The 51,266-nt window shown below is 61.2% G+C and carries 49 protein-coding genes and 4 pseudogenes; 42 read left to right on the forward strand and 11 right to left on the reverse strand.

Going from position 1 to position 51,266, the window contains the following annotated elements:
• Window positions 1–55 precede the first annotated feature (55 nt).
• From IGW03_RS27110 to IGW03_RS27125, 4 genes and pseudogenes are all read right to left on the reverse strand, one after another.
• Window positions 56–1,283 (reverse strand): annotated as a pseudogene (locus IGW03_RS27110) (IS701 family transposase).
• An 88-nt stretch (window positions 1,284–1,371) separates the two neighbouring features.
• A protein-coding gene (locus tag IGW03_RS27115; protein ID WP_151638187.1) for an IS5 family transposase occupies window positions 1,372–2,180 on the reverse strand; the annotation gives its coding sequence in 2 pieces (ribosomal slippage) (window positions 1,372–1,835 and window positions 1,835–2,180; 810 coding nt in all).
• An 82-nt stretch (window positions 2,181–2,262) separates the two neighbouring features.
• On the reverse strand, window positions 2,263–3,162 hold the full coding sequence (locus tag IGW03_RS27120; protein WP_194725667.1) for a LysR family transcriptional regulator: 900 nt from the start codon (window positions 3,160–3,162) through the stop codon (window positions 2,263–2,265).
• Between the two features lie 73 nt (window positions 3,163–3,235).
• The gene (locus tag IGW03_RS27125) at window positions 3,236–4,030 is read right to left on the reverse strand and encodes a crotonase/enoyl-CoA hydratase family protein (protein WP_151638185.1); all 795 of its coding nucleotides are present in this window, start codon (window positions 4,028–4,030) and stop codon (window positions 3,236–3,238) included.
• Window positions 4,031–4,309: 279 nt separating this feature from the next.
• Here IGW03_RS27125 and IGW03_RS27130 point away from each other — a divergent pair, with 279 nt between their 5' ends.
• The 11 genes from IGW03_RS27130 (at window position 4,310) to IGW03_RS27180 (ending at window position 14,703) form a co-directional block, all read left to right on the forward strand.
• Window positions 4,310–5,533 carry a CaiB/BaiF CoA transferase family protein gene (locus tag IGW03_RS27130; RefSeq protein WP_194725668.1) on the forward strand — a complete coding sequence of 408 codons (1,224 nt, stop codon included), beginning with the start codon at window positions 4,310–4,312 and terminating at the stop codon, window positions 5,531–5,533.
• Between the two features lie 61 nt (window positions 5,534–5,594).
• Window positions 5,595–6,752 carry an acyl-CoA dehydrogenase family protein gene (locus IGW03_RS27135; protein ID WP_194725669.1) on the forward strand — a complete coding sequence of 386 codons (1,158 nt, stop codon included), beginning with the start codon at window positions 5,595–5,597 and terminating at the stop codon, window positions 6,750–6,752.
• An 11-nt stretch (window positions 6,753–6,763) separates the two neighbouring features.
• Window positions 6,764–7,750 (forward strand): acyl-CoA dehydrogenase family protein, encoded by a 987-nt coding sequence (locus IGW03_RS27140; RefSeq protein ID WP_194725670.1) that lies wholly within the window; start codon window positions 6,764–6,766, stop codon window positions 7,748–7,750.
• 46 nt (window positions 7,751–7,796) lie between these two features.
• Window positions 7,797–8,780 carry a Bug family tripartite tricarboxylate transporter substrate binding protein gene (locus IGW03_RS27145; protein WP_151638181.1) on the forward strand — a complete coding sequence of 328 codons (984 nt, stop codon included), beginning with the start codon at window positions 7,797–7,799 and terminating at the stop codon, window positions 8,778–8,780.
• 13 nt (window positions 8,781–8,793) lie between these two features.
• Window positions 8,794–9,807, forward strand: a complete 1,014-nt coding sequence (locus IGW03_RS27150; RefSeq protein WP_194725671.1) for a zinc-binding alcohol dehydrogenase family protein — start codon at window positions 8,794–8,796, stop codon at window positions 9,805–9,807.
• A 62-nt stretch (window positions 9,808–9,869) separates the two neighbouring features.
• Entirely contained in the window at window positions 9,870–11,030 is a 1,161-nt protein-coding gene (locus tag IGW03_RS27155) for a CaiB/BaiF CoA transferase family protein (RefSeq protein ID WP_194725672.1), read from the forward strand.
• Between the two features lie 9 nt (window positions 11,031–11,039).
• Window positions 11,040–11,516 (forward strand): MaoC family dehydratase, encoded by a 477-nt coding sequence (locus IGW03_RS27160; protein ID WP_151638178.1) that lies wholly within the window; start codon window positions 11,040–11,042, stop codon window positions 11,514–11,516.
• Between the two features lie 136 nt (window positions 11,517–11,652).
• Window positions 11,653–12,618 carry a Bug family tripartite tricarboxylate transporter substrate binding protein gene (locus IGW03_RS27165; RefSeq protein ID WP_192805216.1) on the forward strand — a complete coding sequence of 322 codons (966 nt, stop codon included), beginning with the start codon at window positions 11,653–11,655 and terminating at the stop codon, window positions 12,616–12,618.
• A gap of 65 nt (window positions 12,619–12,683) precedes the next feature.
• Window positions 12,684–13,247, forward strand: a complete 564-nt coding sequence (locus IGW03_RS27170; RefSeq protein ID WP_151638176.1) for a helix-turn-helix domain-containing protein — start codon at window positions 12,684–12,686, stop codon at window positions 13,245–13,247.
• Window positions 13,219–14,016, forward strand: a complete 798-nt coding sequence (locus IGW03_RS27175; protein WP_225984828.1) for a transposase — start codon at window positions 13,219–13,221, stop codon at window positions 14,014–14,016. Before IGW03_RS27170 ends, IGW03_RS27175 begins: the two co-directional genes overlap by 29 nt.
• 144 nt (window positions 14,017–14,160) lie before the next feature.
• The gene (locus tag IGW03_RS27180; RefSeq protein ID WP_151638175.1) at window positions 14,161–14,703 is read left to right on the forward strand and encodes a helix-turn-helix domain-containing protein; all 543 of its coding nucleotides are present in this window, start codon (window positions 14,161–14,163) and stop codon (window positions 14,701–14,703) included.
• A 313-nt stretch (window positions 14,704–15,016) separates the two neighbouring features.
• On the opposite strand, the gene IGW03_RS27185 is transcribed toward IGW03_RS27180, so the two are convergent.
• The 5 genes and pseudogenes from IGW03_RS27185 to IGW03_RS27210 all read right to left on the reverse strand — a co-directional run bounded on the left by IGW03_RS27185 (window position 15,017) and on the right by IGW03_RS27210 (window position 19,945).
• The gene (locus tag IGW03_RS27185; RefSeq protein WP_323745034.1) at window positions 15,017–16,111 is read right to left on the reverse strand and encodes an IS701 family transposase; all 1,095 of its coding nucleotides are present in this window, start codon (window positions 16,109–16,111) and stop codon (window positions 15,017–15,019) included.
• A gap of 79 nt (window positions 16,112–16,190) precedes the next feature.
• Window positions 16,191–16,478 (reverse strand): annotated as a pseudogene (locus tag IGW03_RS27190) (integrase core domain-containing protein); the annotation flags it as partial.
• 4 nt (window positions 16,479–16,482) lie between these two features.
• Window positions 16,483–17,859 carry an IS30 family transposase gene (locus tag IGW03_RS27195; RefSeq protein WP_151638174.1) on the reverse strand — a complete coding sequence of 459 codons (1,377 nt, stop codon included), beginning with the start codon at window positions 17,857–17,859 and terminating at the stop codon, window positions 16,483–16,485.
• 68 nt (window positions 17,860–17,927) lie between these two features.
• A pseudogene (locus IGW03_RS27200) lies at window positions 17,928–18,817 on the reverse strand (IS3 family transposase); the annotation flags it as partial.
• A 378-nt stretch (window positions 18,818–19,195) separates the two neighbouring features.
• Complete coding sequence (locus IGW03_RS27210; RefSeq protein WP_194725692.1) at window positions 19,196–19,945, reverse strand: GntR family transcriptional regulator; 750 nt, start codon at window positions 19,943–19,945, stop codon at window positions 19,196–19,198.
• Between the two features lie 186 nt (window positions 19,946–20,131).
• Between IGW03_RS27210 and IGW03_RS27215 the strand changes: the two genes are divergently transcribed.
• The 13 genes from IGW03_RS27215 (at window position 20,132) to IGW03_RS27275 (ending at window position 32,716) form a co-directional block, all read left to right on the forward strand.
• A complete protein-coding gene (locus tag IGW03_RS27215) occupies window positions 20,132–20,983 on the forward strand; it encodes a fumarylacetoacetate hydrolase family protein (protein WP_151638170.1) in 852 nt (283 codons plus the stop codon).
• Window positions 20,984–21,075: 92 nt separating this feature from the next.
• Window positions 21,076–22,179, forward strand: a complete 1,104-nt coding sequence (locus tag IGW03_RS27220; protein ID WP_151638169.1) for a cupin domain-containing protein — start codon at window positions 21,076–21,078, stop codon at window positions 22,177–22,179.
• A 34-nt stretch (window positions 22,180–22,213) separates the two neighbouring features.
• Complete coding sequence (locus tag IGW03_RS27225) at window positions 22,214–22,699, forward strand: aromatic-ring-hydroxylating dioxygenase subunit beta (protein ID WP_151638168.1); 486 nt, start codon at window positions 22,214–22,216, stop codon at window positions 22,697–22,699.
• Between the two features lie 23 nt (window positions 22,700–22,722).
• Window positions 22,723–23,994 (forward strand): aromatic ring-hydroxylating dioxygenase subunit alpha, encoded by a 1,272-nt coding sequence (locus tag IGW03_RS27230; RefSeq protein ID WP_151638167.1) that lies wholly within the window; start codon window positions 22,723–22,725, stop codon window positions 23,992–23,994.
• 1 nt (window position 23,995) lies between these two features.
• The gene (locus IGW03_RS27235; RefSeq protein WP_151638166.1) at window positions 23,996–24,319 is read left to right on the forward strand and encodes a non-heme iron oxygenase ferredoxin subunit; all 324 of its coding nucleotides are present in this window, start codon (window positions 23,996–23,998) and stop codon (window positions 24,317–24,319) included.
• Complete coding sequence (locus tag IGW03_RS27240; RefSeq protein WP_151638165.1) at window positions 24,316–25,533, forward strand: NAD(P)/FAD-dependent oxidoreductase; 1,218 nt, start codon at window positions 24,316–24,318, stop codon at window positions 25,531–25,533. Before IGW03_RS27235 ends, IGW03_RS27240 begins: the two co-directional genes overlap by 4 nt.
• A 161-nt stretch (window positions 25,534–25,694) precedes the next feature.
• Entirely contained in the window at window positions 25,695–26,105 is a 411-nt protein-coding gene (locus tag IGW03_RS27245) for a nuclear transport factor 2 family protein (protein WP_151638164.1), read from the forward strand.
• A 29-nt stretch (window positions 26,106–26,134) separates the two neighbouring features.
• The gene (gene hpaH, locus IGW03_RS27250; RefSeq protein WP_151638163.1) at window positions 26,135–26,938 is read left to right on the forward strand and encodes a 2-oxo-hept-4-ene-1,7-dioate hydratase; all 804 of its coding nucleotides are present in this window, start codon (window positions 26,135–26,137) and stop codon (window positions 26,936–26,938) included.
• The gene (gene hpaI / locus IGW03_RS27255; RefSeq protein WP_151638162.1) at window positions 26,935–27,747 is read left to right on the forward strand and encodes a 4-hydroxy-2-oxoheptanedioate aldolase; all 813 of its coding nucleotides are present in this window, start codon (window positions 26,935–26,937) and stop codon (window positions 27,745–27,747) included. Before hpaH ends, hpaI begins: the two co-directional genes overlap by 4 nt.
• Window positions 27,748–27,771: 24 nt before the next feature.
• Window positions 27,772–29,244: an NADP-dependent succinate-semialdehyde dehydrogenase gene (gabD, locus tag IGW03_RS27260; RefSeq protein ID WP_404822498.1), complete on the forward strand. Its 1,473-nt coding sequence runs from the start codon at window positions 27,772–27,774 to the stop codon at window positions 29,242–29,244.
• 58 nt (window positions 29,245–29,302) lie between these two features.
• Window positions 29,303–30,289 carry a Bug family tripartite tricarboxylate transporter substrate binding protein gene (locus IGW03_RS27265; RefSeq protein ID WP_151638161.1) on the forward strand — a complete coding sequence of 329 codons (987 nt, stop codon included), beginning with the start codon at window positions 29,303–29,305 and terminating at the stop codon, window positions 30,287–30,289.
• Between the two features lie 96 nt (window positions 30,290–30,385).
• Complete coding sequence (locus IGW03_RS27270; RefSeq protein WP_228536126.1) at window positions 30,386–31,318, forward strand: LysR family transcriptional regulator; 933 nt, start codon at window positions 30,386–30,388, stop codon at window positions 31,316–31,318.
• Between the two features lie 87 nt (window positions 31,319–31,405).
• Window positions 31,406–32,716 carry an IS1380 family transposase gene (locus IGW03_RS27275; RefSeq protein ID WP_194725693.1) on the forward strand — a complete coding sequence of 437 codons (1,311 nt, stop codon included), beginning with the start codon at window positions 31,406–31,408 and terminating at the stop codon, window positions 32,714–32,716.
• Between the two features lie 322 nt (window positions 32,717–33,038).
• Here IGW03_RS27275 and IGW03_RS27280 read toward each other — a convergent pair whose 3' ends face one another.
• Window positions 33,039–33,926: a DMT family transporter gene (locus IGW03_RS27280; protein ID WP_194725674.1), complete on the reverse strand. Its 888-nt coding sequence runs from the start codon at window positions 33,924–33,926 to the stop codon at window positions 33,039–33,041.
• 202 nt (window positions 33,927–34,128) lie between these two features.
• Here IGW03_RS27280 and IGW03_RS27285 point away from each other — a divergent pair, with 202 nt between their 5' ends.
• The 18 genes and pseudogenes from IGW03_RS27285 to IGW03_RS39085 form a co-directional block, all read left to right on the forward strand.
• On the forward strand, window positions 34,129–34,449 hold the full coding sequence (locus IGW03_RS27285; protein ID WP_194725675.1) for a non-heme iron oxygenase ferredoxin subunit: 321 nt from the start codon (window positions 34,129–34,131) through the stop codon (window positions 34,447–34,449).
• 124 nt (window positions 34,450–34,573) lie between these two features.
• Window positions 34,574–35,440, forward strand: a complete 867-nt coding sequence (locus tag IGW03_RS27290; RefSeq protein WP_194725676.1) for a fumarylacetoacetate hydrolase family protein — start codon at window positions 34,574–34,576, stop codon at window positions 35,438–35,440.
• 17 nt (window positions 35,441–35,457) lie between these two features.
• Window positions 35,458–36,459: an ornithine cyclodeaminase family protein gene (locus tag IGW03_RS27295; RefSeq protein WP_194725677.1), complete on the forward strand. Its 1,002-nt coding sequence runs from the start codon at window positions 35,458–35,460 to the stop codon at window positions 36,457–36,459.
• 41 nt (window positions 36,460–36,500) lie between these two features.
• A complete protein-coding gene (locus IGW03_RS27300) occupies window positions 36,501–37,598 on the forward strand; it encodes a cupin domain-containing protein (protein ID WP_194725678.1) in 1,098 nt (365 codons plus the stop codon).
• 25 nt (window positions 37,599–37,623) lie between these two features.
• A complete protein-coding gene (locus IGW03_RS27305) occupies window positions 37,624–38,121 on the forward strand; it encodes an aromatic-ring-hydroxylating dioxygenase subunit beta (protein ID WP_404822499.1) in 498 nt (165 codons plus the stop codon).
• A gap of 13 nt (window positions 38,122–38,134) precedes the next feature.
• Window positions 38,135–39,382 (forward strand): aromatic ring-hydroxylating dioxygenase subunit alpha, encoded by a 1,248-nt coding sequence (locus tag IGW03_RS27310; protein ID WP_194725680.1) that lies wholly within the window; start codon window positions 38,135–38,137, stop codon window positions 39,380–39,382.
• Window positions 39,379–40,419: an NADP-dependent oxidoreductase gene (locus IGW03_RS27315; protein WP_194725681.1), complete on the forward strand. Its 1,041-nt coding sequence runs from the start codon at window positions 39,379–39,381 to the stop codon at window positions 40,417–40,419. The genes IGW03_RS27310 and IGW03_RS27315 overlap by 4 nt, the downstream gene beginning before the upstream one ends.
• Window positions 40,420–40,490: 71 nt before the next feature.
• Entirely contained in the window at window positions 40,491–41,714 is a 1,224-nt protein-coding gene (locus IGW03_RS27320; protein ID WP_194725682.1) for an ABC transporter substrate-binding protein, read from the forward strand.
• Between the two features lie 66 nt (window positions 41,715–41,780).
• The gene (locus IGW03_RS27325) at window positions 41,781–42,644 is read left to right on the forward strand and encodes a branched-chain amino acid ABC transporter permease (RefSeq protein WP_194725683.1); all 864 of its coding nucleotides are present in this window, start codon (window positions 41,781–41,783) and stop codon (window positions 42,642–42,644) included.
• 2 nt (window positions 42,645–42,646) lie between these two features.
• The gene (locus tag IGW03_RS27330) at window positions 42,647–43,639 is read left to right on the forward strand and encodes a branched-chain amino acid ABC transporter permease (RefSeq protein ID WP_194725684.1); all 993 of its coding nucleotides are present in this window, start codon (window positions 42,647–42,649) and stop codon (window positions 43,637–43,639) included.
• A complete protein-coding gene (locus tag IGW03_RS27335) occupies window positions 43,636–44,382 on the forward strand; it encodes an ABC transporter ATP-binding protein (RefSeq protein WP_194725685.1) in 747 nt (248 codons plus the stop codon). The genes IGW03_RS27330 and IGW03_RS27335 overlap by 4 nt, the downstream gene beginning before the upstream one ends.
• Window positions 44,383–45,078, forward strand: coding sequence for an ABC transporter ATP-binding protein (locus IGW03_RS27340; protein WP_194725686.1), 696 nt, complete (start codon window positions 44,383–44,385; stop codon window positions 45,076–45,078). It begins immediately after the preceding gene.
• A 28-nt stretch (window positions 45,079–45,106) separates the two neighbouring features.
• Window positions 45,107–45,844, forward strand: a complete 738-nt coding sequence (locus IGW03_RS27345; RefSeq protein WP_194725687.1) for an SDR family oxidoreductase — start codon at window positions 45,107–45,109, stop codon at window positions 45,842–45,844.
• Between the two features lie 32 nt (window positions 45,845–45,876).
• The gene (locus IGW03_RS27350) at window positions 45,877–46,860 is read left to right on the forward strand and encodes an NAD(P)H-quinone oxidoreductase (RefSeq protein ID WP_194725688.1); all 984 of its coding nucleotides are present in this window, start codon (window positions 45,877–45,879) and stop codon (window positions 46,858–46,860) included.
• A gap of 140 nt (window positions 46,861–47,000) precedes the next feature.
• On the forward strand, window positions 47,001–48,023 hold the full coding sequence (locus tag IGW03_RS27355) for a Bug family tripartite tricarboxylate transporter substrate binding protein (RefSeq protein WP_194725689.1): 1,023 nt from the start codon (window positions 47,001–47,003) through the stop codon (window positions 48,021–48,023).
• 325 nt (window positions 48,024–48,348) lie between these two features.
• Window positions 48,349–49,380 carry a porin gene (locus IGW03_RS27360; RefSeq protein ID WP_194725690.1) on the forward strand — a complete coding sequence of 344 codons (1,032 nt, stop codon included), beginning with the start codon at window positions 48,349–48,351 and terminating at the stop codon, window positions 49,378–49,380.
• Window positions 49,381–49,558: 178 nt separating this feature from the next.
• On the forward strand, window positions 49,559–49,849 hold the full coding sequence (locus IGW03_RS27365) for a hypothetical protein (protein WP_194725691.1): 291 nt from the start codon (window positions 49,559–49,561) through the stop codon (window positions 49,847–49,849).
• A gap of 76 nt (window positions 49,850–49,925) precedes the next feature.
• A pseudogene (locus tag IGW03_RS39085) lies at window positions 49,926–50,168 on the forward strand (DUF4214 domain-containing protein); the annotation flags it as partial.
• Between the two features lie 76 nt (window positions 50,169–50,244).
• On the opposite strand, the gene IGW03_RS27375 reads toward IGW03_RS39085, so the two are convergent.
• Window positions 50,245–51,266, reverse strand: a 1,022-nt coding sequence (locus tag IGW03_RS27375; protein WP_228536127.1) for an IS701 family transposase, incomplete at its 5' end; no start/stop codon positions are given.

Here is a 51,266-nt window from a genome sequence, read left to right on the forward strand (position 1 = left end):
CGTAAGAATCGCCAAACTGCTTGCGAGTTGTTCGCTTCCTGCACTTACTCACTGTTTATTGCTGCCGCTCAGCGATGTTCTGTGTTGCTCTTGACTTCCGCAAGCTTCGAGCGGGGTGAACGGTAACCTTTTTTTTATAGGCGGGCCGGGGCATTTCCCAGGCATGAAGAACTGTCAAGTAGGCATGTGCTGCCATGGCCAAGGTAATATGCCGATACCATCCATGCCAGCTGCGTACTTCATACTGGTCCAGACCAACTTCGCCTTTAGCGCTTTCAAAGCACTCCTCGACCGCCCAGCGAGATCCCGCTACCTTTACCATTGTTTGCAGATCACAGTCTTTTGGCGTGTAAGCGACGTAGTAAGTGGTTTCCCCGTCGCCGCTGCGGCTTCGACGCAATAACACCCAACGCTGGCCTGGCATCTGCCAACTCAGTACCGGGATTCTGATCCAGTCATACAGTCTTGGCCCCTTTGCACCGTCGCCCGCAGACAGCGTAGTCCATTGTTCCTCCTGCACCCGTGCTGCTAGTGCCGTAACGGTGATTTGACGAAGATCGTTATTCCAGACATGCTGATTCGATGCCACGGCCATCACATAATGCAAATCACTTTGCTCCAGCCATACACGCAGCGCCCGTTAGTTGCCATAGACCTCATCGGCGGTTATCCAGCTAAAGGGCACACCAGCCTGGAGAGCGCGCTCAAGCATCTTGCCCGCTATGACTGGCTTGGTAGCAAAGCTTACGTCATCCGGTATCTTTGCAGCCTTGCACCGGTCTGCGTCGCTCGCCCACTCCTTGGGCAGATAGAGTTCGCGGTCAACCAAGGTATGGCCAAGATCGCTCACGTACGCCATGAACACGCCGATTTGGCAGTTCTCAATTCTGCCTGCGGTGCCGCTGTATTGACGCTGCACACCTGCCGAATGCATACCCTTTTTTAGAAATCCGGTTTCATCGATCACCAGAATGGCATCTTGTTGCCCCAAGTGATCAACGACATAGGAACGCAGATCGTCGCGCACGTCATCAGCACTCCAATGTGCACGATCCAGAAAATGCTGAACGCTGTACGGTGACGGCTGACCGATTGCTTCGGCCAACTGCCAACTGCCAACCGTTCTTCCGTTCGATTGGCTTGAGCAGGCCTTCGAGATACTCCTGGGCACGCTGCTGCATTTCCTTACGCCCAAACCGGGGTGGCAGGCGGTTGACGAGATCGTTCAGTGACTTGTGCCAATCTGATGCGGCACGTACATACTGTCGAGCAGAGTCTTCCATGATGATTACTCCTAGAATCGCTCATCATCCTGAACAATTCTAGGCCTGCCGCCCTAAACATCAAATACGACTGCAGTATTAACAGCGTCTAACAAAATGATTTTTTAAGGATGCGCCAACAAATGATGGCGCATCCTAAGCGAAGGAACGCTTCATGAATCGACGGCAGTCGCTCATAGCGCACCCGCAGACGGCGGAATTGATGCAGCCAGGCGATGGTGCGTTCAACCACCCATCGGGTCTTGCCCAGATTCCTGCCATGCTTGGTACGGCGTCTGGCAATTTGATGCAGGATGCCACGCTGCTCCAGCGCCAGGCGGTGAGCACAACTGTCGTAGGCACGATCAGTCTGAACACATTTGGGCTTTTTCAACGGCCGTCCGCGTTTGCCTCGCATCGGCGGTACACCATCAACCAGCGGCACCAGCTGCGTAACGTCATGCCGGTTGGCCTTGGTCAGAATGACATTGACCGGGATGCCTTGCGCATCGACGAGAAGGTGGTGCTTGCTGCCCTTCTTACGGCGATCGGTTGGGTTCGGTCCAGTTTTTTTCCGCCATGCACGGACCTGACCGACGAACTGTCGGCCACCGCACGGGAGAAATCGATCTTGTCGGCGGCGCGCAGTTTGTCCAGCAGCACACCATGTAGCTTCTTCCATACGCCAGCTTTTTGCCAGGCCCGTAGCCGACGCCGGCAAGTCATGCCCGAGCCGCATCCCATCTCCTGCGGCAGCATTTCCCATGGAATCCCAGACTGCAACAGGAACAGAATGCCAGTCAATACCCGCCAGTCGTCCAGCGGCTTGCGGCCGGGATGGGTCTTGCGCCGTCGTTTGACCGGCAGCAGTGGCTGGACTATTTCCCATAGTTCATCGTCAACCAGTTCACGTGCCATGTTGCCTCACCATCGATACGCTCTACCGAGGCTTATGGCAGCATTTCGTTCATTTTGATAGACTCTGTAATTCAGCGAAGCCCTACATCGGTAATTGAAACTCACGGCAGGCAAGGGTACGGAAGCGCCGTGCAGCAGCACTTTCACGTTGAGGCAAGTAAATCAGGGCAAGGCCGATCTCCGCTGCTGCCGGAAAATCCATAAGTGCCCGGTAGACGATTTTTTCATTGACGAACCGTTGCATCACCGATGGCACAAGTGCAACGCCCAATCCGCTTTCTACAAGAGCGAGCACAGTTTGCACCTGCACCGCTTCTTGCGTGATCCGCGGCAGAAAACCGCCTCGTTGACAGGCAAGCATCACCGCATTGTGCAAACCCGCAGCTTCCGTGCGGGTGTACATAATAAACGATTCATCCGCGAGATCAGCCAGCGAAAGCAATCCTTTCGTTACAAGACGGTTTCCACGAGGTAGGGCGACAATAAACTGATCACGTTCGAGCGGCACCAGCGCTGCGGTTGAACTCCGTAACAATGGCGTACGCACAAGCCCTACGTCTAGCGAATCTTCCTCGACCATCTGGACGATCCGTGCTGAGGTTGCCTCGCGCAGGATTAATTCAACACCGGGATATTCGGTGCGAAACAAAGGTACAAGCTTTTGCAACATACCGAAGGTAGTCAAACCGACAAATCCCACTTGTAGCGTACCGCCGGTCCCATCAGAGGCGCTTTGAGCAATTTGAGCAAACTGGCTGCCATGAAATAACAGCCGCTTCGCCTCTGTCAATGCGGCTTCCCCGCTTGGAGTCAGGCTAACACCATTAGGAGAACGGACAAATAGCTTGGTGCCAAGCTCGGCTTCCAGCTTCTGGATCGAGACTGATAGGGGCGGTTGCGCCATATGCAGCCGTTCTGCCGCACGGCGAAAGTTCAGCGTCTCGGCTAGGACGACAAAATGACGAATTCGGCGCAGGTCCATGGTGGGAACATTTTCGTAGGGCAGCAGTATACCTGCTTTGCCCCGCATCGAGTTCCCAGGCAACTGGCGGCTGTCAGCCTTTAAAGACCGGTTCGCGTTTCTCAAGGAAGGCAGTGACGGCTTCACTATGGTCGGGAGTCTGGTGAGAAAGCGCCTGGTATGCAGCAGAGAGCTCGAGCAGTGTATCGAGACGTGAATGTATGCCTTCGCGCAGAAGGCGTTTGGCCAACCGTACTGCGTGAGGGGGATTCGCAGCGATCTGCTCCGCCAACGCGCGGGCGGTTGGAAGTAGTTCTTCGGGCTCAACCACCCGCGACACCAGGTTCCACGCAAGCGCCTGTTCAGCGTCGATTATCTGGCCTGTAAAGGACATTTCCGCAGCTCGCGACAGACCGATGACGCGAGGCAACAGCCAGGCGCCACCGTCGCCCGGGACGATTCCCAACTTGACGAAGCTTTCTGCAAACTTCGCATGCCGTGAGGCAATCCGTATATCGCACATGCAAGTCAAATCCAGGCCCGCACCGATGGCTGCCCCGTTAACTGCTGCGATGACAGGCACTTCCAGATTGAATAAGGCTAAGGGCAGTTTCTGGATACCTTGCCGGTATTCCTGCCGGATCTGCATGCCTGTGACTTCACCGGATGCCTGCCTCTCCATATCCTTGATGTTACCGCCCGATGAGAACGCATTCCCGGCGCCAGTAAGGATAACGGCGCGCACGCTGCGGTCATTCTCAATCCGTTGTATCGCAGCGATGAACTCCTGGACTGCGCTGTTTCCTGTCAGAGGGTTACGGCGCTCCGGCTCGTTCATGGTCAGTGTGACTATGTGTCCGTCTTGTTCGTAGAGTAGAAAGTCAGCCATCTGCATATCCTTTGGGCATGGTTTGAAAGCTGTTCAAGGATATTCAAAACGGTAACTGATGTCCAATATCATATTTATAGGAAACGATACCGGATTCGTATGAGAGGAAAATCCTTCTAGCAGATTTTATGCATATTGCAGCGCAATATAAATGTGGAGGTGATACGAGTTGAGTATCGTAGAAGGAAAATTTAATATTGGACTGCTGGTGCTCGCTCAAACTATTCTTTGTCTCGTGCCTAAACGGCAAGTGACATTGCAACTAGACAGGAAAGAGGAATGAAGACGGCATTGGGACACTTGAAAGTGCTTGACCTGACACGCGTTCTTGCCGGTCCATGGGCAACACAGAATTTTGCCGATATGGGTGCCGAGGTGATTAAGGTGGAGCGACCGGGTGCTGGCGACGACACCCGGAGCTGGGGGCCGCCGTTCCTGAAAGATGCGGAGGGTCACGACACCACCGACGCCGCATATTATTTGAGCACCAATCGCGGAAAGAAGTCGATCACCATCGATCTGGCATCGGAAACAGGTCAGGAAATCATTCGCGAACTGGTGCGCGATGCCGATGTACTGGTCGAAAATTACAAGGTCGGTACGCTTGCGCGTTATGGCCTTTCGTATAACGATCTCCGACCTTTGAACCCGCGCCTGGTGTATTGCTCGATCACTGGATTTGGGCAAGATGGCCCTTACGCTGCGCTTCCAGGCTACGACTTCGTATTTCAGGGCATGGGTGGGTTGATGAGCATTACCGGACATGCCGACAGCGAACCCGGCGGCGGTCCAATCAAGAGTGGAGTCGCCATTTCGGACCTGCTGACCGGCATGTACGCAACGACGGCCATACTTGCTGCACTAGAGCATCGCCACGTGAGCGGCGAAGGGCAGTACATCGACATGGCCCTGTTGGACTGCATCGTTGCGATCAACGGTTATCAAGCGATGAACCATTTCATGTCCGGCAAGATACCTCAGCGGATGGGAAACATGCATCCGAATATGGTGCCCTACCAGGTCTTTCGCTGCAAGGAAGGTGAGGTCATTGTCGCCGTCGGCAACGATTCTCAGTATGCCGCGTTTTGCCATGTCATTGGACGCAATGATCTGGCTGTTGATCCGCGCTTTGTCACGGTAGGGCTGCGCAACATCAATCGCGACGCCCTGATTCCGCAGATCGCCGAGACTATGCTGACCCGCACCATGAAGGAATGGGTCGCGAAGATGGAAGCTGCGAACGTTCCCTGCGGGCCGATCAACAACATGCGGCAGGTATTTGAAGATCCGCAAGTGCAGCACCGTCGGATGAAGCTGTCGCTGCCGCATTCCGTCGGCGGAGAAATTCCGAGCCTGGCCAATCCGATCCGCTTCTCGGATACGCCGATTCGCTATACGCATGCCGCTCCCACGCTGGGCGAGCACACGACTGAAGTGCTCGCAGAGCGTCTTGGCATGTCGGAAGAGCGCATCGCTGCGCTGAAAGCGCAGGGGGTCGTATGAGTTACTGTCTCAAACAAGGAAATTCCATGCAAGTTACTGACCGATACAAGGAAGCACCGTAATGACCGCGCTGCTCAACCATTTCCGTTTTGCCGTGCTTCCTGCCGAAGCAGAAGCCTTTCGGGCTGAAGTGAAGGAATTCCTCCGGACCAGCATGCCGGATTCGGCGCCGGATGTCCGCGCACGTTCCTGGATGGGCTTTTCCGCCGAGTTCAGCAGCGAGATGGCCAAGCGCGGCTGGGTAGGCATGACGTTGCCGCGTGAATACGGTGGCGCCAACCTGGATGCGTTTTCGCGCTTCGTACTGGTCGAGGAACTCTTGATCGCCGGTGCTCCTGTCTCCGCGCACTGGATTGCCGATCGACAGAGCGGGCCGCTGATCCTGAAATATGGCACCGAGGCACAGCGCCGCTTTTACCTGCCGAAAATCTGTGCGGCGGAAGCGTTCTTTTGTATCGGCATGAGCGAACCGAATTCCGGATCGGACCTTGCCAGCGTCGGCACCCGAGCCACGCGCACTGAAAAAGGCTGGCGACTTACCGGGCGCAAGATCTGGACGACCAACGCACCGCGGTGCCAGTACATGATTGCCTTGGTAAGAACTTCGGGCACCCCGGAAGATCGCCAGCGCGGACTGTCGCAATTCATCGTCGATCTCTCGCTGCCCGGCGTCACTGTGCGTCCAATCCGAGACCTGGCCGGCGACGCACATTTTTCGGAGGTGTTCTTCGACGACGTCGAGCTGTCCGACGATGCGCTGATCGGCCAGGAAGGCGGCGGCTGGGAGCAGGTCACCGCGGAACTTGCATTCGAGCGAAGCGGGCCTGAAAGGCTGTATTCCAGCATCGTGCTGCTCGATCACTGGATAGCCTGCCTGCGGCGAAGCGGCAATGCCGCCGCACATGCCGCTACCATCGGCCGGTTTGCCACCCACCTGGCGACGCTGCGCAACATGTCGGTGACTGTTACCAGCCAGCTGGTCAAGGGCGCCAGTCCGGTTGTCGAGGCTGCACTGGTCAAGGATATCGGGACGGAATTCGAGCAAACGCTTCCTGCGGTGATCGAGGCAGCGATCTCGGCCGATCCGCAGGAGATCGTGGATGCGGATTTGTACCGGACGGTGGCATATGTTAGCCAGGTTGCGCCGACTTACTCCCTGCGAGGTGGCACTCGCGAAATCCTGCGCGGCATGATTGCCCGCGGGCTCGGCTTGCGTTAAAGGAACCAGCAATGTTTGCAGAAGCCATTGAAGAGATTCTGAAGGACCAGTGCACTCCGGCAGCCGTGCGCGCCATAGAAGCCGGCGGCTCGGCCGAAGCATTATGGGATGCAATAGCGGATGCGGGCTTTCTCGAACTGCTCGCTCCGGAAGATCTCGGCGGCGCCATGCTGCCGTTGCCGGACCTGTTTCCGGTCCTGACCGCGCTGGGTGCTTATGCGATGCCCTTGCCGCTGGCGCAGAGCATCGCCGCCCGCACAGTACTGGCAGGACGTACCGAGATCCCGGCCGGCATGCTCACGCTTGCACCGGCTTTACGCTGCGCGGAAGATGGCAGTCTGACCTGTCCGCTGGTACCGTATGGCGCTATCGCCGATCATGTCGTCGTCCAGAATGAGGACCAGGTGCTGGTGCTGCCGGGAGCCAGTGCGGTACGGACGCTAACGGGCGTACATGGCAGCCTGGTTGCGACCATGACCTGGCAGCCAGAGAGCCAAACTGCGCAGACGACCTTGGCCGCGGGCGGCTTGGCCGAACTGGGCGCGGCATTGCACGCCGCACTGCTGGCCGGCGCCATGCGCCGCGTATTCGACATGACACTGCAGTATGCCAACGACCGGACGCAATTCGGCAAGTCGATCGGCAAATTCCAGGCGATACAGCACCAGATCAGCGTCATGGCTGAACACGTCGCGGCTGCGCTGATTGCGGCCGAGGCGGCATTCCAGGGCGATGCTCGCATGCCTGCACCGCTGGCGAGCGCCATCGCAAAATCGCGTACCAGCGAGGCCGCCGTACTAGTTGCATCGATTGCGCATGCGGTACACGGCGCCATTGGCGTAACCGAAGAATATGACCTGCAACTACTGACGCGCCGTCTGCATGAATGGCGGATTGCGCATGGTTCCGAAGCCCATTGGAACCAGGTCGTGGGGCAGCGCGTATTGCAGTCAGGCCAAGAGCGGATCGTTGATTTCATTCGTACAGCCAGCGTGTAAATATCATTTATAACCGACACGGCAACAATGCCGGAGGAGACCAGAGATGTTGAAAAAACCTTATCGCAGGATGGTAATATCGGCTGCAATCGGATGCGCCACAATTCTGATGCCCGCACTGCATGCGATCGCCCAGGAATTTCCCTCCCGCGTCATCAAGTTGGTTGTGCCTTTTCCTCCAGGCAGTGGAACGGATACGTCGGCACGTTACTTCGGCAAGAAGCTGTCCGAACTGACGGGACAGCCGGTGGTCGTTGAAAACCGACCTGGTGGAAACGGTTTCATCGGCGTCCAGAACGTATTGGCTGCACCTGCCGACGGCTATACGGTGTTCGTCGGAAGTAACTCCACGCTGGCGGTCAACGTCGCTCTGTTCAAAAAGCTGCCATACAACCCGCAGACCGATTTCGCCCCGCTAACAATGATGATGCGCGCGCCGGCGGTTCTCGCGGTACCGCCAAATTCGCCTTACAAAACGGTGTCCGACCTCGTCAAGGCCGCCAAGGCACAGCCGGGAAAGCTAAACTATGCGTCGGGTTCAGCCGGCTATCAGCTGATGGCTGAACTGTTCAATGACGTCGCCGGCGTCAGTACCGTACACGTGCCTTACAAGGGCGCTTCGGAAGCTCTTGCCGGGGTTGCGGCCGGCACAGTCGACCTGACCTTTTCGGACATCACCGCGACACAAGGACTGGTCAAGGGTGGCAAGGTACGTGCGCTTGCGGTCGCCTCCGAACGACGCGCGCCGGCGCTGCCTGACCTGCCAACCGCAGCGGAGGAGGGTTTGCCCGGATATCAGGCTTATGTCTGGGTAGGGGCAATGGTATCGGCGAAGACACCGAAAGCCGAAACCGAGAAGCTAGCGTCGCTCCTGACACAAATCGCCCGGATGCCGGAAACGCGCGAGTTCTATGAACGGCAGGGCGCGGAGGCAATGAGCGGCGGGGCGGAGGAAATGCGCCGATTCCAGGCTGCGGAGATCGAGCTGTGGAAAAAGATCGTGGTCAAGGCCAAAGTCGAGCAGCAATAAGCGGCAAGCCGACATGAAGGCAATCGGAATTCCTGCCGACCTCTACAGCCACGGTGCCGATTCACTGGTCGACCTCGACCTCGCGTGTCCGGTAGCCGGCGCACGAGATCTCCTGGTCCGAATCGAGGCGGTGTCGGTCAATCCGATCGACATAAAAATGCGCAGCGCACGGCCGCATCGCGACGGCCAGCCGCGCATTCTCGGTTGGGACGCTGCTGGTACCGTGGTAGATGTCGGGCCTCAAACAACGCTGTTCGCTCCGGGCGACCGTGTCTTTTATGCAGGCAGCATCGTGCGCCCCGGCTGCAACGCGGAATTGCACCTGGTGGACGAGCGTCTGGCTGGCGCCATGCCGACTTCAATGAGTTTTGCGGAAGCCGCAGCTCTCCCGGTCGCGTCACTGGCCGGATGGGAAGCCTTATTCGAACGCATGCATATTTCGGACGATGGCAGCGACGCCGGAAAATCCCTGCTGGTCATCGGTGGCGCAGGCGGGGTTGGATCGGTGGCAATTCAGCTGGCGAAGACAGTTGGACAACTCCATGTCATTGCGACTGCATCCCGGCTGCAATCGCAGGCTTGGTGCAGGCATCTCGGCGCCGATCTTGTCGTCGACCATCGTGGTGATCTTGCGGCACAGCTGCATGCGAGCGAAATAAGAGCGGTTGACTTCATTCTTTGCCTGTCAGACACGGACCGGTATTTTTCGACCATGGCTACGCTGATCAAGCCTCACGGGCATATCTGCTGTCTGGTGGAAAGCATGTCGCCGCTGCCCATGAATGAACTGCGAGGGAAGAGCGTTTCCTTCAGCTGGGAAGGCATGTTCACCCGTTCACTCCACGCGACACCAGACATGATTGAACAGCACCGCATATTGAACCGTGTCGCAGAATTGGTAGATGCGGGTCGGTTGCGCAGCATCGTGAAAGAATGTTTTGCAGGTGTCAACGCGACTAACCTTCGGCAGGCCCATGCACTGGTCGAAGCAGGGAATACCATCGGCAAGGTCGTGCTGGAGACATAGCTACCTGCCAAAGACAATGTGGGCCCGATCTCGGCCAAAATCAGCCTTATTAAGGAGAACTGATGCTTCCTTTGAACGGCATTCGTGTACTCGATCTGAGCACTGTCGTGTTCGGTCCGTATGCCAGCCAAGTTCTAGCGGACTACGGTGCGGACGTCATCAAGATCGAAGCGCCGGAAGGCGATTCTACCCGCAAGACCGGACCGACAACCGAGGCCGGCATGAGTGCTATCTTCCTTGGCGTGAATCGAGGAAAACGAAGCATCGTACTGGATCTGAAAACGCCGGCGGCACGAGACGCACTGCTTAAACTAGTCGATACAGCGGATGTGCTGATGCATAGCATTCGCCCGCAAAAACTTGCCGCGATCGGGCTGGACCTCGAGACTCTCCGTCAGCGCAACCCGCGCCTTGTCTATGTCGGCCTGCTCGGCTTTTCCGAGGGCGGTCCCTACGGCGGCATGCCGGCGTACGACGACATTATCCAAGGGCTTTCCGGCTGCGCCGCGCTGATGGAAATGCAAACCGGAACGCCTCAGTATTTCCCGACCATCGCCGGCGACAAAACCTGCGCGCTGGTCGCCGCGCATGCGATCCTCGCCGCACTGTTCAAGCGCGAACGTACGGGTACAGGCTCCTACGTTGAAGTACCGATGCTGGAATCCATGGTGGCTTTCAATCTGGTCGAGCATTTCTATGGCCAGCATTTCGAACCACCGCTCGCTAAGGCAGGCTACCCACGCGTATTAAACCAATGGCGGCGTCCTTATCGAACGACCGATGGATATATTTGCGCAATGCCATATACCGACGTGCACTGGAAGCGGTTCTTCCTGGAGTCCGGTAGATCTGAACTTGTGGGCGATGAGCGTTTCACCAACATTGCTGCCCGCACTACCCATATCGTGGACCTGTACGAGATAGCGGCGGATGTCATCGCCGGCAGAAGTACGAAGGAATGGCTGGCGACCTTCAACAGGCTTGAAATACCCGCATCCCCCATGCGGCGGCTGGATGAGTTGCAACAGGACGAGCATTTGAGAGAGACAGGCTTTTTCGAAACCTTGAGCGATCCCCAAATGGGGAAACTTGCTTTTCCCGGTGTTCCTGTGAAATTCGACCATGAGCGACCGCCGGTCCGAATGGCGCCGCGGCTGGGCGAACATACCGAGCAGATCATGACGGAACTTGGCATCGCCAAGCCACACATTGCTGACGACTGAAAGGATGACATGAGTGACACAAAACCAATGCAGCAACTTGGACAAGGCTACTACTGGCAAGATCTGGAATTGGGCCAGCGGTTCAAGACATTCCGCCGTGCTGTGACTGAAGCCGATCTGGTCGGCTTCATCGGTGTCACCGGCATGCTGGAAGTCATGTTCATCGACAGCGAACCTCTTCCAGGGGGCATTGCCGGCCGGCCAGTGCCTGCCGCGCTCACATACACGCTGATCGAAGGCTTGCTCCTCCAAACCATGATCCAGGGAACCGGCCTTGCAATGCTTGAGCTGACGCAGAAGATCCATGCTCCCGTTCTGGTGGGCGACCGTATTTACGCCGTAGTTGAGATCGACAATATTCGTCCGACCTCGAAAGGGGGCAGGGCAATCGTCGACTCCACCATCACGGTCCATAATCAGCGGGAAGAACTAGTCATGACTTATACCGCGCGGCGAATGCTGGCAGGACGCGGCCACGTGGCATGAGGAACAGGCCCGAAACGATAACCTAAGCGCTGCCACGGCGCACCAAAGTAACACTCCGCATTTGCGGGCGACGCATGCCAATCCAAGGAGAGACAACATGAAATTACCCAGCTTCGGCCAATTTCGGTCACGCTTGATGCAAACATTCGCCGTGACGGCCCTCGGCGTTACTGTGCTCGCAGTGCCTGCAGCACAGGCGCAGTCGGCTTACCCCAGCAAGCCGATCACGATGGTCATACCGTTTCCACCCGGCGGGCCGACGGATCTCGTTGCGCGTGTTCTCGCCCAGAAGATGGGAGAGCAGATGGGACAGCAAATCATCGTCGACAACCGGGGCGGCGCGAACGGTAATATCGGTTCAGCGCTGGTGGCAAAGGCGCCGGCCGATGGCTACACCGTGTTGTACAACACGTCGTCCATCGTTCTGAGCCCCGCGCTCTACAAAAGCCTGTCCTATGATGTGCAGCGCGATCTGGCCCCGGTCGCCCTCACGGCAACGGTACCTCTCGCGCTCGTGGTGAACCCGTCGCTTCCGGTCAATACCATGAAGGAGTTCATTGACTACGCCAAGGCCAATCCCGGCAAGCTGTCCTATGGCTCTGCCGGCAGCGGCAACATTACCCATCTCGGCGCGTTCCAGTTCCTGCAAGCTAACGGTATTGAGGCAGTGCATGTTCCATACAAGGGAAGCGCGCCGGCGGATGCCGATCTTGTTGGCGGGCAGATTCAATTCATGACCGACACGATCAATTCGGTCGCAAGCTTTGTGCGCGACAAGCGCATGCGCCTGCTGGCGGTGACCACACCAAAGCGCATTGCCATATTTCCGGATGTGCCGACGGTTGCGGAATCCGGCATGCCAGGCTTTGAAGTCAGTGCCTGGCAAGGGCTTATGGTTCCGGCTAAGACGCCTGAGCCCATCATCAAGCGGCTCAACAGCGAGTTGATGAAGGCGCTTCAAAGCCCCGATGTACAAAAGAAGCTGGGCGCCCAGGGGGCGATAGCAATTGGCTCGACGCCGGACGAATATAGTGCATATTTAAAAGCGGAGTTGGCTCGCTGGTCCAAGATTGTCAAGCAAACTGGTGTGTCGCTCGACTAGTGGGTCATTTGGCAACAAAAACAGGATACGACGGTCGAACGTTAAGATCACTGTAGGAGGCCACTATGAGTCGCATCCGGCAACATCCACTACGCTCACTAACTGATAGGGAGCGGCAGGCTTTGGAGCAATTGGTTCATGCGCGTAGTCAACGCGCTGATGTGGTGACATGGGCCCGAGAGTTGTTGGCGGTTGCCGAGGCCAAGACCTATGTTGAGGCGGCCACGCTAGTCGGACGGCGTTCCGACGAAGCGGTCAGCAAGTTGGTAGCACGCTTCAATCAGGATGGATTAGCTGCGCTTGAACCCCATGGTAAGGGCGGCCCCAAACCGACTTATGACGCCGCTGCGCGCGAACGGATTCTGGCTGAGGCCAGACGCACACCCGATCCTCAACAAGATGGCACGGCAACATGGTCGTTGATGACACTGCGTAACGCCCTGCGCCGTGCTCCCGATGGGCTACCCCATGTCAGCACTTATACCATCGCTCAGGTATTGCATGCGGCAGGCTTTCGCTGGGTGGCGGCGCGCAGTTGGTGTGACACCGGTAAAGCGGTACGCGTACGTTGTAGCGGTACTGTGACGGTCTGCGATCCCGATGCAGAAGCTAAAAAAAAATCTCATTGAGCGGGCCTATTGTGAAGGAGCCGGATTGGGCCTGGCGGTCTGGGCAGAAGATGAGGCCGGTCCGTACTCAACACGTCCCTATGCTGGGCAAAGCTGGGCTGAGCAAGGCCGGCCCAAACAGCAGCCACATGAGTACGTACGCAACGGTACGGCCAAGCTATTGACCTTGTTCTGTCCAGGCAGTGGCGAGGTACGCGCATGCGGCGTCACCCACGCCACCAATGCGGTGCTTCATCCGTGGCTGCAGCAAGAACTGGCCGCAATTCTGGAGGGCTTGCCTCAGCCTTCTCCGATTACAGATGCGAACGTGACCCACGCTGTGTGGGAGTCGTGGCAACAAGGATTGGAGATCCGCATTACGTTGCCACCGGTACTTCCGGCATTACGCCTGCTTCTGATTTGGGACAACCTGCGAGGACACTGGACACCTGACTTGATCGGATGGTTGTTCTCTCATGGAGTGATGCCGTTATTTACACCGTTGAGTGGATCATGGCTAAATATGGCGGAGTCAGTGCAACGCATTATTGTTAGACGTGCGCTGGCCGGGCAGTATCCGCAAACGCCGGAGCAAATCATTGCGTTGCTCGAAGCGACGGTCAATGGATGGAATCGGGCGCCCACGCCATTTCATTGGGGTGGCAAACGGCATGCGCGCCGGATGCGCTATCGTCAACGGCAACATGCCCTGGGTGGATCGGGGGCCTTTACTCGGCATCCTATACGACGCCGGGCCCAGCAAGTTGCAACAATACTTAAGCCAAGCTAGTTGCCAAATGACCCACTAGAGATCAACCTCCACTTGAAGCAGTTGCCATCGTCTGTTTAAGAAATAATACCAAGCCCACGGTTAAGCGAACCGCGTGTGGCGGTGGAGGTCTGAAGAAGACACGGTTCTGTGCTGGAGGCGGCCATGTTGACGCCAGAAGCGTTGCAGCGACTGCAACAGAACAACTTCGACTTGCTTGCTAGGGAAGAACCGAACGGGCGACGACGGCTGCGCTATATCGCCCTGGCGCATTTGAAGGAAGGCAAGAGCTATACCGAGGTGGCCGCCGCTCTGCGTACCACCCGTCATACCGTCGCACGTTGGGAGAGATGGTTCGAACGTGATGGCCTCAAGGGCTTGGGTAGCAAGCCCCGCTACTGGTGTAATCAGCGATTGCCACGGCAACAGGAAGAGGCGTTTCGGTTGGCCATCGAGCAGCTGCAGCAGGAACGTGCTGGTGGGCGTATCCGCGGCGAAGACATCCGCCAATTGCTGGCGCAGCAGTTTGACGTGGCCTACTCCCTCAACGGTGTATATGAACTTCTCAAGCGCCTGGGGACTGTGTGGATTTCGGCACGCTCAAGAAGCCCGTACGCCGATCCAGTCCGACAAGCGGATTTCGAAAAAATGTATGGTCCGTCCCTATTTGCAAGGCCCATTTTCTCTGACGTGAACAGTTTGCCTTAATGTATCCGTATATGGACTCCCGCTTTTGTGCAAGAGGTACTCAGAATGTGGTGCTGGTCGTAGTTGCATCCGTATATTCGGCTTCTGATTGATGCAGCAGTCACCGCATCGAGCCAACATGGAAATCCGTGCACTTTCTCCTTTTCGGCCTTAAGGCTTCATACCGCAGCCTACGGATACATCAGGATCTGAAAGCGCCGGTCTGACCGGTACACCATGTTCCTTTCTTCTTGCGCAACTAACACTACTCTGCCATGTTACTCACGCCGATGTAAGTGTATGGTGGCGCTGCATTGGGGACACTGGATGCAAATTACGGGGCGAAGCGCGGCGATAAGGGCGCGGCGTACCGCCGGCAATGATGGCTGGGGTGGCGGACCCGGTGCATTGGTTGCCGGTTTTCCCCCGTTTGTAAGGCACTGGCCAGGCGTCGGTGCTGCAGAAAGCCAAACGCAATCATCGTCAGTAACGCATGATGGTGCAGCCCGAGCCAGGATCTGCCTTCGTAATGGTCCAGGCCAAGTTCATCCTTGAGTTGCTGATGCGCCTGCTCGCATGCCCAGCGGGCCTTAATCGCACGTACCAGCGTCCTACGCGGCGTGTCAGGCGGGTGGTTGGTGAAGTAATATTTGCGCTCGCCGCTGCAACGCGCTTCGCACACCAGCCATGCGACTTGGCCAGGAAGATGCTGCCAATGTGAAGCCAGCACACCGTCTGCAACGCACACCCGCACCGCAGCGAAGTGCGCACTGAGCATGCCCTTAGTGCCACAGCGCCACGAACAGCGCCGCAGGGCCTTGGGACCCAACATTTCAATCATCTGCACAACCGACACGCTCGGTACAGAGGGTTTTGCATACTTGGCGGGGCGTCCCAGCGGAGGATTCGCCGGCATATTCAGCGTCACATCTGCTGGATAGACCTTTTGTGTCGGCTGCACAGCTACTGCCCATCGTAGACCTCGCTGCGTAAGCCCGGCACGAAAGCCTGCCGAACTGCCATAGCCCGCGTCGGCCAGCACCATGCCAAAGCGCACGCCGTCCGTCAGCGCGGCATCGATCTGCGCCAGCGCGATATCTCCCTTGGTTTCGAACGTGATTGACTCGGGCACCTTGGCTGCTGCACGACGTGCTTCGTCCTGTGCCCAATCCTCAGGCAGGTACAGCCGCAGGGCGATCGGCACTGGCACCTCCTTGCGCGCCAAGGTAAGCGAGACGAGCACTTGGCAGTTAGCCTGCTTGCCCAGCACGCCGCAGTGCTGACGCTTGACGCCGACCGAGTGCTTGCCCTGCTTGGGCAGCGCCGTGTCGTCCACGATCAGCGCGGCGTCCTTGCTGCCCACCAAGGTGTCAGCCGTCTTGCGCAATACCTGTTCCAGCGGAGCAGTGGACCAGGTCGATGTCGACACGAAATGGTGGAGTTGCTGCGTCTGCCCGGGACACACCCGCTGGGCCTGAGGTGTCCTGTCACTAATGGACACTCGTGTTTCAGGCGGCTTGCATATACCTGAAGGCATCTGCAAACACTGCCGGTGCTACATAGCCAAGGCGAGAATGACGCCGCTGGCGGTTGTAAAAGATCTCGATGTACTCACGAATGGCTGCCTTGGCATGGGCTCGAGTCGGATAGCGCTGATGGTGCGTCAATTCATTTTTCAGGCTGCCCCAGAAGCTCTCCATGGGGGCATTGTCATGGCAGTTTCCTTTGCGTGACATAGACGCACGCATGCCGAACTGGCGTAACAACTGGCGATAGGCATGCGCACAATATTGGGCGGATTCAACCGGTCGTCGCAACATTAGATTGTTGAACAGATTTTAGGTACTTGTCCAGTGCTTCGGCCGGTGTCTTCCAGCCAAGCGTTTTCCTGGGCCTGGAATTCAGTGTGTTAGCCACGGCCTGGATCTCTCGATCGCTCCAACGAGACAGGTCTGTACCCTTTGGGAAGTATTGCCGCAGGAGGCCGTTCGTATTCTCGTTCGTGCCGCGCTGCCATGGACTGTGCGGGTCGGCGAAGAATACCTTCACCTCGGACTCGACCGTAAAGCGGGCGTGATCAGAGAGTTCTTTGCCACGATCCCAGGTCAATGACTGCCACAACCGGGCAGGCATCTCAGTCACGGTCTTTTTGAGCGCGTTGGCCATCGTGATAGCTCCGTAGCCAGCCAGCGCAGGACCATTCTTTGTCCTGGGAATGAGCCCGTAGCCTTCCTCGCGAGGCAGGTGAACAAGCATAGTGAATCGGCTTGACCGCTCAACCAGCGTTCCAATCGCGGACCTGTTCAGGCCGATGATCAGGTCACCCTCCCAATGCCCCGGCACAGCGCGATCCTGCGCTTCTGCAGGCCGGTTAGAGATCATCACATCCTCGCTAACATGTGCCCAGGCCTTAGCTTGTGCCCTGGCCCTGGGCACGCGCAACGCCCGTCCGGTGCGCAGACAGCTAACCAGCTCACGCTTGAGAGCCCCTCGGCCCTGGATGTAGAGAGCCTGATAGATGGCTTCGTGAGAAATGCGCATGGATTCGTCACCCGGGAAGTCGGTCTGCAGTCGGTTGGAAATCTGTTCGGGCGACCAACCATTGACCCATTTGCGGTCACCGCGATGTGGCTTGTTTCTTCCTATGAACGGCGCTTGCACAGGTCCAGAAACGTTACGGCCCTTAGCGTCCCGAACCTTGCCCTCCAGCCGGTCTTGCACGTAGTGGCGCAACCGTGGATTAGTCGTCAGTTTGGATGGCTTGGGTCTTTTGGCAACCAGCTCCGCCTTCCACTGCGCAACCGAAGCGCGATACTCAAGTCGGCCGCCACGAGTTGCAGCGTTACGTGTTAGTTCCCGCGAAACCGTTGATGGGCTGCGTCCGATACGGCGCGCAATCTCTCGTACCCCGACGCCCTGGCACGAAAGTAGTCCAATCTCTTCTCGCTCCACAAACGACAGGTACCTCCCGGATATCGGGCTCAACATGGAAAGTGGCATGCCTCCATTATGCCGGAACCAGCGAGTCCCCACTACCTGTGACACGCCAACCGCCTCTGCAGCCTTCTCACTTGTAATGCCTGTCGCGATTTGCTCCCAGAATCGCCGCTCGGTTTCCCGCCGATGCGACGGTGCACCCGGCGAGCGCATCGCTCCTCGCCCCGTCAACTTCTGCATCCACCCCGCTGGTCGTCCCATAAACACCTCATCGATTAAAGGTGTTGCGACGACCGGTTGAATCCGCCTTGCGACCCGCGGTCCGAATGGTGAATCAGCCCGGCCGCGGGGCGCTTGTTGCGTACCGCATGCCATAGAGCCTGTGCGGTCAGTTCCTGCGTCATTCGCTCGCTCATGGCATATCCAACGATTTCGCAAGTAAACACATCCTTGACTTCGGCCACGTATAGCCAGCCCTCTTCGGTCGGCACATAAGTAATATCCACCAGCCACTGCTGGTTAGGTGCTGTCGGATCGAACCGCTGCTCCAGCAAGTTGGCTTCTACCGGCAAGTCATGTCGGGAATTCGTTGTTGCCTTGAACCGGCGCTTTTGCTTGCAGCGTAGTCCCAGTTCCCGCCGCAACCGGTCAACGCGGTCGCGGCCGACAGCAAACCCCTGGGCTTTCAATTCCGGCTGCATCCGCCGTACGCCGTAGGTTTCCCGGCTCTGCCGATGTACTGCTCTGATCGCTACCTTCAGTCGCTCATCGGCCTGCTGGCGTGCACAGGGTTTGCGGTTGAGCCAGGCGTAAAAGCCGCTGCGTGATACGCCAAACACCCGGCATAGCAAGGCAATGGGGTAGTCGAGTCGCAGATGTTTCAGTTGCGCGTACCGGGCAGCGACTCCCGTGCAAAGTACGCTGTCGCTTTTTTTAGCACTTCTTTTTCCATGCGTTCTGTGGCCAATTCTTTGCGCAACTTGGCGACCTCGGCTTCCAGCTCGACTACGCTCCGGCTTCCTGGCGCTGCAGTGCCTGCGCTAGTTCCACGCTTGGCAGCCATTACCCAGTTCGATAGCGTTCCCTTGGGCACGCTTAGCCGCTGCGCCGCCGCTTCCAGGGACAATCCCTGCTCCAGCACCAGCTTTACTGCTTCGGCCCGAAACTCGGGCGTGTAGCTTCTGATTTCTTTCTTCATGCTTTCTCCCATTTACTCAGTGTATCAAACGGGAGTGTCCACAAATGTCAGGCTACCTCATCTATACCAATCAAACAAGGCGGTAATGCAGTAAAGAAGCGATGCATTTCACTACGACGCAACTTCCTTCTGAGGACTTGATTACCGGAACGACCGACTCCATGTACCTGAAACACGCTTAAAATGGGCGACATGCCTGATCGGCGGCGAATCCTCGCAGAGTAAAAGCATGACGATCATTGGCAATGTGTTGCCTAGCGGTGCCTCTGGTTTTGATTGCTCTTCACCGTGCTGCACTTGATCGAGGGAGCCGACGCGCTGATCGAAGGCGTGAGCCCCGTCTGCGGTGCGGGCGCCGTTCCTCCTGCCGACCGGCGATTACTCCTGCAATGACGCTTCGCGCCTGCGTGTGTGTGGCGCGGTGTTGTTGTTGGCCGCCTCATCCTGTATGCGTGCGATCAGGATCCGCTTGTTTTCGCGGCTGCGGTAGGCATGCTCACGCATGACGGCCTCGGCGCGTGCGCCTTCCCGCTGCATGATGGCCGACAGCAGATCTTCATGGTCGTCCTGTGCACGACGCACGAAGGTAATCTCCAGATCGGTAGGTGTCTCCGGCAGGGACAGTGCGCCGGGACCCGCCATCGGGATCTTGTTGTTGTGTGCCAGAGCCGAGGCCAGGGCGCGGTTGTTCGCCGCCGCAACCAGTACGCGGTGAAACTGCTCGTTGACCGCGCGCCAAGCTTCGGCATCTAGCACCCGCCCGGTGCAGGCAGCGACGTCGAGCAATTCGCGCCCGCGCGTGACCGCTTCCGTCATGTTCGCCAGTTCAGCCTCGGACACGCCGCGCTCGGCCACGATGCGTGCGGCCATCCCCTCCAGCACACCCCGCACATCCACAGCATCAGCGATGTCGTCCAAGGAGAAGGCGCGCACCCGGTAGCCGCGCGTCGGCAGACGCTCCAGCAAACCCTCGGATTCGAGTTCGATCAGCGCCAGACGCAGTGGCGTGCGCGAGACCCCGAGACGGGCGGCAAACGGGATTTCAACGATGCGTTCGCCCGGCGCGAGTTCGCCGGAGAGCACCATGTCCCGCAGGCGGGAGACAACATGATCAATTTGGGTGGCCATAAGTGGTGCGCGCAGTGAGATTGATTGCATGCAATTCTAGCAGTTAAATTGATAAATACCAGTTGCCGTAGACCAGATTGCATGCAATAATTAATAAAAAGTTTGATAAAGCGCTGTTTCCCCAGCAAAATGCGTACAATTTGCAGACAACAATAAAAACAATGCGATCAACGGTAGGAGACCTGAATGAAGTTGGCCAATTACACTCGCAATCAGTTGCCTGGCTGGGGCGTCGTCACCGAGACCGGCATCGCGCCGTTGTTCGAGAGCTGGCCGACGATTGGCGAGGGGCTGGCCGCGGGCAGCGCCGCCTTGGCCGCGGCACTGGCGAAACAGTCGCAGCGGATTGCGCTGGACGATGTCGTCTTCACCGCGCCGGTCGCGCCGGCCACCAAGATCCTGTGTGTGGGCATCAACTACGGGCTGCATATCGCCGAGATGAGGCGCGAAGTGCCGGCCAACCCGTCGGTGTTCGTGCGCTTTGCTGATTCCTTCGTCGGCCATGGCCAGCCGATCGTCTGCCCGGCCGCGTCCAACAAGTTCGATTTCGAGGCCGAACTGGCGATTGTGATCGGCCGCACCTGCCGCCACGCGACGCCGGAGCGCGCGCTCGACTATGTCGGCGGCTATACCTGCCTGGGCGACAACTCGGTGCGCGACTTCCAGAAGCACGCAGCCCAAGTCACCCCCGGCAAGAACTGGGAGCACAGCGGCAGCATTGGTCCCTGGATCGTGACCGCCGACGAGATCCCCGACCCGCAACAGTTGACCGTGATGAGCCGGTTGAACGGCACCGAGATGCAAAACGGCCAGACCTCCGACATGCTGTTTTCGGTCGCGCGCATCGTGTCCTACGTGTCGACCTTCACCACCCTGCGTGCCGGCGACGTGATCGCCACCGGCACCCCTGACGGTGTTGGCGCCGGCCGCACGCCACCGGTCTGGATGAAGCTGGGCGACGTGCTGGAGATCGAGATTTCCGGCATCGGCGTGCTGCGCAACCCGGTGATCCACGAAACGCAGGCCTATGCGGCCTAACCTTCTTCCACCCCACGGTCCGCCACCCGGCCCAGGCAAGCCCCGGGCTAGGGCGCATACCCTGAACTTTCCTAGACCTTCAAGACCTGACCATGACTGACCTCCAGCACAAATTCGTCGACGTGAGCGGCGCCGCGCCGCGCGAGCAAAACAAGTGGCGCTCCATCGTCGTCCCGAAGGAAGCGATCGACCTGGAAATCGAGCGCCTGATCGATCTGCCGCGCCCGGCCAACGGCCGCCGCGCGACGCTGATTACCCATCCCGAGGCGATCGCGCCCGGCCTCGGCTTTGCGCCGTCGACCGATGTCACGATCAACGTGATCAACCCCGGCGAAAGCACGCTCAACCTGCGCAAGAATTCCAACATGCTGGAGATCTGCCTAGCAGGGGAGGGCGTCGCCATGGTCGGCCAGCGTGAGATCGCGGTCTCGAAGTGGGACGTCTGGAACACGCCGGCGATGAACATTCATTCGTACCGCAACACGGGCAAAACGCCGTGGGTGCGCCTGTCGTATTCGAATGCGCCGGTGCTGGAAAAGCTGGAGGTGCACTTCGTCGAAGAGTTCGAGGGATCGGTGCCGCCGGCCGACCGCAACTCTAAGCCCTCGCAGGTCAATCCCGACCTGGCGCGCGCTCGCGACCTGGCGCTCAGGAAGCAGATCGGCGAGGATGGCGCTCACCTGCTGGGCTATGAATGGCTGATCGATATCGACGTGGTCGAATCCAAGCCGCTGCACTGGCCGTACGCAAAGGTCGCCGAGCACCTGCCGACGGTCGAGGACCTGGCCAAGGGCTACAACGGACGCCGCCTGTTTGTGCTTTACAACCCGGCAACCGAGCGCCGCAACGGCACCACCCACAGCTTCTTTGCGACCATTTCGTCGTCGCCGCCGAACAACACCCACGTGCCGCACCGCCACAGCTCGTCGGCGATCAACTACTACCTGCGCGGCAATGGCCACAGCATGGTCGAAGGCCACCGCTACGACTGGAAGGCCGGCGACTTGCTGCTGTCCGCCCCGGGATGGGCGATGCACGCCCATAACTCCGGCACCGAGACTGTGTCGGCGCTGACTGTGCAGGACCACCCGTTCCATATCGGCATCGAGTCGCTGATCTGGCAGGAGCGCTCGTACGAGCCGATCATTGCGCTGGGCAGCCAGCCTGGCTTCCAGAGCAACCGCGCGTCGCTCTGACCCACACCCGTCACCCGAACGAGACTTCATCACCATGACTTATTCCCGTGAACACGCGGCGCTGCGCGCCGACCTGCGCGACTTCTATGAAGAGTATGCCGCCTGCCTCGATGAGGAAGAGCTCGAGCGCTGGCCCGACTTCTTTACCGAGGACTGCCGCTATCGGGTCACCGCGCGCGAGAACTACGACCAGAAGCTGCCGTACGGCCTGATCTACTGCATCAACAAGGACATGATCAAGGACCGCGTGCTGGCGCTGCGCCAGACCACGATGTACGAGCCGCGCTCGCTGCGGCACTTTATCAGCGGCGTGCGCATCAAGCGCATTGACGGCGACACGATCGAGACCCAGTCCAATTTCACGATCCTCGAATCGCTGTCGGACCGCGAGCCGGTGGTCAACATGGTCGGCCGCTACATCGACACCGTCGTGCGCACCACCGACGGCTTCCTGTTCAAGGACCGCGACTGCGTTTGCGACAACTATCGCGTGCGCACCTCGCTGATCATCCCCGTCTAACTGCCGCCCCGGAGAACCGTATCATGTGTGAACACGACCACGACCACGCCGCCAAGCCGGCGGCCCAGGCCCCAATCACGATCCACCGCCGCTGGCCGGAAGAGGGCTTCACCCGGATCCCGAACTGGATCTATACCGACCCGGCGATTTTTCAGAAGGAGATGGACGTCTTCTTCGCCGGCAAGACCTGGAACTACATCGGCCTCGAGTGCGAGGTGCCCGAGCCGGGCAATTTCAAGCGCCAGTGGATCGGCACCCGCCCGGTGATCATGGTGCGCAAGGAAAACGGCGAGATCAACGTGATCGAGAATCGCTGCGCGCACCGCGGAGCGCAGATCTGCTGGAAGAACACCGGCACCGTAAAGGATTTCACCTGCCCGTATCACCAGTGGAACTACGACCTCGACGGCAACTTGCAAGGGCTGCCGTTCAAACGCGGCGCGCTCGGCAAGGGCGGGATGCCCAAGGATTTCAGCAACGAGGAAAACAGCCTCAAGAAGCTGCGCTCGGTCAACCGCGGCGGCTCGATCTGGGCCACGTTTTCGGACGACGCGCCGAGCTTCGAGGAATACTGCGGCCCCGAAGTGCTGGCCGAGATCGACCACATGTTCCCGGGCAAGAAGCTCACGCTGCTGGGCTACAGCCGCCAGCTCATCCCCAGCAACTGGAAAATGTACCTGGAAAACCTGAAAGATCCGTACCACGCGACGCTGCTGCACACGTTCTACATCACCTTCGGCCTGTGGCGCGCGGACTCGAAGTCGGAGAACATCCCGACCGGCGGCGGCAAGCACAGCGTGATGATCTCGCATAACGAGGGCAAGAAGGTGACCGAGGCGACGTCAGAGATGGGGCGCTTCCGGTCCGACCTCGAGCTGCTGGACAAGGAAACGGTCACACCGCGCCGCGAGTTCAATCGCGGCCGCGTCGGCGGCGCGTGGATCTTCCCGGCCGCGCAGATGGGCATCCAGGCCAATTCGCTCAAGACCCGCCACGTGATCCCGCGTAGCCCGACCGAGCACGAACTCGTGTTCACCTACTACGGCTACGCCGACGATGACGAGGAAATGCAGCGCCTGCGGCTGAAACACGCGAACCTGCTGGGACCGGCCGGCTTCGTGTCGATGGACGACAGCGAGATGCTGAACCAGATGCAGATCGGCGTGACCGGCTACCCGGAAGCCAAGGGCATCGTCGAGATGGGCGGGCGCGACACTGAACCGACCGATTACATGGTCACCGAAGTGCTGATCCGCGCGTTTTATCAGTACTACCGCGATGCGATGGGGCTGTGAGATGAGCGGCCATTGGATTCCGATTGCAAAGGTCGCCGACGTGCCGGAAGAAACCGGTACGATGCGGGTGATCCACGGCACCGAGGCGGTCTGCCTGTATCTGCTCGGCGATAAGGTTTGCGCAACCCAGGATCGGTGCCCGCACGGCAATGCGAGCCTGGCCGAGGGCTATATCGTCGATGGCATGATCGAGTGCCCGCTGCACCAGGGGATGTTTGACATCGCCACCGGGGTCGTCAAGACGCCGCCGTGCACGGTCAACCTGACGACCTATCCAGTCAAGGTGGAGGACGGGGTGATTTACTTGGAAGAGGGCGCGCGATGAGCCAGCAAACAATTGTGGTTGTCGGTGCCGGCCAGGCCGGTGCTTGGGCGGCCCGCACGCTGCGCAACGAGGGCTTCGCCGGGCACGTGGTGCTGGTCGGGTACGAGGCGCACCCGCCGTACGAACGCCCGCCGTTGTCAAAGGAGCAACTGCAACCCGATCCGACCCAAATGGACAGCTTGTTGTCGGCGGCCGAGATGGCCGATCTGGACATCGACTGGCTGCCGTCGCTCGCCTGTGTACGCATCGATCGTGTCGCCCGTCAGATCGTCCTGTCCAACGACGAGACGATCGGCTACGACAAGCTGATCCTGGCTACCGGTGGCATCGCGCGCGTCCCACCACTGCCCGGCATCGATGCCCCCTGCGTCCATACGCTGCGCACGCTGGACGATGCCCAGCGCCTGCGCTCGGCCCTGAAGCCCGGCGCGCACCTGCTGGTCATTGGCGGTGGCTGGATAGGGCTGGAGGTGGCCGCCTCGGCGCGTCAGCTGGGATGCAATGTGACGCTGGTCGAATCCGGCGCAACCTTGTGCGGGCGCACAGGATCACCCGCGCTGTCGGCCTATCTGACGGACCTGCACGCGTCGCACGGCGTCGATCTGCGCCTGTCATCCGGCGTCGCCGCCCTGGAAAACACCAGCAGCGCCGGCTGCAGAGCCGTGCTGGCGGATGGCAGCAGCGTGAACGTTCACCTCGTGGTGGTCGGGATCGGCCTGATCCAAAACGATGCGGTGGCGTCCCAGGCGGGGCTGGAGTGCGACCATGGCGTAATCGTCGATCGCCAGTGCCGCACCTCGGACCCCGACATCTTCGCCGCCGGGGATGTTACCGCGATGCGCGAGGACCAGGGACTGCTGCGGCTGGAGTCCTGGCAGAACGCCCAGGACCAGGGCATTGCCGCCGCGCGTGCGGTACTGGGGCAGGCGGTCGACTATCGGCCGGTGCCGTACTTCTGGTCCCAGCAGTACGACACGATGGTGCAGCTGGCCGGCCGCAGCGCGCCGGGGGCGATTCAGGTGACGCGCGGCGACGCCAGCCGGATGATGGTCGTCGATCTGACGGCGGACGGACGGGTGCTGTCGGCGATCGTCGCCAACAATCCGCGTGATTTTAGGACGCTGCGCAAGTTCGTGTCCGACGGCACCCGGATCGATGCCGGACGCTTCGCTGATCCGGCCATGCCGTTGGCCAAGCTCGCGATCGCCGCCTGATCGCCGCCCGGATCTTCTGCTGCCCGGAATAAGTGTTGTTCCAGTGCGGCGGTTGTTGGCGGTACGGCAATAAGGCACGATCAACGGCGGGCGTGTGCGCTCGTTTGCGCTCGTTTATTCGAACTAACTAGGGGCTAGCGCCCCGTGAAGGAGACGCTGCAATGACTTCCCACGAATACAACAACATCGCTGCCGTGGTCTACCGGTTCTTCGCCGGTCTGGACACCCGCCAGCATGCAATCTCGGCCGGCCTGATCGCCAGAGACGGCGTCTGGAACCGCGCCGGCATCGAACTGACCGGCCCAGATGGGGTGCTGGCCGCGCTGGACAAGCGTGATCCGAAGCGCCAGACCGCGCATATCGTGACCAACCTGTTCTTGGAGGACGCGACCGAAACCACCGCGCGCGTCCGCTTTTACATGAGCGCCTACGAGACCCACAACAGCGAGGACGGCAAGCCGGGCGCGCCCCAGTTTTTGGGCGTGCGCGCCTGCATCGATGAGCTGGTGATGGAGGACGGACAGTGGCGGATCCAGTCCAAGACCAGCCACCGCTTCCTGCCCGCCGAGTAAGCGCCCCTGCGCCCCCCAAGGAGACCGTTTTGCTTACCCCCGACATCATCGAGCAACTGGCCAGCGAATTCCTGCAGGCCGAACAGACCCGCACCCAGATAAGACAGATCTCGCTGCGCCATCCCGATATCACCATCGCCGACGCCTACGCAATCCAGAAAGCCTGGGTGCAGAAGAAGATCGACGCCGGTAACCCCTTGAAGGGTCACAAAATCGGTCTGACCTCCCGAGCGATGCAGCAGGCGGTCGGCATCAACGAGCCTGATTTCGGCGCGCTGCTGGAAGACATGTTCTTCCATGACGGCGACACTATCCCGACCGACCGCTTCATCGCTCCCCGTGTGGAAGTGGAACTGGCGTTCATCATGGACCGGCGCCTCGAAGGCCCGAACATCACGCTGTTCGATGTGCTGGACGCGGTGCGATATGTCACGCCGGCGCTGGAAATCATTGATTCGCGCTCGCACATGGTAGACCCGGAGACCAAGCGCACGCGCAAGGTGTTCGACACGATCGCCGACAACGCCGCCAATGCTGGCGTGGTGCTGGGCGGACGCCCTGTGCGCGTCAACGAGGTCGACTTGCGCTGGGTATCGGCGATCCTTTCTCAAAATGCGGTTATTGAGGAGACCGGGGTGGCCGCCGGCGTGCTGAACCACCCGGCGAATGGCGTCGTCTGGCTGGCCAACCGGTTGGCCGAGCACGGCGTAGCGCTAGAAAAGGGCCAGGTGATCCTCGGCGGCTCCTTCACCCGCCCGGTGTTCGCCAAAAAGAGCGACACCCTGTTCGTCGATTACGGCCCGCTGGGCGCCGTGTCCTGCCATTTCGGATGATGGCCATGGAAAACACCTTCAAGCGCGCGCTCGCGCAAAAGCAATCCCAGATCGGCCTGTGGCTCGGAATGTGCAGCGGCTACGCCGCCGAGATGGTGGCCGGCGCCGGCTTTGACTGGCTCTTGATCGACGCCGAACACGCGCCCAACACGCTGGATTCGGTACTGGCGCAACTGCAAGCACTGGCCCCGCACCCGGCGCACCCGGTGGTGCGCAGCGCCTGGAACGACATAGTCGAAATCAAGCGCCTGCTCGACGTCGGCGCCACCACCTTGCTGATCCCGATGGTGCAGAACGCCAACGAAGCGCAGCGCGCGGTGGCGTCGACCCGCTATCCGCCGCAGGGCGTGCGCGGTGTCGGCGCGGCACTGGCGCGCGCGTCGCAATGGAACCGCACGCCGAACTACCTGAAGCGGGCCAATGACCAGATCTGCGTGCTGGTGCAGGTCGAAACCGTTTCGGCGATGGCCGAGATCGAAGCGATCTGCGCGGTTGATGGCGTCGACGGCGTGTTCATCGGCCCGTCCGACCTGGCCGCCGACATGGGGCACCTGGGCGACCCCGGCCACCCGGATGTGCAGCGTGCGGTCGAGGATGGCATCCGCCGGATCGTCGCATCGGGCAAGGCTGCCGGCATCCTGATCGCCGACGAGGCGCTCGCGCGCCGTTACATCGAACTGGGCACCACCTTCACCGCGGTCGGCGTGGACACCACGCTCCTGGTTAAAAGTGCCGAGGCGCTGGCGCGCCGCTTCAAGGGTGAGGAAGCCCCGGCCCCGCCGAAAAGCGACGGCCCCTCCGTCTATTGATCCGCATTGATAAAGAGTAGAGACATGATGGCAAACGACACCGCAGCCCCGCCGCTGCACGACCCAACGCTGTTCAGGCAGGCCTGCTACATCAACGGCCAATGGTGCGCCGCCGACAGCGGCAAGACGATCCCCGTCACCAATCCCGCCACCGGCAAGACGATCGGCACCGTGCCCGCGATGGGTGCCGACGAGACCCGCCGCGCAATTGCTGCCGCGAACGCCGCCTGGCCGTCCTGGCGCGCCAAGACCGCCAAGGAACGCGGAACGATCCTGCGCCGCTGGTATGAGCTGATGCTGGCGCACCAAGAAGACTTGGCAATCCTGATGACGCTCGAGCAGGGCAAGCCGCTGGCCGAGTCGCGCGGCGAAATCGGCTACGCGGCATCGTTTCTCGAGTGGTTCGCGGAAGAGGCGAGGCGCGTCTATGGCGACACGATTCCTGGCCACCAGGCCGATAAGCGCATTCACGTCACCAAGGAGCCGATCGGGGTTTGCGCGGCGATCACGCCGTGGAACTTCCCGGCGGCGATGATCACCCGAAAGGCTGGACCAGCGCTGGCCGCCGGCTGCACGATGGTCCTGAAACCCGCGACCGCGACCCCGTATTCGGCGTTCGCGCTCGCGGAACTGGCCGAGCGCGCCGGCGTGCCGGCCGGCGTGTTCTCGGTGGTGACCGGCAGTGCCTCGGGGATCGGCGGCGAGATGACGTCCAACCCGCTAGTGCGCAAGCTGACCTTCACCGGCTCGACCGAGGTTGGCAAGATCCTGCTGCGCCAGTGCGCGGAAACGGTCAAGAAGACCTCGATGGAATTGGGCGGCAACGCGCCGTTCATCGTGTTCGACGATGCCGACCTGGACGCAGCGGTGGAGGGCGCGATCGCGTCGAAATACCGCAATGCCGGCCAGACCTGCGTCTGCGCGAACCGGCTGCTGGTGCAGGACGGCGTCTACGACGAATTCGCGCGGCGCCTGGTTGAACGCGTCAAGGCGTTGCGAGTTGGTTACGGCCTGGAGCAGGGCGTGACGATCGGCCCGCTGATCGACGACAATTCCGTCGCAAAGGTGCTGGAGCATGTCGAAGACGCGGTACAAAAGGGCGGCCAGCTGGTGCTGGGCGGCCAGCGCCATGCGCTCGGCGGCAATTTCGTCGAGCCGGCGGTGATCACCGGCGCCACCCCGGACATGAAGATCGCCCACGAGGAAACCTTCGGCCCGGTCGCCGCGCTGTTCCGGTTCACCACCGACGCCGAGGCGATCGCGATGGCCAACGACACCGAGTTCGGACTGGCCTCGTACTTCTACGGGCGCGACATCAGCCGCATCTACCGGGTCGCCGAAGGCCTCGAGTACGGAATCGTCGGCGTCAATACCGGGCTGATCTCGACCGAGGTCGCGCCATTCGGCGGGATCAAGGAATCCGGGTTGGGCCGCGAAGGCTCGCACTACGGGATCGACGACTACCTGGAGTTGAAGTACGTCTGCCTGGCCGTGTAACCGATATTAAAAACAGGCCGGCACAGACCGGTCACCCCAATCCAAGAGGAGCAAAGCAATGATGAGTACTACCCGCCGTGGCGTGATCGCCGCTATCGCCGCGACCGCCGTGCTGGCCGCGGCCCCGCTGGGCGCGTTCGCGCAGTCTTATCCGGACAAGCCGATCCGCCTGGTGGTACCCTTTCCGCCGGGCGGCGGCGCCGATACCCTGGCGCGCCTGGTGATGCAGCGCGTGTCGGTCGATCTCGGACAGAACATCGTGATCGACAACCGCCCCGGCGCAGGTGGCAACCTGGGGGCGCAGATCGTCGCCAAGAGCGCGGCCGACGGCTACACGCTGCTCTACGGTACCAATGGCACGCACGGCATCAACAAGTGGCTGTACAAGCAGATCGGCTATGATCCGCAGAAGGACTTCCAGCCGGTAACCAAGATGACCCGGATCGCGGCGATGATGGTCGTGCGTAACGACTTTCCCGCGAAAACGATGGCCGAACTGCTGGCGCTGGTGAAAGCCAACCCCGGCAAGTATACGTTCGCCTCCGCCGGCAACGGCACGACCTCGCACCTGTCGATGGAAATCCTGAAGCAGACCGCAGGCCTCGACATCCAGCACATCCCGTACCGCGGCGGCGCGCAGGCGCTCGCCGACCTGATGGGCGGGCGCATCGACATGATGCTGGACGTGATGCCCAATACCGCGCCGCAGGCCAAGGCCGGCCGCGTGCGGCCACTGGCGGTGTCGTCAGCCAAGCGGCTGGAAAGCCACCCGGATTTGCCGACGATCGCCGAGTCCGGGATCGCCGGCTTCGACGTCGTCGCCTGGGACGGCATCTACGCCCCGGCCGGCACCCCACGCCCGATCGTCGACCGGCTGAATGCATCGATCATCAAGGTGCTGAAGGAGCCGGAGCTGCGCAAGAACCTGATCGAGCGCGGGTCGGAGCCGATGGCGGGCACCCCGGAAGAGCATGCGGCCTACATCGAAAAGGAGTTGCAGATGTGGAAACCAGCGGTCGAAAAGTCCGGTGCCCGCATCGACTGATTGCAACAGCCTCCGACAACTTTGCTCCGACCCAACAGGATTTATGCAAAGATACACCGCAAGGATTGAAGGAGACAGCAGGAGATGGCCTGCGTGATGACCCAGTTCATGGAAGCGACGGCGCAAAGCGCTAGCATTTTCGAGGACTTGACCACGCTGCGCATTTTTGTGCGCACGGTCCAGGTTGGTAATTTTTCCGAGGTCGCCCGGCGCATGGACGTCACGCCCGCGATGGTCAGCAAGCGCATGGCCGCGTTCGAGGCCAAGGCGGGGCAGCGCCTGTTCAACCGCGACACCCGGCACCTGATGGTCACTGAGGTGGGCCAGATGCTCTACGAGCGCGCGATGCGGGCGCTGCTCGAACTGGACCTGGCGGCTGAGGAGATGTCGTCGATTCAGGATACCGCGACCGGCCACCTGCGGCTGACCGCGCCCGCGATGCTCGGGCAGGCGGTGATCGCGCAACAACTGCCCCGGTTCTTGCGCGACAACCCGCTGCTGTCGGTCGACATCAACTTCTCGATGGAGAAGCTTGACCTGTACAAGGGACGCATCGACGTGGCGGTGCGCATCGCCGATGTCATCGACCCAGGAATGATCGCCATCAAGCTGGCGCCGTACAGCCGGGCGTTTTGCGCGTCGCCGGACTACCTTCGCCAGTATGGCGTGCCGTTGGTCCCGGAAGACCTGATGAACCATAACTGCCTGATCACCCGCGGTTCGAGTCTGAATACGCGCTGGCCGGTCAAGCGCGAGGACGAGATTGGCCACGTTCATGTAAAGGGTAACTTCACGACCGACAACGGCCAAGCCGGCCTGCTCGTCTGCCGTGCCGGACTGGGCGTCATGATGTGCCCGCGCTGGATGGCCGAGGATGACTTAAAACGTGGCACGCTGGTCGAGATACTGGCAGACTACCTGCCGGACAACCGCGCCGTCTACGCGGTGCTGCTGCAGCGCACCGGCACCTCCGCCAAACTGCAAACCGCAGTCGACTTCCTCAAGAACTGCTTCGCCGGCATGCGCTAGCCCGAATATTTCATGAGTGAGGTCGGCGATTCCGTGCCGAAGCGCGTTGTTATTGGTGCTCAAGCCAAACAACAACCGGAATCGCCGATGCCAAATTGTACCGTTGAATCAATCGAGTTAGGAAGGGTCGGACGCCGCGTGATCGAGGCCTCGTTCGACGGCGGGGACCTCAGTAGTGACGCGGGCGTGTTGCTGTTGCGGCGCGCCGACGAGCATATTGGCCTCACGCGTGCCGTCGCCAAGGTGTTTGCCGACAGGCGTCGCGCTGCCAGCGTCACCCATGCGGCAGGCGATCTGTTCAGGCAACGTCTGTACGCGCTGTGCTGCGGCTGGGAAGATGTCACCGATCACAATACGCTGCGGCACGACCTGGCGCTGCAGACCGCAGTCGGGCGTGACGGTGCGTTGGCGTCCGGGCCGACGCTGTACCATCTGGAAGCCACTTGCACGCCCGCGCACACCGCCGCGCTGCACGGCGTGCTGCTCGACCAGTTCATTGCCAGTCGCGCCGAAACTCCACAAGAACTGATCCTCGACATCGACGCCACCCATATACCGCTGCACGGCAAACAGGAGAAGGCGCATTTCCACCGTTACTACGACAACTACTGCTACCTGCCGCTGTACGTGTTTTGCGGGCAGGACCTGCTGGCCTGCGTGCTGCGCCCGTCCAGCCGCGATCCGGCCAGCGTCCTGTCGGCGCTGATCAAGTTGATCGCGCAACGCCTGCGCCAGAAGTGGCCCCAGGTGCGCCTGATCGTGCGCGGCGATTCGGGTTTTTGCCGTCCGGCCGCGTTGCGCCGCTTCGACAAGTGGGGCATCCATTACATCATTGGACTGCAAAAGAACGCGGCGCTGTTGAAACGGGTGGAGCTGGCAGAACTGGCGATCGCCGATGCGTATGCCGCCACCGGCATCAAGCAGCACATGATCAGCGAGTTCGACTATGCCGCCGGCACCTGGGAGCACGAGCGGCATGTGATTGCGCGACTGGAACACGATGCGCGCGGCGCCAATCCCCGCTTCGTCGTGACCAGCCTGCACGGTGATTGCGAAGCCTTGTATGAACAGCTCTACTGCGCCCGGGGCGAAGCCGAGAACCGCATCAAGGAGGCGCAGCTCGACCTGTTCGGTCGGCGCGCCAGCTGCCATAAATTCCAGGGCAACCAGTTGCGCCTGCTGCTGGCTGCATTGGCCTACACACTCATGATCCATTTGCGCCGTCTCGCATTGGACGGTACTGAACTCGAACGTGCCTGCACGGCGACGATCCGCACGAAGCTGCTCAAGATCGGCGCGGCTATCGTGCGCAACACGCGCCGCATCCGCGTGCTGATGGCGTCACACCATCCGCTCAAGCGCGTGTTCTTCGCTGCTGCACGGGCACTCGCCCCTTAGCCGGTCCGAGTGCTGCTCCCGGCACGTTGAAAAACAATGGGGGTAGGGGGAATTGCGTCTGCAGCGTGAAAATCGCAGCACAGATCGCCCTGCCCGACACTTACCGCACACTTCTCACATGCCCACAGGCGAAAAACCTCTTCACTCCGCACGTTCATGAAATATCCGGGCTAGCGGTAAACCAGGTTCATGGCCCCATCTCGTCTCGACGACGGGCGCGGGGCAAGGCCACAGCCTGGTTGCCACGCACATTGCCGGCGCGTCCGAAGGCGCTGCCGCCGGCCCTCGACGACGCGTCGCAATCATAACGCCCGATCCGCGCCTAAGCCTGCGTGGCCTTGTCGGCTGCCCGGCGGCGTTCCGCGACGATGCTGTAGAGATTGCCGCCCAAAATGCAGGCCGCACCTACGAAGAGCAGTCCCTGCAGCGGCTCACCGTAGAACGCCGCGCCAACGACCGCGATCAAGGGCAGGCGCAGAAAATCCATCGGGATCACCACGGTTGCATCGGCCAGTTTCATCGCCCGCGCCAGGCAGTAATGCGTGATCAGCCCCATGCTGCCGGCCAGCAGGATCAGCGGGACCTGCACCAACGTGGGCGTCACCCAGTGCATGACCGACGGTACCAGACCCAGCGGGAGTTGGATCAGCGACATGTAGAACAGGATGCTCAGCGGCGTCGACACCGGCGACAGCTTCTTGGTCATCACGTACGACAGCGAGAACGCCACTGAGCCCAGGAGGACCGCGAGGGCCGCCGGATGCACGGCACCGGTGTCCGGGCGCACGATGATGAACACGCCGGTTAAGCCCAGCACCACCGACACGATGCGCGGCAGGGTCAGGCGCTCGCCGAGGATCACCGCGGCCAGCAGCGCCGACCAGACCGGCGCGGTGAACTCGATCGCAAACACCTGCGCCATCGGGATGAAGGCGATGCCATAGATCCAGCCGTACTGGCCGCCAAAATGGCTGATGTTACGCACCAGGTGCTCGCCGAGGTGGGCCGTTCTGATCTGGTGCCAGCCGTACTTGTTCAGCAGTAGCGAGATGATCATCAGCCCCAGAACGCTGCGGAAAAACAGGATCTGAAAGACCGAGAGGGTGGCCGAAAGGTGGCGGGCGGCTAGCGCCATGGCTACCAACGAGAGCAGGGCGCCGCCCATCCAGAGTGCGGCCCGCGTGGTGGGATGCCAAGTTGAAGGTGTCACGTTGAGTCCTTTTCTTGTCGGGAGGCCTGCATCCGGCCTACCAGTCTCCGCCTGCAATTATGACATCGGCGATCCGCGTCCACCGTTCCGTTACGGAAAAGCTCTTTTTCCGTGAGGTGCCTTGTCCGGCCGCGGCGCTTCTTGCACGATGGCGGCAACCATAGCCGTGCAGGACGCATGGCGAATAACAAAGGAGACCGACATGAGCGAACAATGGCGCGACGTGTGCGCAGTGGAAGCGATTGACGAAGAGGTGCCGCTGGCGGTGTCGGTGGACGGCCGTGAAATCGCGCTGTACCGGATCGACGGCCAGATCTATGCGACCGACAACCTGTGCAGCCACGGCAACGCGCGGCTTTGCGACGGCTACCTGGAAGGCCACGAGATCGAGTGCCCGCTGCACCAGGGGCGCTTTGACGTGCGCAACGGCCGCGCGATGTGCGCACCGCTGACCGCCGATATCCGGATCTACCCGGCTAAAACCGACGGCGACCGGGTGTTGCTTAACATCATGCCGGCGTAGGCCGCCGCCTGATCGGATTCGGAACAGGTGCTGTTCCGGTGCCGGCATTGTCGCACCCGATCTCCTGGCGCACACTAAACGAGATAAAAATACGTACGACCGCACCGCACGCAGGAGACTTCACATGAAACTGGTCAGCTATATCGACCGCCGCAAGGTTGACCCGGCGCCCTCGTTCGGCGCGCTGGTGGGCGCCAGCATCATCGATCTGTCCACGACCGACATTAGCACCGTGCGCGACGCGCTGACGTTCGGCTCTCTATCGACGCTGGCCGAACAACTGGAGGCGCACCGCGGCAAAGACAAATCTGCCGTGCCCCTGGAACATGCGACGCTGCTGCCCCCGGTGACCAATCCCGACAAGATCCTCTGCGTTGGCCTGAACTACCACCTGCACGCGAAAGAGGCGAACATGCCAATCCCGGCTCGCCCGTCGGTGTTCGTGCGCTTTGCGTCATCGTTCGCCGGGCCCGATCAGCCGGTGCTGCGCCCGCTTGAGTCGGAGCAGTTCGACTACGAGGCCGAGCTGGCGGTCGTCATCGGACGTCCCGCGCGGCGCGTGGCCGAAGCCGACGCAATGCAGTATGTGGCCGGGTATATGTGCATGGCCGAGAACTCGATCCGCGACTGGCAAAAGCACGCCACGCAAGCCACTGCTGGGAAGAACTTCATGCATTCCGGTGCGCTCGGGCCTTGCCTAGTCACCGCCGACGAAGCGCCCGGCCCGGACGAGATGCAAGTCGTCGGACGACTGAACGGTGAGGTGGTGCAGGACGACAGCGCCGCCAACATGATTTTCACGGTCGCGCAGATCATCGCCTACCTGTCCACCTTCACTGAGTTGTTACCCGGAGACATCATTGCTACCGGGACGCCCGCCGGCGTTGGTATGTCGAAGAAGCCGCCGTGCTACCTGCGCAACGGCGACGTGTTTGAGGTCGAGATCACGGGCTTGGGCGTGCTGCGCAACCCCGTCCACAACGAATCGTAATTTTTACAGGAGTAATTATGAGTCAATCTGCGATCTGGCTGAGCGAAGCCGACGTCGCATCGCTGGTGTCACTGAAGGACACGCTGGGCGTGCTGGAGGCCGGCGTGCGCGAGTTGGGCGAGGACACCGCATTCAACATCCCGAAGGCGTTGGCCAATTTCCATGACGCGTCGTCGCTGCATTCGCTGGGCTCGGTCATGCTGGGCGCAGGCGTCTGCGGTTTCAAGAACTGGATCAACACGCCGCAGGGCGCCAAAGCGCTGTTCATCCTGTTCGACGCCAACGAGGGACGGCTGCTGGCAATGATGGAGGCGAACTGCCTGGGCCAGATGCGCACCGCGGCGATGACGGGTCTGGGCACCAGGTGGATGACGAACCCGGACGTGCGCGAGATGACGTTGATCGGCACTGGCCGCCAAGCGCTGACGCAAGTCGCCGCGGTGCACCTGGTGCAGAACCTGAAGCAGATCCGGATTTGGAGCCCGACCGCCGAAAAACGTCAGGCGTTCTGCAAGGAAGTAGCCTCGCAGTTCGATATCGAGGTGATCGAGTCCAAGACGCTGGAAGAGGCGACCGAGGGCGCACCGATCGTCACCACGGTAACCCGCGCCCGCGAGCCGTTCCTGAAATCATCGATGCTCGCCCACGGCGCCCACCTGAACGCGGTCGGCGCGATCTTGCCGCACAGCGCCGAGTTCGAGCAGGAAGTGTTCGAGCGTGTGGGTTTCATCGGCGTCGACGACGTGCCGAATGCGAAGAAGGCTTCGCGCGAGCTGATCGAGTACTTCGACAAGGGAGCCGGCGCCGGCAACTGGGACCGCGTGCGCCCGTTGGGCAAGATAATTGCCAATGGTGAAAAAGCGCCGGCTGGCTGCGACATCACGCTGTTCAAGTCGATGGGTATGGGCATTTCCGACCTGACGGTCGCCGCGCTGGCCTACCGCCGGGCAAACGAACGTGGCATCGGCGAGCCAATACCGCTGGTGGCCAAAGCACCGGTCCGCTGGACCGACAAGTAATCTTGGGCGACCCGCCCCCCACACAACCGATGGAGACAGCAATGGACAATGGCATCACCCTCGTAGATATAAGCTGCCAGTCGCCGCGTGAACAGGCGTTCTGGCAGACCGTGGTACTCCCGCGCGCGGCCATCGAGGCCGAGGTCGAGCGGCTGGCCTCGATCGCACGGCCGGCCAACGGCCGCCGCGCCGCCTCGGTCAATCACCCGATGAATACCGGTCCGGTGCCGTGCTTTGCGCCCGGGATCGACGTAGTCATCATGGTGTTGAAGCCGGGCGAGGAAACCACCCCCGACCTGCGCAATTCAAGCCGCGTCGACATATGCATCCGCGGCACCGGCGTCGTCAAGACCGGCAACAAGGAATTCCGCGTGGAGAAGTATGACGTCTGGAACACGCCGTCGATGCAGCCGCAGGTAGTGCGAAATGACGGCCAGGACCTGATGGTGCGCCTGTCCTACAGCAATGCCCCGCTGCTGGAGCGGTTGGAGGTGCACTATGTGAACGAGAATCCGCAGATCGCGGGCCAGAGCGATGAAGGTCGTGAGCTGGCGGCCAACCAGCGCCGCGCGCGCGAAGCGTCGAAACCGATTCCGATCGGTAGCGATGGGGCGCAGATGCTGGGCTACGAATGGCTGGTCGACATCGACACGATCGACTCCAAAGCGCTGCACTGGCCATGGAAGGAAGTCGAGCCGCACCTGGGCAATGTCTACAGCATGGACCTCGGTTACACTGGCCGCCACCTGTACGTGCTGTACAACCCGGCCACTGAGCGCCGTATCGGCACTTCGCCGAGCTTCTTCGCGACGATCGCCAAGCTGCCACCCGGTAAAGTCGACAAGCCGCACCGCCACACGTCGGCGGCGATCAACTACATCATGTGGGGGCACGGCAAGAGCGCGGTCAATGGCCAGAAGATCGAATGGCAGGAAGGCGACCTGCACTTCTCCGCCCCCGGCTGGTCGATCCACAACCACGCCTCGCGCGAGCAGGGCTTCATGGCGCTGACGATCCAGGACCATCCGCTCCACATCGCCAACGAGTCGCTGCTGTGGCAGGAGACGATGAAGTCGCCGATCCTCAAACTGGGCACCGACTATGGGATCCAGACCAACCTAGCGACGGTCGCGGAGTAAGCCGATGAACAACCGCATCGAACCGATCGTCGCGCCGGTGGCGCCCAGCGTCGAGACCGCCGCGTTGGAGCAGGAAATCCGTCGGCTGTACGATGAGGTGGCAGACCTGCTCGACCAGGACGAGGTCGAGCGCTTTCCCGACTACTTCATCGACGATTGCGTCTACCAGGTCGTGTCGCGCGAGAACTACTCGGAGAACCTGCCGCAGGCGGCGATCTACTGCGACGGCATCGGCATGGTGCGTGACCGGGTGATCGCGCTGCGCGAAACCCAGGTCTACGTGCCCCGGACCTGGCGCCATTTCATCAGCGGGATCCGGATCACCGCGATCGATGACGGCGCAGTCCACGTGCGCGCGAACTTCATGCTGACTGAAGCGATGTCGGACGCCGACCCGACGCTGTTTTTGGTTGGCCAGTACCTCGACGTGCTGGTGCGCGATGGCGAGCGGCTCAAGTTCAGGCAGCGGCTGGCGGTCTACGACAACCACCACGTCCACCGTTCGCTAATCGTGCCGGTCTAACACAGGAGACAATATGGAACAGACAGTATCCTTGGCTGCGCTCCGCGCCGCCAAGCGTGAGTGGCCGCAGGAAGGCTGGACCCGCGTGCCGTTCTGGGTCTATACCGACCCTGATATCTACCAGCGCGAGCTGGACACCTTCTTCTACGGGCGCACTTGGAACTACGTGGCGCTGGAATGCGAGATCCCGGAAAAGGGCTCGTTCAAGCGCAGCTGGATCGGCGAGCGCCAGGTAGTGGTGGTGCGTGGCGAGGATGACCAGATCCACGTCTGGGAAAACCGCTGCGCGCACCGCGGCGCGCGCGTGTGCTGGAAAAACAAGGGCAAGGAAGAATCTTTTACCTGCCCGTACCACCAGTGGAACTTCGGCCTGGACGGCTCGCTGCAGGGCGTGCCGTTGAAGCGCGGCGTGCTGAAAAAGGGCGGCATGCCGTCCGACTTCGACAACAGCAAGCACGGGTTGAAGGCGCTGTCAGTGCATGTCGAGGGCGGTTCGATCTGGGCAAGCTTCTCGCCGGACCCGCTGCCGTTCGCCGAGTACTGCGGCGAGGAGGTGATCACGAACCTGCGCCGCCAGTTCCCCGGCAAGAAGCTCAAGCTGCTGGGCTACAACCGCCAGCGGATCCCGGGCAACTGGAAGCTGTATTTCGAGAACCTGAAGGATCCGTACCACGCGACGCTGCTGCATTCGTTCCTGATCACCTTCGGCCTGTGGCGCGCCGATACCCAGAGCGAGTCGATCCCGGCCGAGTCCGGACACAGCATCATGGTTTCCCGCAACGTCGGCAAGAAGAAGTCGGAGGCGGCCGCGGAAATCGCGCGCTTCAAGGAAGCGCTGGACCTGCACGACCTCGATACGGTGACTCCACGCCCGGAATTCGAGGACGGCAAGGTGGTCGCGATCACCCATTTCCCGAGCTGCGTGATCCACCAGCAGGCCAACACCTTTGGCATGCGCCACGTGATCCCGAAGGGGGCCGGCTCGTTTGAGCTGGCCTGGACCTTCTTCGGCTACGAGGACGATGACGAGGAGATGACGCGGCTGCGCGTTCGCCACGCGAACCTGTACGGCCCCGCGGGTTTCGTCGCGATGGAGGATGGCGAAGTGCTGTCGGAGTCGCAACTGGGTGCGCACCACTACGGGCACCGCTGCGCGGTGGTCGAGATGGGCGGACGGGAAGTGGACAAGCAGGACCACATGGTGACCGAGGTGCTGATCCGCGCCTTCTACAAGCACTACCGAGAGATGATGGACATATGAGCGAGGTCTTGCGCCATGCTCCCGTGGTACCCGAGAGTTTCCAGCGGGTGGTGCTGGCATCCCGCCCCTTGTCGCGCCCGTCGGTCGAGCATTTCCGCGTTGAAACGGTGGAGACGCCCTCCATTGCGGACGGGCAGGTTCTGGTGCGCAACCGGTACCTGTCGATCGATCCTTACATGCTGGGCCGGATGTTCGACGCCCGATCGTATGCAACCCCGCACCCGTTGGGCGAGGCGATGATCGGGGAGACGGTCGGCAAGATCGTCGCCACGCGCCATCCGCGCTTGGTGGTAGGCGACACCGTGGTGGGTCCGCTGGGCTGGCAGGAGCTCGCGGTTTCCGACGGCGGCAACCTGGACAAGATCAACGACGCCGATATCGGCCTGTCAACCTACCTGGGCGCGGTCGGCATGACCGGGATTACCGCCTGGTACGGGATGCACCAGATCTGCGAGCCGCGGCCGGGTGAAACCGTGGTGGTCAGCGGCGCGGCCGGCGCTGTGGGCAGCGTCGCGGTGCAGCTGGCCCGGGAGCGGGGCTGCCGGGTGATCGGGATTGCCGGCGGCCGTCTGAAGTGTGACACAGTAATCCGCGAGTTCGGCGTAGCCGCTTGTGTGGACTACCGGGGCGCGCCCGATGCCGCAGCGCTACAAGGGGCTATCGCCCACCTCGCGCCCAATGGCGTCGATGCCTTTTTCGACAACGTCAATGGCATGACCCTGGACGCGGTGCTGCCGCTAATGAAGCCGTTCGGCCGCATCGCGCTGTGCGGGATGATCGCCCGCTACGGACAGCAACCGATGACCCTTTCCAACCACGGCTTTCTGCTGCTGTCGCGCCTGCGCGCGCAGGGTTTTATCGTGTACGACCACCGCCCGCTGTGGCCCCAGGCCCGCGTGGAGCTTGCGGCCCTGGTGCGTGCCGGGCGACTGAAGGTGCTGGAAACCGTCAGCGAGGGCATCACGTCGGCTCCGGCGGCCTGTATCGGACTCATGGAGGGAAAGAACCTCGGCAAACAGATTGTGAAGTTGTACTGAGCACCCGCAAGGGCACGTAGAAACAGGGGCGGCTCACCGCCACGCATTACTTTATCCAACAGGAAGAGACAATGGACAAGCAAAGTAAAACCACCGGCACCGGCCTATCGCGCCGCAACTTCATCAAGGGCGCTGGCGCGGTCGGTGCCGGTGCACTGTTTGGCGGCATCGCGCCGGGGGTGCTGGCGCAGTCGAAGGCGCCGTTGAAGATCGGCGCCCTCAACACCTATTCGAAGGTGTACGCGGCGCTCGGCAATGGCAACCTGAACGGCATGCAGATGTATTTCGACCAGATCGGCAACACCATCGCCGGTCGCAAGATTGAGATCGTGCGCGAGGACGATGAGCTCAACCCGCAGGTGGGCCTGCAAAAGCTCAAGAAACTGGTCGAATCGGACAAGTGCGACCTGATCACCGGCATCCAAGGCAGCAACGTCGCAATGGCAGCGGTGCAATACCTGCGCCAGAGCGGCGCGTTCATGCTGTGCTCGGGCGCCGGTATTTCGAACCTGTCTTACACCCGTCTGCCGTACTTCTTCCGCTGTTCGACCACCACCTACACCACCCACTCCGCGATGGGTGAATGGTTTTACGACAATATCGCGAAGGAAGTGCTGCTGACCGCCTCAGACTTCGCCGGCGGCCGTGGCTCGCTGGCCGAGTTCAAGGCCGGTTTTACGAAGAAAGGCGGCAAGATTATCAAGGAAATTTACCCGCCGCTCGGTAACAGTGACTTCAGCCCCTATTTGGCCGACATCCGCAACAGCAACGCGCCGGCCACTTTCAGCTTCTATGCCGGCACCGACGCTGTGCGCTTCATCAAGCAATACGACGAGTATGGCCTGAAAGGCAAGTGCCGCCTGACCGGCTCGGGCTTCATGCTCGACTCCGACACGCTACCCGCACAGGGCCGTGCCGCGCTGGGCGCGATTAACTCCCTGCACTATGCGGACACGCTGGACAACCCAGCCAACAAGCAGTTTGTTGCCGAATACCAGGCCAAGCACAAGGAGTTCCCGAGCGTGTACACCGAGTACGGTTACGTCGCCGCACGGGTCATTCATGCTGCACTGGAAGCGGTTGACGGCAACGCCAGCGACAAGGCCAAGCTGCGCGAGGCTATGCGCCGCGTGAAGTTCGAGGCCCCGCGCGGCCCGTTCAGCTTCAACCCGGTCACTCAGAGCCCGATCCACAACATCTATATTCGCGAAGTCGCGGAGGTCAACGGCCGCATCACGAACAAGGTGTTGCATTCGATCAAGGAAGTGGCGGAGCCGGACAAGCAGCCAATCTGACGCTCCAGGCTTGACCCGGCACGGCGGACACTGTGCCGGGCGATCTCACGCGCATAGAAAGTCGTTATGGATTTCATCTTTTCCCAATTACTCAACAGCCTGGCGCTGGGCGTTCTGCTGTTCATGATGTCAGCGGGTCTGTCGCTGATCTTCGGGCTCATGAACGTGGTCAATATCGCCCACGGCTCGTTTTTCATGATCGGCGCGTTCACCGCCTTTACCCTGGTCCAGATGTTCGGCAATTTTTGGCTAGCGTTGGCCATCGGCTGGGTACCGGCGGTTGCCTGCGCTATCCTGATGGAGCGCATTTTCATCCGACCGTTGTACAACCGCGGACACCTCGACCAAGTGCTCCTGACTTTCGGTTTCATTTTCGTGTTCGGCGACCTGGCCAAGTACCTGTGGGGCGCCGATATCCGCAACGTTGCACCGCCTGAAATTCTCGACGGCAGCCTTCAGGTGGCCGGCGCGATCCTGCCTAAGTATCGGCTGTTCCTGGTCTTCTTCGGCGGTGCGGTCGCCGCGGGCCTGTGGTGGTTCCTCGAGCGTAGCCGGGTAGGGGCGATGGTGCGCGCCGGCGTCGATGATGCGGCAACCGCGTCTGGCATCGGCATTAACGTGCCGCTGCTGTTTGGCTGCATCTTTGCGCTGGGCGCGGCGTTGGCGGCGATCGGCGGTATCGTAGCCAGCCCGATCATGGGCATCTACCTAGGGATGGATATCGAGATCCTGATCCCGGCGTTCATCGTGGTTGTGGTCGGTGGCATGGGCAGCCTGCGTGGGGCGCTGGTCGCGGGCCTGCTGGTAGGGCTGATCGACACGTTCGGCAAGGCGTACTTCCCGGACTACGCGCTGTTCCTGGTGTACCTGTTGATGGTAGTGGTGCTGCTGGCGCGTCCGCAGGGATTGTTTGGGTTGACGAAAGGGTAACCATGAAACTCTCTAATAAACCGGTCCTGTTCGTCCTGCTGTGCGTGGTGCTGGCGATCGTACCGCTGGCCTCAGACTACGTGCTCGGGATCGTCTCCGAGATACTGATCTTCGCAATCTTCGCGATGAGCCTAAACCTGCTGGTCGGTTACACCGGACTGATGTCGTTCGGGCATTCCGCGTTCTTCGGGATGGCGACCTATACGGTCATCGCGCTCGGCGTGCACCTTGGCCTGTCAGGCTGGTGGGGGGCTCTGGCCGGCATTGCGGCCTCGACCCTACTGGCAGCGATTGTTGGCGTGTTCTGCATTAGGGTTTCCGGGATCCCGTTCCTGATGCTGACGATGGCGTTCTCGCAGCTGCTGTTTGCCGCGGCCTTGAAATGGCGCAGCGTCACCGGCGGCACAGACGGCCTGATCGGCTTCACTCCGCCAGAACTGTTCGGCGTGTCGCTGGGCGCTTCGGCGACCGCACGCTATGCAGTGGTCGTGATCGGCTTCGTGCTAGTGCTGGCGTTCCTGTGGGCGCTGGTGCGTTCGCCGCTGGGATCGATCTTCATCGGCATTCGCGACAACGAGCAGCGCATGCGCGCGGTCGGCTACCCGGTGCAGCGCTTCAAGCTGATCGCCTTCACGATCGCCGGGGGCCTCGCCGGCGTGGGCGGCGCACTGTACGCACTGTTCAATGCCTACGTGTCCACCGACATCCTGCACTGGCACCTGTCCGGCGATGCGCTGATCATGGTGGTGCTGGGTGGCGGCGGCACGGTGATCGGGCCGGCGGTTGGGGCAGCGATCTTCCTGCTGCTGAAGAACTTCATCAGTTCCTACAACGAGTACTGGTCACTATGGGTCGGCGTGATCTTCATCCTGTGCGTGATGTTCCTGCGCCAGGGCGTATGGGGATTCGTGGCGGGCAAGTTCGCCGCAGCGAGGGCACTCGGCGGGGCGGCACCGGCGCCGCAAGCCAATGGCGCGGCAGGAGAAGTGAAATGACGGCACTACTCCAGACGGAAAAGCTGCACAAGGCGTTTGGCAGCCTGGTCGTGACCAAGGACGTCGACCTCGCGGTCGAGGTCGGGCAGAAGCACGTGATCATCGGGCCGAACGGGGCCGGCAAGACCAGCCTCGTGCACCAGTTGACCGGCCAGTTGCGCCCGACCTCGGGTCGGGTGCTGTTTAACGGGGCGGATATTACCGGCGCGGCGCCCGAGGCGATCTGCCAGATGGGCGTGGGCCGCACTTTCCAAAAGAACAACCTGTTCCTGTCGCTGTCGGTGCGCGAGAACGTGCGGCTGGCGGTGCAGGCCAAGCAGGGTGGCTGGTACGAGGCGATCCGAAGTGTCGCATCGCGGCGCAAACAGTGGGAGCGTGCCGACCAGATCCTCGAGCAGGTGCAACTGGCCGGCAGTTACGACCGTGCAGTGTCGGCGCTGTCCTACGGCGAGCAACGCCAGCTGGAGGTGGCAATTGCGCTGGCGGCGGAGCCGACACTGCTGCTGCTGGATGAGCCGACGTCGGGCATGTCGCCGGCCGAGACCGACCGCATGATCGATCTTGTGCGCGGCTTGCCGAAGCATCTCGGCGTGTTGATGATCGAGCACGACATGAAGGTGGTGTTCTCGCTGGCCGACCGGATCACGGTGCTGTACTACGGCGAGGTGCTGGCCTCCGGTTCGCCGGCCGAAATTCAGGGCCATCCGCGCGTACGCGAGGTCTATCTTGGGGGAAAACACTAAATGCTCGAAGTCGACAACATACACAGCTACTATGGCGACAGCCACGTGTTGCGCGGCGTTTCGCTGCAGGTCAAGCCGGGCGAGGTCACCTCGATCCTCGGCCGCAACGGGGCCGGTAAGACCACAACCGTACTGTCCATCATGGGCTACCTGAAGCCGCGCCAGGGCACGGTCGTCTACGACGGGAAACCGATCAATGGACTGCCGTCGCACCGGATCTCGCGCATGGGCCTGGGCTTCGTGCCGCAGGAGCGCGGCGTGTTCCCTAGCCTATCGGTCGAGGAAAACCTGACGGTCGCGGCGCGTCCGGGCCGCGACGGCCGCTGGACGCTGGAACGGATCTATGAACTGTTCCCGCGCCTGAAGGAGCGCCGCAACAACCGCGGCTTCCAGCTCTCCGGCGGCGAGCAGCAGATGGTGTCGATTGCGCGCGCACTGTTGCTCAATCCGTCGGTCATCATCCTGGACGAGCCGTCCGAGGGTCTCGCGCCGCTGATCGTCGATGAGATTGTCGAGATCCTGCGTAAGATGAAGAACGAGGGACTGGCGATCCTGTTGATTGAGCAAAACCTGAAGGCGGCGCTGGACCTGGGCGACATGCACTACGTACTATCCAAGGGCGAGGTCTGCTTCACCGGCACCAGCGACTCGCTGCGCGGTAATGACGCGGTGCTCTCGACGCATCTGAGCGTCTGACCGGACGGCGCAGAGAAGGAGTTGGACAATGCAAAATCTGTTCGTGGTGACCGGCGGCAGCCGCGGGATTGGCGCGCAGATTGCGCGCCAGGCCGCCCGCCACTATCCGGTCGTGATCACTTACCGCAGCCGGGCCGACGAGGCCACGAAGCTAGTGCGGGACATCGAGGCTGCCGGCGGGCAGGCATGGGCAATCTGCGCGGATGTCGGCGACGAGGCGGCGATGACGGACGCGTTTGCGCAAATCGATGCGCTGGGCTCGATCGCGGTGCTGGTCAACAATGCCGGCGTCACCGGCGGCACCGCGCGGGTGGACGAGGTGCGCGCCGAGACGCTGGCCGAGGTCTGGCGGGTCAACGTCACCGGCGCGTTCATTGCCGCGCGAGAAGCGGTGCGGCGCATGTCGACCGCACGCGGTGGCGCCGGCGGCGTGATCGTCAACGTGTCGTCGGCCGCGTCAGTGCTCGGCTCGGCGCATACCTGGGTCCACTACGCGGCCAGCAAGGGTGCGATGGACACGATGACCGTCGGGCTGGCCAGGGAAGTCGCGCGGGAAGGCATCCGCGTCAATGCGGTACGCCCGGGCCTGATCGATACCGAGATCCAGCGCGACCGCCCGCCGCAACTGCTGGCGCAGATGGTGGCGGCGATTCCAATGGGGAGGATGGGTACCGCTGAAGAGATGGCGCAAACCGTTCTGTGGCTGGCTTCCCCGGCCGCATCCTACGTGACAGGCGCCCTGCTGGATGCGCGGGGTGGGCTGTGACCGCAGCGCAGGACCTGCCTTGTGCGGACGCGATGAAAGCGATCGAGATCACAGCATCCGGTCCTCCCGACGTGCTCCGGCCATGCGTACGGCCGGTGCCCACGTGCGCACGGGGCGAGGTGCTGATCAGGGTGCATGCGGCGGGCATCAACCGGCCGGACCTCTCGCAACGCATGGGCAAGCATATGCCCCCTCCGGGCGTGACCGACATCCCCGGGCTGGAAGTGGCGGGCACCATAGTCGCCGGCGACCTCGCCGGTAGCCGGTTCGCGCCGGGAGACGCCGTCTGCGCGCTGCTGCCGGGAGGCGGCTACGCCGAATACTGCACCGTGCCGCTGGGTCAGTGCCTGCCGGTTCCGGAAGGCCTGTCGATGGCCGAGGCCGCGTCCCTTCCCGAGACCTTCTTTACGGTATGGAGCAACGTCTACGACCGCGCGCACCTGAAGCGCGGAGAGACGCTGCTCGTACATGGCGGCGCATCGGGTATTGGCGTGGCCGCCATACAGATCGCCACGGCGCTCGGCAGCCGCGTGTGGGCGACGGCCAGCAGCGACGAGAAATGTCGCGCATGCGAAGCACTCGGCGCGGTGCGCGGAATCAATTACCGCACCCAGGATTTCGGGCAGGCGGTGAGAGAGGGCACCGGCGGGAGCGGCGTGGACGTGATCCTCGACATGGTCGGCGGCGACTATCTCCAACGTGATGTCGACTGCTTGGCCGATGATGGCCGCGTCGTGCTGATCTCGATGCTGGGCGGCCCGGCCGGCAGCATCGATCTCGCGCAACTCATGCGCCGCCGGCTGACGGTCTCCGGCTCGATGCTGCGTGCGCGCGCCGCCCCGGTCAAGGCGGCAATTGCCGTCAGCCTCCGCCGCCATGTCTGGCCGCTTCTGGAAGCAGGAGCGATCAAGCAGGTCGTCCATGCCTGCTTTCCTCTCGAGGAGGCTGCCGCTGCGCATCGGCTAATGGAAAGCGGCACCCACGTGGGAAAGATCGTGCTCCTGGTCCGGGATTGACACGGATGACTGCACCCGCGAGCGAGACAGCAGGACAGAACGCCGTGCCGGGTTAGGCCGGGACGCCCTCGATACGGGCGGAGCCCGACGGCAGGTCAACAGGTCAACACTAACGCATCATCAACGGAGGAGACACCACCATGCTGGCACATTCCATACAAAGACTCACAGGCCTGAAACGGTCCTGGCTGGCTGCGGGGGCCGTTATGCTGGCCGCCACCGCGGCACCGGACCTTACATCCGCCCAGAGCGGCAAGCCGGCGCGCGCATGGCCGACCGAGACCGTCAAACTGATCGTGCCCACTGCGCCTGGCTCGTCTGGGGACATCGTGGCGCGTCTCCTGGCCAACAAGCTGTCGCCCATCTGGGGACATCCGGTGGTGATCGAAAATCGCCCCGGCGCGGGGGGGCTGATCGCGATGCGGGCCACTGCGTCGGCTGCACCCGACGGCCACACGCTCACGCTCACCCACACATCGGCCGCTGTAGTCACGCCCTATGTCTACCGCGCGGCAAAGTACGACGTCGAAAAGGATTTCACTCCAATAGCGGTGATCGGTTATACGCCCATGGCGATCGTCGCCTCCGTCCAATCCAGGGAGAAGGACCTCGCGGAACTGATCGAAGCGTCGCGTCAGAATCCCGACAAGCTCGCAATGGGCCATCCCGGGCATGCCACGATGGCACACCTGTCGGCGGAGCTACTCGGCCAAGAGGCGGGTGCGAAGATATTCCTCGCCAACATGGGCAGTGCAGCCAACGGCCTCAAGGGCGTCCTCGCCGGCGACATCCGGTATTACATAGACGGACTGGCGCCCCTGATGCCCATGATCCGCAGTAACCGCGTGCGGCTGCTGACGGTGTTCTCCGATAAGGTGCCGGATGGACTGGAGGGCACGACGCTGGCAAAGTCATCCGCAGCGGGCATGGTGATGCACGGGTGGTTTGCAATGATGGGGCCGGCCGGCATGCCGAAGGCGGTGACGGGAAAGATCAATGCCGACGTGAACCAGGTGCTTGCACTGCCCGAGATCGCGGCACGCCTCAAGGACTTCGCGACCTATCCGCAGACGGGCAGCGTGGACGAGGCGACTAGCTACATCCAGGCGGAGAAACAACGCTGGAGCAAGGTACTAAAGCGCGCCAATATCGAAGCGCAATAGCGCACCCCCATGCGCGCATTGCGGCCGAGATCGACGATCAGGTACGAACTGTGATGGCGGCCCGGTACCGTCGCCATCTTCTGACACGTCCGATCTCCGGCAGCGTACGGTGCGCTGTTCGCACGCATCGCAGGACCTGTTCTGCAACGGAATAACTGCTATTCCACTCCGTGGCTTGTTGGATGCATGGCTTCAGTAGAAACTTTACGCAGCGAAGGATCGCGTGCCGCGATCCGCGCACGGCAGTGCGCGCATTGCCGAACAGAGGTCGCCTAGCGTTGAATAAGGGCGACCATAACAGGAGCAGACAATTCAAGGAGATGCGGTGAAAAAGGCACTACTTTTGCTATTGGGAGCCAGTACACTGGCCGGCAGCGCGATCGCGCAGACCAACGTGTCGATTTACGGCCTGGTGGACGCTGGCATCGTGCATGAACGCGGCGGCGCAACCGACAGCGTTACGCTGCTGGGCAGCGGCATTGCCGCCGGGTCGCGTCTCGGCTTCCGCGGTGTGGAAGACCTTGGTGGCGGCCTGGCAGCCACCTTCGTACTCGAAATGGGATTCAACATCGACACCGGCGTCTCGGGACAGGGCGCGCTCTTCGGCCGTCAGGCATGGGTCGGTCTGCAGCAAAATGGTGTCGGCAACGTGATGCTCGGCCGTCAGTACACCCCCTTGTTCAACACCGTCAATGCAATTGACCCCTTCGGCGGTGCGAGCATGGCCGGGTCCGGCAACAACATGCTTGCTGAAGGCGGCATTCGCATGAACAACACCGTCAAGGTTGCCGCAGTCGGAACCGGCCCCCTGGTCGCAGAGGTGGCGTACGGCTTCGGCGAAACCCCGGGCGACAGCAGCGCCAACCGCAACATGGGTGCAATGCTGGGCTACAAGAGCGGACCTGTGGATGTCCGGTTCGGCTACCACCGTAACAACAACGCCGACGGCACCGACGACGGCCGCAGCGCGATGATCGGCGGCACCTACGACTTCAAGGTCGCCAAGGCACATCTGGGTATGCAAGCGAACAAGGGCCTCGTGATCATCAACGGCCGCCCGATCGCCGATACGGATACCCGTGACCTGATCATCGGCGCCACCGTACCGTTCGGGGCCAACAGTCTGCTCGTGTCCTATACTCACAAGGATGACCGCAGTGCCGCTGATGGCGACGCGCGTCAGCTGGCACTCGGTATCTCGCATCGCCTCTCCAAGCGCACCGATCTGTATGCGTCGGTCGCGCGTATCAAGAACGACGCGCCAGTTGGCTCGGTGCGCTTCTACACCGTCGGCAACGGCTCTAGCCAGGGCACGGGCGACCGCGCGTTCAACGTCGGCGTGCGTCATTTGTTCTGACGCCGTCATCCCATTGATTGATCATCAAGGTACTTCAGCGCGGGCGACCGCGCTTTTTTTCGGCCGGCTTTTCCGTGCGTGCGCGAGATGTTCACAAAGCAACCGGTCCGTTGATGTGTAAGCGTCTGACGAAGCTTCCAATTACCCGCCACAGGCATTGCTGTGCACCGACCAGGAAATGATGCCGGCCCAAATTCTCGGCTGGTTCGTGCGGCGCTGGCAGGTCGAGGTAACGTTTGAAGAAACGCGTGCACACCTGGGCATGGAAACGCAGCGACAGTGGTCGGCTCCGGCGATTTCCCGTACTACCCCGGCGATACTGGCCCTGTACTCGGTGGTGACATTGCTGGCCAAGCCCTTGTTCGAACAAGGCTTGGTCGCTATCCGAACGGCGGCCTGGTATGACAAGCAGGTCGCAACCTTCTCCGATACGATCGCCTTGGTGCGTCGCTATTTATGGTACGCGTAGACTTTATCCATGTCGGACAAATCAGCCGATATAATAAAAATCCCGCGTGCCTTGTTTCTGCGCTTGACCGATACGCTTGCGTATATATCAGGCGGCGTTTGATAGAGTACCTGACGCTCATGGCCTTCAAAGCTGGATCGATTACGTAAATGCGGGCAATAGTTTGGAACAAGTCTCTTCGGGATTTACCGATTCCGATGAACTCAAATTGCTGTACGGTGCAAATGTTTTGCACGATCAGTTTGTTACCCGCCTGTATGCCAACGTGTTGCACCGATTGCCCGACGAGGGCGGCTTTGCAACGTGGATGAATGCATTAAATAGCACTACTCTGCCATGTTACTCACGCCGATGTAAGTGTATGGTGGCGCTGCATTGGGGACACTGGATGCAAATTACGGGGCGAAGCGCGGCGATAAGGGCGCGGCGTACCGCCGGCAATGATGGCTGGGGTGGCGGACCCGGTGCATTGGTTGCCGGTTTTCCCCCGTTTGTAAGGCACTGGCCAGGCGTCGGTGCTGCAGAAAGCCAAACGCAATCATCGTCAGTAACGCATGATGGTGCAGCCCGAGCCAGGATCTGCCTTCGTAATGGTCCAGGCCAAGTTCATCCTTGAGTTGCTGATGCGCCTGCTCGCATGCCCAGCGGGCCTTAATCGCACGTACCAGCGTCCTACGCGGCGTGTCAGGCGGGTGGTTGGTGAAGTAATATTTGCGCTCGCCGCTGCAACGCGCTTCGCACACCAGCCATGCGACTTGGCCAGGAAGATGCTGCCAATGTGAAGCCAGCACACCGTCTGCAACGCACACCCGCACCGCAGCGAAGTGCGCACTGAGCATGCCCTTAGTGCCACAGCGCCACGAACAGCGCCGCAGGGCCTTGGGACCCAACATTTCAATCATCTGCACAACCGACACGCTCGGTACAGAGGGTTTTGCATACTTGGCGGGGCGTCCCAGCGGAGGATTCGCCGGCATATTCAGCGTCACATCTGCTGGATAGACCTTTTGTGTCGGCTGCACAGCTACTGCCCATCGTAGACCTCGCTGCGTAAGCCCGGCACGAAAGCCTGCCGAACTGCCATAGCCCGCGTCGGCCAGCACCATGCCAAAGCGCACGCCGTCCGTCAGCGCGGCATCGATCTGCGCCAGCGCGATATCTCCCTTGGTTTCGAACGTGATTGACTCGGGCACCTTGGCTGCTGCACGACGTGCTTCGTCCTGTGCCCAATCCTCAGGCAGGTACAGCCGCAGGGCGATCGGCACTGGCACCTCCTTGCGCGCCAAGGTAAGCGAGACGAGCACTTGGCAGTTAGCCTGCTTGCCCAGCACGCCGCAGTGCTGACGCTTGACGCCGACCGAGTGCTTGCCCTGCTTGGGCAGCGCCGTGTCGTCCACGATCAGCGCGGCGTCCTTGC

Source organism: Noviherbaspirillum malthae, assembly GCF_015352985.1.
GTDB lineage: Bacteria > Pseudomonadota > Gammaproteobacteria > Burkholderiales > Burkholderiaceae_D > Noviherbaspirillum > Noviherbaspirillum malthae.

Excerpts from the sequence above, each read along its gene's own strand:
- IGW03_RS27215 (WP_151638170.1), top strand. The coding sequence starts at position 20,132 with ATGAAGTTGGCCAATTACACTCGCAATCAGTTGCCTGGCTGGGGCGTC.
- IGW03_RS27160 (WP_151638178.1), top strand. The coding sequence starts at position 11,040 with ATGAGTGACACAAAACCAATGCAGCAACTTGGACAAGGCTACTACTGG.
- IGW03_RS27165 (WP_192805216.1), top strand. The coding sequence starts at position 11,653 with ATGCAAACATTCGCCGTGACGGCCCTCGGCGTTACTGTGCTCGCAGTG.
- IGW03_RS27180 (WP_151638175.1), top strand. The coding sequence starts at position 14,161 with ATGTTGACGCCAGAAGCGTTGCAGCGACTGCAACAGAACAACTTCGAC.
- IGW03_RS27340 (WP_194725686.1), top strand. The coding sequence starts at position 44,383 with ATGCTCGAAGTCGACAACATACACAGCTACTATGGCGACAGCCACGTG.
- IGW03_RS27315 (WP_194725681.1), top strand. The coding sequence starts at position 39,379 with ATGAGCGAGGTCTTGCGCCATGCTCCCGTGGTACCCGAGAGTTTCCAG.
- IGW03_RS27320 (WP_194725682.1), top strand. The coding sequence starts at position 40,491 with ATGGACAAGCAAAGTAAAACCACCGGCACCGGCCTATCGCGCCGCAAC.
- IGW03_RS27275 (WP_194725693.1), top strand. The coding sequence starts at position 31,406 with ATGCCAAATTGTACCGTTGAATCAATCGAGTTAGGAAGGGTCGGACGC.
- IGW03_RS27365 (WP_194725691.1), top strand. The coding sequence starts at position 49,559 with ATGATGCCGGCCCAAATTCTCGGCTGGTTCGTGCGGCGCTGGCAGGTC.
- IGW03_RS27125 (WP_151638185.1), bottom strand. The coding sequence starts at position 4,030 with ATGGCTGACTTTCTACTCTACGAACAAGACGGACACATAGTCACACTG.
- IGW03_RS27155 (WP_194725672.1), top strand. The coding sequence starts at position 9,870 with ATGCTTCCTTTGAACGGCATTCGTGTACTCGATCTGAGCACTGTCGTG.
- IGW03_RS27210 (WP_194725692.1), bottom strand. The coding sequence starts at position 19,945 with ATGGCCACCCAAATTGATCATGTTGTCTCCCGCCTGCGGGACATGGTG.
- IGW03_RS27140 (WP_194725670.1), top strand. The coding sequence starts at position 6,764 with ATGTTTGCAGAAGCCATTGAAGAGATTCTGAAGGACCAGTGCACTCCG.
- IGW03_RS27240 (WP_151638165.1), top strand. The coding sequence starts at position 24,316 with ATGAGCCAGCAAACAATTGTGGTTGTCGGTGCCGGCCAGGCCGGTGCT.
- IGW03_RS27145 (WP_151638181.1), top strand. The coding sequence starts at position 7,797 with ATGTTGAAAAAACCTTATCGCAGGATGGTAATATCGGCTGCAATCGGA.
- IGW03_RS27170 (WP_151638176.1), top strand. The coding sequence starts at position 12,684 with ATGAGTCGCATCCGGCAACATCCACTACGCTCACTAACTGATAGGGAG.
- IGW03_RS27300 (WP_194725678.1), top strand. The coding sequence starts at position 36,501 with ATGGACAATGGCATCACCCTCGTAGATATAAGCTGCCAGTCGCCGCGT.
- IGW03_RS27295 (WP_194725677.1), top strand. The coding sequence starts at position 35,458 with ATGAGTCAATCTGCGATCTGGCTGAGCGAAGCCGACGTCGCATCGCTG.
- IGW03_RS27220 (WP_151638169.1), top strand. The coding sequence starts at position 21,076 with ATGACTGACCTCCAGCACAAATTCGTCGACGTGAGCGGCGCCGCGCCG.
- IGW03_RS27290 (WP_194725676.1), top strand. The coding sequence starts at position 34,574 with ATGAAACTGGTCAGCTATATCGACCGCCGCAAGGTTGACCCGGCGCCC.
- IGW03_RS27230 (WP_151638167.1), top strand. The coding sequence starts at position 22,723 with ATGTGTGAACACGACCACGACCACGCCGCCAAGCCGGCGGCCCAGGCC.
- IGW03_RS27345 (WP_194725687.1), top strand. The coding sequence starts at position 45,107 with ATGCAAAATCTGTTCGTGGTGACCGGCGGCAGCCGCGGGATTGGCGCG.
- IGW03_RS27310 (WP_194725680.1), top strand. The coding sequence starts at position 38,135 with ATGGAACAGACAGTATCCTTGGCTGCGCTCCGCGCCGCCAAGCGTGAG.
- hpaI (WP_151638162.1), top strand. The coding sequence starts at position 26,935 with ATGATGGCCATGGAAAACACCTTCAAGCGCGCGCTCGCGCAAAAGCAA.
- gabD (WP_404822498.1), top strand. The coding sequence starts at position 27,772 with ATGATGGCAAACGACACCGCAGCCCCGCCGCTGCACGACCCAACGCTG.
- IGW03_RS27270 (WP_228536126.1), top strand. The coding sequence starts at position 30,386 with ATGACCCAGTTCATGGAAGCGACGGCGCAAAGCGCTAGCATTTTCGAG.
- IGW03_RS27195 (WP_151638174.1), bottom strand. The coding sequence starts at position 17,859 with ATGCAGAAGTTGACGGGGCGAGGAGCGATGCGCTCGCCGGGTGCACCG.
- IGW03_RS27150 (WP_194725671.1), top strand. The coding sequence starts at position 8,794 with ATGAAGGCAATCGGAATTCCTGCCGACCTCTACAGCCACGGTGCCGAT.
- IGW03_RS27350 (WP_194725688.1), top strand. The coding sequence starts at position 45,877 with ATGAAAGCGATCGAGATCACAGCATCCGGTCCTCCCGACGTGCTCCGG.
- IGW03_RS27130 (WP_194725668.1), top strand. The coding sequence starts at position 4,310 with ATGAAGACGGCATTGGGACACTTGAAAGTGCTTGACCTGACACGCGTT.
- IGW03_RS27335 (WP_194725685.1), top strand. The coding sequence starts at position 43,636 with ATGACGGCACTACTCCAGACGGAAAAGCTGCACAAGGCGTTTGGCAGC.
- IGW03_RS27175 (WP_225984828.1), top strand. The coding sequence starts at position 13,219 with ATGCAGAAGCTAAAAAAAAATCTCATTGAGCGGGCCTATTGTGAAGGA.
- IGW03_RS27120 (WP_194725667.1), bottom strand. The coding sequence starts at position 3,162 with ATGGACCTGCGCCGAATTCGTCATTTTGTCGTCCTAGCCGAGACGCTG.
- IGW03_RS27245 (WP_151638164.1), top strand. The coding sequence starts at position 25,695 with ATGACTTCCCACGAATACAACAACATCGCTGCCGTGGTCTACCGGTTC.
- IGW03_RS27265 (WP_151638161.1), top strand. The coding sequence starts at position 29,303 with ATGATGAGTACTACCCGCCGTGGCGTGATCGCCGCTATCGCCGCGACC.
- IGW03_RS27330 (WP_194725684.1), top strand. The coding sequence starts at position 42,647 with ATGAAACTCTCTAATAAACCGGTCCTGTTCGTCCTGCTGTGCGTGGTG.
- IGW03_RS27235 (WP_151638166.1), top strand. The coding sequence starts at position 23,996 with ATGAGCGGCCATTGGATTCCGATTGCAAAGGTCGCCGACGTGCCGGAA.
- IGW03_RS27135 (WP_194725669.1), top strand. The coding sequence starts at position 5,595 with ATGACCGCGCTGCTCAACCATTTCCGTTTTGCCGTGCTTCCTGCCGAA.
- IGW03_RS27325 (WP_194725683.1), top strand. The coding sequence starts at position 41,781 with ATGGATTTCATCTTTTCCCAATTACTCAACAGCCTGGCGCTGGGCGTT.
- IGW03_RS27225 (WP_151638168.1), top strand. The coding sequence starts at position 22,214 with ATGACTTATTCCCGTGAACACGCGGCGCTGCGCGCCGACCTGCGCGAC.
- IGW03_RS27285 (WP_194725675.1), top strand. The coding sequence starts at position 34,129 with ATGAGCGAACAATGGCGCGACGTGTGCGCAGTGGAAGCGATTGACGAA.
- IGW03_RS27355 (WP_194725689.1), top strand. The coding sequence starts at position 47,001 with ATGCTGGCACATTCCATACAAAGACTCACAGGCCTGAAACGGTCCTGG.